This is a genomic window from Ruegeria sp. CDSB136 (assembly GCF_059610965.1).
The window spans coordinates 1-55,847 of sequence record NZ_JBXWOP010000004.1; the positions used below are offsets into that span (position 1 = coordinate 1).

Genomic DNA, 55,847 nt, shown 5'->3' on the forward strand with positions numbered 1-55,847 from the left:
CGGTTGTAGCTCAGTTGGTTAGAGTACCGGCCTGTCACGCCGGGGGTCGCGGGTTCGAGCCCCGTCAACCGCGCCATCGCTGCCAGCCTGTGATCCGGGTCAATGGATCAGACATAGACCCTAAATGCGCGGTTGTAGCTCAGTTGGTTAGAGTACCGGCCTGTCACGCCGGGGGTCGCGGGTTCGAGCCCCGTCAACCGCGCCATTTCCCTGATTTCCTAGATTGACCGAAAACAGTTGCCCATTGAGGCGATCGACATGGGGCCAATGTCAGGAGTTGTCGGCAATAATCCGACTGTTCACATTTTGTTCTAACTTTTGTGTTGGAGACTCAGCTTGGCTCGCCTATTTCTAGGACACTTGTCTGTTGGGGGCCGAAATGGCTGAGCTGAAGAATATCGAGGTGCGCGGAGCGCGCGAGCATAACCTCAAAAGTATTGATGTTGACATTCCACGCGATCAGCTTGTGGTGATTACAGGTCTGTCTGGTTCGGGCAAGTCGTCGCTGGCCTTTGATACCATCTATGCCGAAGGTCAAAGACGCTATGTCGAAAGCCTGTCCGCTTATGCGCGCCAGTTTCTGGACATGATGGAAAAGCCAGACGTTGACCATATCAGCGGCCTGTCCCCGGCGATTTCCATCGAGCAGAAAACGACGTCGAAGAACCCACGCTCCACCGTTGGTACGGTCACCGAGATCTATGACTATTTGCGCCTGCTGTTCGCGCGTGCAGGGACGCCCTACAGCCCTGCCACGGGTCTCCCCATTGAGGCGCAACAGGTGCAGGACATGGTCGACCGCATCATGGCGATGGAGGAAGGGATGCGCGGATACCTTCTGGCACCCATCGTGCGGGACCGAAAAGGGGAGTACAAAAAGGAGTTTCTGGAACTTCGCAAACAAGGCTTCCAGCGCGTCAAGGTGGACGGGGAGTTCTATGAACTTGATGAGCCGCCCACTCTGGACAAGAAGTTTCGCCATGACATCGACGTCGTAGTCGACCGTCTGGTTGTACGCGAAGGGATGGAAACACGTCTGGCCGACAGCCTGCGGACTGCGCTGGATCTGGCCGACGGAATCGCGTTTCTGGAAACCGCGCCGCGCGAAGGAGACCCCGAACGTATCACTTTCAGCGAGAATTTTGCCTGTCCGGTCAGCGGCTTCACGATCCCCGAGATCGAGCCGCGCCTGTTCTCGTTCAACGCACCTTTTGGGGCATGCCCGGATTGCGACGGTCTGGGAGTGGAACTGTTCTTCGATGAGCGTCTCGTGGTGCCGGACCAGACACTGAAACTGTATGACGGGGCACTGGCGCCGTGGCGAAAGGGTAAATCGCCGTACTTCCTGCAAACCATCGAAGCCATCGCCCGCCACTTTGAGTTTGACAAGAACACCCCATGGAAAGACCTGCCGGAGAAGGTGCAGCAGGTGTTCCTTCGGGGGTCTGGTGATGAAGAAATACAGTTCCGTTACGACGAAGGTGGACGGGTTTATCAAGTGACTCGCAGTTTCGAGGGTGTAATTCCCAATATGGAACGCCGTTACCGCGAGACCGACAGCGCCTGGATCCGTGAAGAATTCGAGCGCTATCAGAATAACCGCCCATGCGGCACATGTGATGGTTACCGTCTGCGTCCCGAAGCCCTGGCCGTCAAAATCGCGGGCCTGCATGTTGGGCAGGTGGTTCAGATGTCCATCAAGGAGGCTCTGGCCTGGATCGAGGATGCTCCGAACCATATGAGTACGCAGAAAAACGAGATTGCTCGCGCAATTCTCAAGGAAATCCGCGAACGACTTGGATTCCTGAATAATGTTGGTTTGGAATACCTTACGCTGTCACGTTCAAGTGGAACCCTGTCTGGTGGCGAAAGCCAGCGGATCCGGTTGGCCAGCCAGATCGGTTCGGGTCTGACAGGGGTTCTGTATGTGCTGGACGAGCCGTCAATCGGGTTGCACCAGCGCGACAATGACCGTCTGCTTGGAACGCTCAAGAACCTGCGCGACCAAGGGAATACCGTGATCGTTGTTGAGCATGACGAAGAAGCCATCCGTGAGGCTGATTACGTTTTTGATATTGGTCCCGGCGCCGGTGTGCATGGCGGGCAGGTCGTAAGCCAGGGAACACCTGCGGAAATAACGGCGGATGCGGCCTCGATCACGGGGCAATACTTGGCCGGAACGCGCGAGATCGCGGTGCCCGCTGAACGGCGCAAGGGCAACAAGAAGAAGGTGTCGGTGGTCAATGCGACCGGGAACAACCTGAAGAATGTGACGGCTGGGTTTCCTTTGGCCAAGTTTGTCTGTGTGACCGGGGTTTCCGGCGGCGGGAAATCCACTTTGACCATTGAGACGCTGTTCAAAACGGCGTCGATGCGCCTGAATGGCGCGCGCCAGACACCTGCGCCGTGCGAGACGATCAAGGGACTGGAGCATCTGGATAAGGTCATCGACATCGACCAGCGGCCGATCGGGCGGACTCCGCGTTCAAATCCAGCAACTTACACGGGGGCGTTCACCCCGATCCGCGACTGGTTTGCCGGTCTGCCCGAGGCCAAGGCACGAGGGTACAAACCGGGACGGTTCAGCTTCAACGTCAAGGGAGGTCGGTGCGAGGCCTGTCAGGGGGACGGGGTCATCAAGATCGAGATGCACTTCCTTCCGGATGTCTACGTGACCTGTGAAACCTGCAAGGGTGCGCGGTACAACCGCGAGACACTGGAGATCAAATTCAAGGGCAAGTCCATCGCGGATGTTCTTGATATGACGGTGGAAGACGCGCAGGACTTCTTCAAAGCTGTGCCTTCCATTCGCGACAAGATGGACGCACTGGCGCGGGTTGGTCTGGGTTATATCAAGGTCGGACAGCAGGCCACCACGCTTTCGGGTGGTGAGGCGCAGCGGGTCAAGCTTTCAAAGGAACTGTCCAAACGTTCGACCGGGCGGACGCTGTATATTCTGGATGAACCGACCACCGGCCTGCACTTTGAAGATGTCCGTAAGCTTCTGGAAGTACTGCACGAACTGGTAGATCAGGGAAATACGGTCATTGTGATCGAACACAACCTGGATGTGATCAAAACCGCCGATTGGATCATCGATATTGGCCCGGAAGGTGGCGATGGCGGCGGACAGATTGTTGCCGAGGGCACACCCGAGCAAGTTGCGGAGTGTGAGGGCAGCCATACCGGGCACTACCTCAGGCCGATGTTGAATTTGGACCGGGTCGCTGCAGAATAGCGGCCCGTCAGTTTCCTAGTACAGGATATCCGCCACGGCGCCGATCAGGTTGAGAACTTTCCGCGTTTCAGGATCGATTCTGTAGACATAGTCGCCGGCGCGAACGTAATTGCCGCCTCGTTTCAGGCCGTATCGATAGGGATCGTCGATCCAGACATAGTCCCGTTCGATACGGTCGCCCGTCCGATATAGGTTTTTGACCTGTCCTGGTGGCACGCAGGGGACTGCCTTTTTGGCCAGACCGGGCGGGCAGTGCCCGGCCTTTCCCTTTCCGTTGCCAGCTTCGACCGCAGCCGTACTGATCACCAGCAAAGCGATGGATCCAAAAATTCTCAGAGTCTTCATCGGCGGCCCCTGCAATTATTCTGCACTGGTTTTAGCACGTACAGACCGGGACAAAGAAGTGACGACAAACAACTATTTTCGGGTCAGCAAAAAACTGCTTTACGCGCCTCAGCTCCGGCCTCTCTTTTCAAACCGGGGCAGCATGGCGGAAAAGTCTTTCCCCAACCCATCTTCAGCTTCGACAAATTGTTCATACAAGGCCGTTGCAGCCTGGCCCATGGGTGTGTCCGCATCCGACCCTTCCGCGGCCTGCTGGCTAAGGCGTAAATCCTTCAGCATCAGCTCTGCAGCAAAACCTGGTTTGTAGCCGTTGTCGGCGGGACTGGTGGGACCAACGCCGGGGGCAGGGCAATAGGCGTTCATTGTCCAGCTATATCCGGACGATGTACTGACGACATCAAACATCTTTTGGCGATCCAACCCCAACTTGTCGGCCAGTGCAAAAGCCTCACAGGTCGCGATCATGGTGACGCCGAGGATCATGTTGTTGCAGATCTTTGCCGCCTGACCTGCGCCGGAGTCGCCGCAATGAACGGCCTTCTGGCCCATGACGTCGAACAGCGGTTCGGCCGTTGAAAACGCTTCTTTCAAACCACCTGCCATGAAAGTCAGCGTACCAGCTGCGGCGCCCCCAATACCGCCTGAAACCGGAGCGTCAACGGCTCTTAGCCCGGCTGCCAGGGCCTGATCCGCCACAGCGCGCGCGCTGTCGACGTCGACGGTTGAGCAATCAATCCAGGTGGCGCCTTTCTGCATGGCCGGAACAATCTCGTCCGCGACAGATCGCAAGATCTGACCGTTTGGAAGCATCGTAATTGCCACGTCTGCTCCGGCGACGGCCTCGGCCCCGGAAGATGCCATGGTGACCCCTTCGACTGTGACGTCTGCCATGTCAAAGCCAACCACAACATGCCCGGCCTTCGCCAGATTGGCGGCCATCGGTGCGCCCATGTTGCCAAGGCCGATAAACCCGATTTTCATCCTTATTCCTCCTCGAATGTCAGTGCGTCCGCGCCCAGTGGTTGCAGCATTTTCGAAACAACGACTGCGGGTACGGATTGATCCGCAAAGCTCCACCTAGGATTGCGGTCCTTGTCTATGATCTGCGCGCGAATGCCTTCCAGAAAATCCCCGTGTTCCATGGCGCGGAACGTAAACCGGAATTCCAGTTCCAACGCTTTGCGTATTGTCAGCGATGGCCCACGCAATCGATGCAGCATTTCTACGTAACAGGCCATAGACAAAGGTGAATGCCGTCCGAGTGTGGCCAGAGTTTTGGTGGAGAAATCCGGATCAGCGTTACGCAGATTGGTCAGGATGTCGCCCAGCGCCTCGCCCGAGAATATGTCATCGATCACAGGTTGGTCCTGCTCCAATGTACTCTCCGGCGGAGTCTGCGCGTGTTTGGCCAGTATCTCGGCATCACCAGAGGCTTCGAGCAGTTCCATGAGATCGGACCATTGGGACTGCGGGATATAGTGATCGGCAAATCCGGCATAAATCGCATCACCTGGCCCCATGCGTCGTCCGGTTGTTCCCAGATATTCACCTAACCGGCCGGGTGCCAGGGCCAGCATCAGCGTGCTGCCGACGTCCGGAACCAGTCCGATGGAGCATTCAGGCAATGCGATCTGCGCGGTCTCGCCCACGATCCGGTGACTTCCGTGGCACCCGATGCCAACACCGCCGCCCATTGTGAAACCCTGCAGAAAGCTGACCACCGGTTTGGGGTATTCGAAGATCAGGGCATTCAAGCGGTATTCATCGCGCCAAAAGGTTTGACCATAGGCGAAATCGCCTTTCATACCCGTTTCATAAAGCTCGGCAATGTCACCTCCGGCGCAAAAGGCCTTGTCGCCTTCGGCATCGGTAATGATCAGGTCAACCGAGTCATCTTCGCGCCAGTTCCGCAGGGCACTGTCTATGGCCATGCACATGTCATAACTAAGCGCGTTGAGCGCCTTGGGCCGTGTCAAAGTGATGCGCCCGGCGCGGCCTGTCACACGGATGTCGATATCTGGCATTTGATCCTCAGCGTTGGGCAAGCATCTGGCGGGCGACGATCACGCGCATGATCTCGTTGGTGCCTTCCAATATCTGATGCACGCGCAGATCACGCACAAGCTTTTCGATCCCGTAATCGGCCAGATAGCCGTACCCGCCATGCAACTGCAGACATTGATCGACGACTTTTGATCCCGTTTCGGTAACGAACTTTTTGGCCATCGCGCAGAATTTGCTGGCATCGGGTGTGCCCTGATCCAGCTTCCACGCGGCCTGCCGCAAGAAGACGCGTGCGGCCTGCAGTTCGATCTCTATATCAGCCAGTCGGAACTGCAGGGCCTGAAACTGGTCGATGGATTGACCGAATGCTTTACGCTCGGACATGTATTGCAAGGTCATGTCCAAGCCGGTCTGCGCCGCACCCAGAGAGCAGGAGGCGATATTCAAGCGCCCGCCGTCCAGTCCCATCATGGCGTACTTGAATCCATCCCCTTCGGTGCCGACCAGGTTCCCTGATGGTATCTTGCAGTCATCGAACTGCACCTGCGCCGTCGGCTGGCTTTTCCAACCCATTTTCTGCTCCAGCGCCCCGAAGCTGAGACCGGGCGTTCCGTCTTCGACATAAACGGTCGAAATCCCCTTGGGACCATCCTGACCCGTGCGCACCATGCAGACATAAGCATCAGAGTAGCCACCGCCCGAGATAAACGCCTTGGTGCCGTTCAGCGTGTAACCTTCGTTTGTACGTTCGGCGCGGGTTTTGAGCGCTGCAGCGTCCGAGCCCGAGCCGGGTTCGGTCAGGCAGTAGCTGAGGACCGTATCAAGACTGAGAACCTGTGGCATGATACGTGATTTCAGCTCGTCACTGGCGAAGCTGTCCAGCATCTTTGCGCACATGTTGTGGATCGACAGAAAGGCTGCAACCGACGGGCAGGCCATGGACAAAGCTTCAAAAACCAGCGTTGCATCCAGCCTGCTCAGACCCGATCCTCCTGCGTCCTCAGAGACATACAAGCCACCGAAGCCCAGTTCGCCGATCCGGGGCCAAAGGTCTTTGGGAATGGTTCCATCCGCCTCCCATTGCCGCGCAAACGGAGCGATGTTTTCCTGCCCAAATGCATAGGCCATGTCGAAGATAGCTGTCTGTTCCTCGGTCAGCGCGAAATCCATGCCAATCCTTCCCGTCGATGCTGAATTGAACGATTGTTTATTTCCCAATCGTTACAGAAATTTTGCACGATCAGCAATCATGGGAAGTAAGGTTATGGTATTGATCGGCCCCGGGTGCGCGATATCAGAGATCTTCGTGGAATTCCTCGATCAGGTGCTTCACGACCGCCTGACCGGGATCGTCCCCTTTTGCCACGGCCTCGGCGTGTACACGGCGCTGGCGTGTGGCGGACGTTCCGTTTTCCGCAATTTGCCGCAGGCGGGCCAATTCGGTCATCGTGCCCAACGCCTCGGTATCTTCCGCCAGCATTCCCATCAGTTCACCAATCAGTTCAGGCATTGGCTTGATTGAACGGTCGCCAAAATCGATCAGCCCCTCGCCAACGCCGTACCGTTGCGCGCGCCAGCGGTTTTCGCCGATGAGGAACCGGTCATAGTGACGCCAGCGCAGGTTACGGTCTTTCAAACGACACAGCATCCGGGTCAGCGCCTGGATCATCGCAGCCAGCGAAAGGGCGTGTTCCAGCCGGGGCTGCACATCCATGATACGGGTTTCCAACGTCGGAAACCGATGCGAGGGGCGCAGGTCCCACCAGATCTTTGAGGTGTCTTCGATGACGCCGAGTTCCACAAGGATTCCTGTCGTACGCTCGTATTCAGCCCAACTGGCCGGTACCGGAGGCAATCCGGTTCGGGGCAGGTTGTCGAACACGGTCAGCCGATAGGAGGACAACCCGGTGTCTTCACCGCTCCAGAACGGAGAGGATGTGGAAAGAGCCAGCAGGTGCGGCAAAAAGTAGGACAGTTGTGGCATCAGATCGGCACGCAGCGCCTTGTCTTCGACGCCGACGTGAACATGCATGCCGCAGATCAGCATGCGTCGTGCAACACCGCCAAGGGCATGTTGCAAGGCGTCATAGCGATCCTTGCGTGTATGATGCTGGTCTTTCCACTTTGCAAAGGGGTGGCAGGATGCGGCAATCGGAGCCAGATTGTATTCAGCGGCGCGCGTGGCAACGCAAGACCGCAACCGCTTGAGGTCCTCACGGGCCGCGCCAATCGTGGCATGAGGGCGGGTTCCCACCTCGATCTGGCATTGCAGGAATTCAGGGCTGACCTGACCTTCAAAATCGGCCTGGCAGGCATCCATCAAAGCGGCAGGTGCTTCGGACAATTGCAGGCTGTCGCGGTCCACAAGCAGGTATTCCTCTTCAATACCCAGCGTGAATTCCTGCTGCATGGCGGCCCTCCGGTCTTAATGTTCACGCCAGTGAATACGGAATTTGCCCTTTTGCCAAGTGTTTGCCGCGCAGGTGCTTGCGAAGCCTTGGTCGGCAAAGGTAAGGAGCGGGGAGTGTTCAACCACGGATCGGAGACGGCGGCGTGAAACCCAGGAAATTCCCGCGGACCAATGCAATTCTGGATCGCTTCGGCGTCAAGCTGATCGACAAAGTCACTGAACGGGATGAGCGCGCCCGACTGGAAAGCTTTGAACGGGCAGGCGGATTGGAACGCCCTGCATATGCCCTTTCTCCGGGAATGGATGGGTTCGATGTCGGCCCGCTGGTCGACGAATATCACGAACATGCCGATGCGCTTGCGGCATTGAAGGACCCGTCGCGCAACAAGACCGGCTATCGCATCGGGAACGGATACTATGACAGCCCGGATGCGGACGCGCTTTATCTGATGATCCGCAGATTCAAGCCGAAACATGTGATCGAGGTCGGGTGTGGCAATTCAACCCGCGTCACGCGACAAGCGATCATTGATGGCGGGCTGAACACCCGCATTACGGCAATCGATCCGTATCCGAGGGCGGATATTGCGCATGTCGTGGATGATTTTGAACAAAAACGACTGGAAGCTGTCGATCCGGCGCTGTTTGAAAACCTGCAAGAAGGCGACGTTCTTTTCATCGATTCCAGCCACGTGGTCCGCATGAGCAACGACGTCGCGCATCTGTTCTGTCGCATCATTCCGGCCCTGAAACCGGGTGTCGTCATCCACGTGCACGATGTTTTTTTGCCCTACGAATACCCCAATCGTTTCTTCTATGATTGCCCCGGATGGGGCGAACAGTACATGCTGCACGCATTGCTGCAATCTGATTTGTATTCAATGCTTTGGCCGGGATATTACCTTCAGCGGGAACGCCCGGACGCGGTCGAGGCCTTGCCATTCCTGAAGGATGGTCGGGCACAGAGTATTTGGGTTCAGCTCAGAAAATCTTGACCTCAAAGTGATCCGGCACGCCGGGGCTGCCGTAACCCTTTCCATAACAAGCTGGAGAGGAGATGACAGCCATGTTTCGCCGCACATTCCTGGGCGCCGCCGCCGCGATTGCACTGACTTTGCCAATGCAGGCTCGTGCCGGGTCCGATATTGTTGATACCGCCGTCTCGGCCGGATCATTCACCACTCTTGTCGCCGCAGTTCAGGCTGCAGGGCTGGTTGACACTTTGAAAGGCGACGGTCCTTTCACTGTTTTTGCCCCGACCGACGAGGCGTTTGCGGCTTTGCCCGAGGGTACCGTTGAATCGCTTCTGCTGCCTGAAAACAAAGATCAGTTGGTTTCCATCCTGACCTATCACGTGGTTCCGGCCAAAGTTATGTCAGGGGACATCGCAGGTAAGCGCGCGAAGGTGCTTACCGTTCAGGGCGACCGCCTTAGCGTGAACGCCAAGAACGGCGTCAAGGTTAACGGTGCCAAGGTGGTTCAGGCTGATATCGAAGCCAGCAACGGCGTGATCCACGTTGTCGACGCGGTAATCCTGCCTGAATAAGTTTCCCAACAAAAAATGAAAAACCCCGGCTTTGAGTCCGGGGTTTTTTTGTCAGATCAGTCTGACTTGTGTGCCGATCTGCACCAGCGGGTACAATTGTTCGACATGCTGATTGTACAAACCAATGCAGCCGGATGAGCTTTGACGACCGATCTTGCGCGTATCATGCGTTCCATGCACCAGATAGGCAGGCCAGCCCAGATACATTGCGCGGGTTCCCAGCGGATTGCCCGGGTCGCCACCTTCCATTCGCACAGGCAGGTTCGGATCACGCTCGCGCATAGATGCAGTCGGGGTCCAGCTGGGGTTTTCCCGCTTGCGCACAACTTCGGTATACCCGCGTTTGGTCAATTCCTCGCTCATCGGAACCGAGCTGGGATAGAGTTTATAGGTCCCATCCGGGGCCCAGTAGTGAACGGCGCGGCTGGTAATATCGGCCAGCAGGCATCCGACGCCCAATTCATTGAAGTGATCCTGCCAGTTCTGCTGCGAAAACGAGGACACATTGCGGCGCACCGGCAACTGCGTGCTGATGGCTTCTTCTTCCTGCGGAAACGCATCGGAGCTTTGCGCGCGTACCAGGGCAGGCGTCGCCAGAAAGGTCGCTGCGCCCAGCAATGCAGAGCGGCGGGTCATGCGGGGATTTGACAAGTTGGCCTCCGGTTCAGGAACTGCTCGGGTATTTATTTGGCGCTAAAATATTGTCAGCCGGTTCGGTTTTCCAGAGCTTTGCGTCTGAATTTTTCGTGAAATGGTCCCCGTTGGCTATGCTTTGCCGAAAAAAAGCCCGGCCTGCGGCAGGCCGGGCATATTGATTTTTAGATCCGATGTGCGGATCAGTCCATCGCTTTGAAGTTGAACTCGCCACCTTCCTTGATGCCAGATGGCCAGCGCGACGTTACGGTTTTGGTCCGGGTGTAGAACTTGAAGCTGTCCGGACCGTGCTGGTTCAGGTCGCCGAACATGGATTTCTTCCAGCCGCCAAAGGTGTGGTAGGCCAGCGGAACCGGGATCGGAACGTTGATGCCCACCATGCCGATGTTCACGCGGCTGGCAAAGTCACGCGCGGTGTCACCGTCGCGGGTGAAAATAGCGGTGCCGTTGCCGTACTCGTGGTCCATCGCCAGCTTCAGCGCTTCTTCATAGGAGCCGGCACGGACAGTCGAAAGAACCGGGCCAAAGATTTCCTGCTTGTAGATGTCCATGTCCGGGGTCACGTGATCAAACAGGTGCGGACCGACAAAGAAGCCGTCCTCATAGCCCTGCAGGCTGAAGTCGCGGTTGTCGACAACCAGTTTCGCGCCTTGTTCCACGCCCGAGTTGATCAGACCCAGAATGCGCTCTTTCGCGGCACCGGTGACAACCGGGCCCATGTCGACATCGTCGCCCGCGGTGTAGGGGCCGACCTTCAGCTTTTCGACACGGGGGATCAGTTTCTCGATCAGCGCGTCGGCTGTTTCCTCACCTACCGGAACGGCGACGGAAATGGCCATGCAGCGTTCGCCCGCCGCGCCAAAGCCTGCGCCAACCAGCGCATCGGCCGCCTGATCCAGATCCGCGTCAGGCATGACGATCATGTGGTTCTTTGCGCCGCCAAAGCACTGCGCGCGCTTGCCGTTCGCGGTGGCACGCGAATAGATGTATTGCGCGATCGGGGTCGATCCAACAAAGGACACGCCCTGAATGACTTCGCTGTCCAGCAGCGTATCCACAGCTTCTTTGTCGCCATTGACGACCTGGAACACGCCTTTCGGCAGACCGGCCTCGACGAACAGTTCGGCCAGCATCAGCGGCACGGACGGGTCACGCTCGGACGGCTTCAGCACCACGGCGTTGCCGCAGGCCAGGGCAGGGCCGACATGCCACAGGGGCATCATTGCCGGGAAGTTGAACGGCATGATCGAGGCGACAACGCCCAGCGGCTGGCGCATGGAGTACATGTCGATGCCGGGACCGGCGCTGTCGGTGAATTCACCCTTCAGCATCTGAGGCGCACCGATGCAGTATTCGATGACTTCCAGACCACGCTGCAGGTCACCCTTGGCGTCGGGAATGGTTTTGCCATGCTCGCGGCTCAGCGCCTCGGCCAGTTTATCCATATCGCGGTTCATCAGGCCGACCATGGCCATCATCACCCGCGCACGCTTCTGCGGGTTGGTCGCGCCCCAGGCCGGTTGTGCGGCGGCGGCGCTGGCAATTGCAGCAGTGGTTTCAGCGGCACTTGCCATCGGGCATTTGTACTGCACTTCGCCCGTTGCAGGGTTGAAGACGTCGTCAAAGCGGCCGGACGATCCCGCCACGTTTTCGCCGTTAATGAAATGGGTCAGTTCAGTCATAGCGAATTCCTCCGAAGTAAGTTGCGCGCACAATAGGCTTGCATAAATCACTTGAACAGAGGCAATGTCTCAAAGAAGTTTTGCAAAAATGCAAAGGTTTTGGATGAACCGGAACTGGGATGATATGCGGGTGTTTCTGGCGGTGGCCCGTGAACAAAGCCTGTCTGCCGCCGGCCGCCTGTTGAAGATCGACGCTGCAACCGTTGGGCGTAGAATCGCCCGGCTGGAAACCGCGCTGGAAACACCGCTATTCTCAAAATCTCAGCAGGGATACATTCTGACCACTGCCGGCGAACGGTTGGTCGAGCATGGATTACAAGCCGAAGAGGCAATGCGGGCCGCAGCCGGAACAGTTACGGGATCCTCCAAAACGCTGAGCGGTCAGATACGGATCGGTGCACCGGATGGCAGCGCCAATTACCTGCTGCCCCAGGTCTGCGCAAAGATCTGTGATGCAAACCCGGATCTGGACATACAGATTCTGGCCCTGCCGCGGGTCATCAATCTGTCCCGGCGCGAGGCTGACATGGCAGTTACCGTCAGCGCCCCGACGGCAGGGAAATTGCTTGTCCAGAAGATCAGTGATTACCGGCTGCATCTGGTTGCCACGCAGGAATACCTGGCACAGCATGACGCCATTCATTCTGTGGACGACCTGCGAAGGCACCGGATGATTGGTTACATTCCTGATATGATCTTTGATCGTGAACTGGATTATCTCGTTGATCTTGGCGTTGACCGTGTCGCGCTTGCATCGAATTCCGTCTCAGTTCAGCTGCGCCAGGTCACGCTTGGCAGCGGCATCTGTGTTGCGCATGACTTCACGCTTCCGTTCCATCCGAACCTGCGGAAAATATTGACGGATCAGGTCAGTCTGACGCGCAGTTTCCATCTTGTCCGGCACCTCGGAGATCAGCGCAATGAGCGACTGAATCGCTTTGCCGACGCGTTGACGCAGGGCATCCGCGAAGAGGTCGCGCGGCTTGAGGCTCAAGCTGCACCTTGACAGGTGCAAACATTCGGGCAAGGCTTTGAAAAAACAGTACGTTAGTCCGGAGGTTTTTTGCAAATGCTTGTACAGGCCATTCTCAAATCCAAGGCGACCAGCGGGGTAGTGACCGTTCAACCTTCGGCTACCGTGTCCGAGGCGGCCCAGATTCTGGCGGATAAACGGATTGGTACGGTGGTTGTGTCCGATGATGGCGGAGAAACAGCGGCCGGTATCTTGTCGGAACGCGACATTGTGCGCGAACTTGCCGCAAGCGGCAGCGGATGCCTGACCCAGCCGGTCAGCACGTACATGACCCGCGAGCTTGTGACCGCATCGCGGCAGGATTCCGTGCAGGACATCATGTCGCGCATGACCGAAGGGCGCTTTCGACACATGCCGGTGATAGAAGATGGCAAGCTGGTCGGCATCGTCACTTTGGGCGACGTTGTCAAAGCGCAGCTGTCCGAACTGGCGATGGAGAAAGATGCGCTGGAAGGCATGATCATGGGGCATTGATGCCCTTTGCATGTAACGGGGCCTCTTGCACCTGCGGCAGAGTTGTGTTTGCTTGCGCAGAAATTTTATTGCGCAGGAGGTCTCGATGAGGGTTGGATTATATCCGGGAACCTTTGACCCAATCACCCTGGGACATATCGACATTATCCGCCGCGCCTCGGCCCTGGTGGATAAACTGGTCATCGGCGTTGCAATCAACCGCGACAAGGGGCCGTTGTTCTCGCTGGAAGAACGCGTGGCCATGATCGAGGCCGAATGTGCCCATCTGAGCGATCAGACCGGGACCGAGATCGTCGCCCATCCATTCGAAAATCTGCTGATCGTCTGCGCGCGCGATGTTGGCGCCCAGATCATTGTGCGCGGATTGCGCGCTGTGGCGGATTTTGAATATGAATTCCAGATGGTCGGAATGAACCGGGCGCTGGATGATACGGTTGAGACCGTTTTCCTGATGGCCGAGGCTCGACACCAGGCCATTGCCTCGAAACTTGTGAAAGAGATTGCCCGGCTGGACGGGGACGTATCGAAATTCGTTACGCCCCTCGTCAATGACGCCTTGCGCAAGAGGTTAGGCTAGGGCACCCATCGCGGCGGCAGTATCCAGCATCCGGTTCGAAAAGCCCCATTCATTGTCATACCACGCCAGAACCCTGACCAGTGTTCCGTCAGTGACTTTTGTTTCCGGCAGGGACACGGTCGAGCTGTGGGCATCGTGGTTGAAATCCACTGAAATCAGCGGACGGGTCTCGGCAGCCAGAACACCCGGGATCCTGGAAGCAGCACCCGTAAACAGCGCATTTACTTCGGCCTCCGTGGTTGGTCGCGACACCTCGGCGACCAGGTCAACGACCGACACATTCGGTGTGGGAACGCGAATGGCCTGGCCCGTCAGTTTGCCGGCCAGTTGGGGCAGCACGAGGCCGACAGCAGATGCTGCGCCCGTCGTAGTGGGAATCATCGACAACGCGGCGGCCCGTGACAGGTAAGGGTCCTTGCCTGCGGTATCGTGGACCGGCTGACTGGCCGTATAGGCATGCACCGTCGTCATGTTGCCATGCACAATGCCCAGCCCGGCATCCAGTGCCGCGGCAACAGGGGCCAGGCAGTTCGTTGTGCACGACGCGTTTGATACAACAGTGTCAGCGGCCGTCAGGTCTTTGTCGTTCACCCCAAATACGATTGTCTTGACCGCGCCATCACCGCGCGCAGGGGCCGAAATCAGGACCTTCTTTGAACCGTTTTCGAAGTGACGCGATGCAGCTTCGCGCGTGCGAAATACTCCAGTGCATTCAAGAACCACGTCCACATCGGACCAGTTCAGGTTTTCGGGGTCGCGTTCACTGGAAAGTCTGATCGGTCCGGATCCGACATCCAATCCGGCATCTGTCAACCGAACAGGCCTTGTGTAACGCCCATGGACGCTGTCGAATTCGAAAAGATGGGCGTTTATTTCCGGTTTTGCCAGATCGTTGATTGCCACGATCTCGACGTCTGTACGGCCTGTTTCCATGACCGCGCGCAACACACCACGTCCGATCCGCCCAAATCCGTTGATTGCCAGCTTTAGTGTCATTTTCTGCTCCGTCGATTGTGGGCCTGAATAAGGTTAGCGCTAACAAAGCCAGATAACAGGAAATGTCAAGTAAAACCTCTGTCAGCGCCAGAAAGCGAGCCAGTCGAGAAAGCTGTAGAGTTTTTTGGCAAGGAACAACAAATGTTCGGTTCCGAACAATGCAAAGTCGAGGAAGAAACCGCCGAGGATGAACAGGCCGAGCCAGATGGCGATTTGATTGGTCATTTGCGCACCGCAGGAAAAAGCCCGCCCAGATAACCTGAGCGGGCCAAAATGTTCAATAACAGTCGGCTGGTTTAGTTAAGACGACCCATTGCAACAGCGACATCCGCCATGCGGACAGAGAAGCCCCATTCATTGTCGTACCATGCCAGAACGCGGACCATACGTCCGTCGACCACGCGGGTTTGGTCCGGCGCGAAGATCGAGCTTTCCTCGGTGTGGTTGAAGTCGGTCGAGACCAGCGGCGCGGGTTCGTAGCCCAGAACGCGCTGCATCGGGCCTTGCGCCGCTTCCTGCACGATCGCGTTAACCTCTTCGACCGTGACATCGCGCGACGCACGGAAGCTGAGGTCCACGGCGGAAACGTTCGGTGTTGGAACGCGGATGGCTGACCCATCCAGACGCCCTTTCAGGTTGGGCAGAACCTCACCCAGCGCCTTGGCGGCACCGGTGCTGGTCGGGATCATCGACATGGCGGCTGCGCGGGCGCGGTACAGATCGCTGTGGCGGCGGTCCAGGGTCGGCTGGTCACCGGTATAGGCGTGGATCGTGGTCATGATGCCGTGTTCGATGCCGATGCCTTCGTCCAGTACCTTGGCAAGCGGAGCAAGGCAGTTGGTGGTGCAGGAGCCGTTGGAAACCATTTTGTCCGCAGCAGTCAGACCGTTGTGGTTCACGCCAAACACGATTGTCTTGTCGACGTTTTTGCCCGGCGCCGACAACAGAACTTTCTGCGCGCCACGGTCCAGGTGGGTCTTTGCTTTAAGACCGTCATTGAACTTGCCAGTGCATTCCAGAACGACGTCACAGCCTTCCCAGTCCAGTTCGCTCATATCGTAGGTCGAGAACATCTGCATCGGGCCGCGGCCCAAATCCATGGTGTTGCCGTTGATGGAAACGTCACGCGGGAAACGTCCGTGAATGCTGTCATATTTCAGCAGGTGTGCCGAGGTTTCCAGCGGTCCGGTGGCGTTGACCTTGATCACCTCGATGTCGTTACGGCCGGATGCCGCGATATGTGACAGGGTACAGCGGCCAATGCGGCCAAAACCATTGATACCGACCTTGATGGTCATATGACGTCTCCAAATGCGCTTGCTTTGGGGGCCATATAACGGTGAAAGCGAATTCTCAAAAGGGCAAAAATGGCATATTTTTAAGGTGTTAGCGCAAACCTCACGCGATTGCGCTAACGCTTGCGCTAGCCGTGAGATCGGGTAGGGTCTCGATTGCGGCAGGTGACAGGAAAGGAAACGCGATGAGTGGTCTGTTGGCCCTGTTGGACGATGTGGCAGGGATTGCCAAGGTAGCAGCAGCTTCGGTGGACGATGTGGTGGCTGCCGCCGGCAAGGCCGGGGCAAAGACCGCAGGGGTCATCATTGATGACGCGGCTGTTACTCCGAAATACGTGCAGGGCTTTGCGCCAGCACGGGAGTTGCCGATCATCTGGCGTATCGCGCGCGGCTCGATTTTCAACAAGATCATTCTGTTGCTGCCGGTGGCTTTGCTGCTGGCCAATTTCGCACCCTGGCTGATCACACCACTTTTGATGCTTGGCGGGTCATACTTGTGTTTCGAAGGGGCCGAAAAGATCTTTCATGTTCTGTTCCCGCACGGAAGCCACGCGATTGAACAGGATATGAGCGTGCGCGATCCGGGCCATCTTGAGGAACAGAAGGTCAGGGGTGCCATCAAAACCGATTTTATCCTGTCTGCTGAAATCATGACCATCGCGCTGGCGGCGATCGAGGCCCCGAACTTATGGATGCAGGCCGCAACACTGGCCGTTGTCGGGATCGGGGTGACGGTAGCGGTCTACGGCTCGGTCGCGTTGATTGTGAAAATGGACGACGTGGGACTTTATCTGGCGAAAAACGCCCCGACACCTATTGGCCGGGGGCTGGGCAGGGGACTTGTGCGGGCCATGCCTGCTGTGATGAAAACCTTGTCGATTGTGGGAACTGCCGCGATGCTGTGGGTCGGAGGTTCAATTGTAATCCACGGGATGGAAGTTCTTGGGTTTGGCTGGCTGGGCCACCACATCCATGATTGGGCCTATGCCATCGGTCATTCCGTGTCCGATCAGTGGGTTGGAGCGGTGGAGTGGATATCCAAGGCCACTATGGACGGCGTGTTCGGTTTGGTCTGGGGTCTGATCCTTATCCCGCTTGCAACCAAAGTGATAATGCCGATCTTTGGAAAGTCCGGATCTCACTGAAACCAAATGGAAAAGGGCGGCCAGAGCCGCCCTTCGCTTGTTTGTTCTGGTTGCGCTTAAAGGCCCAGAAGTTCCTTGACCTTGGCAACAGTAGCCTCGGCAGTAATACCGAAATGCTTGTAAAGCTCACCAGCCGGGGCCGAAGCGCCGAAGCTCGACATGCCGATGAAACCGACCTTGGCCTCGCGACCACGCTCGCCCAGCAGCCAGCGATCCCAGCCACCGGCGCGGACGGCGGCCTCTATGCCAACACGAACGGCACCTGCGGGCAGAACGCGTTTGCGATAGGCTTCGTCCTGTTCGGCGAACAGTTCCATGCAGGGCATTGACACGACACGGGTGCCGATGCCTTCGGCCTCGAGCATCGCCTTGGCTTCCATCGCCAGCGAGACTTCCGAACCGGTGGCGATCAGGATGGCCTGACGCTTGGCTTCCGCGTCGGCCAGAACATATGCGCCTTGTGCGGTCAGGTTTCTGGCCTTGTGGTCCTTGCGTACGGTGGGCACGCCCTGACGGGTCAGGGACAGGACCGAGGGGCTTTCTTTGAATGTCAGTGCCAGTTCCCAGGCTTCGGCTGTCTCAACCGTATCCGCGGGGCGGAACACGTAGGTGTTCGGTGTCGCGCGTGAGATCGCCAGATGCTCGACCGGCTGGTGGGTCGGGCCGTCTTCACCCAGACCGATCGAGTCGTGGGTCATGACGAAGACCGAAGGCACCTTCATCAGCGCAGCCAGGCGCATGGACGGGCGGGCATAGTCGGTGAAGGCCATGAATGTGCCGCCATAAGGGCGGATGCCGCCGTGCAGCGCCATGCCGTTCATCGCAGCGGCCATACCATGCTCGCGAATGCCGTAGTGAATGTAACGGCCCTTGCGGTTTTCCGGCAGGAACACGCCCATATCGGCGGATTTGGTGTTGTTCGAACCGGTCAGGTCCGCCGAGCCGCCCACGGTCTCGGTCATGATCGGGTTCACGACATTCAAAACCTTCTCGGACGAGGCCCGAGTTGCCAGTTTCGGCTGGTCTTCCGACATCTGTTTCTTGAACGAGCGGATAGCACCGGCCAGTTTTTTGGGTGCTTCAAACGCGTAGGCGCGGTTGAACTCGGCCTGCTTGCGTTCGGACAGTTGTGCAAAGCGCTCTTGCCACGCGGCGCGCTCGGTCGCGCCACGGGCGCCGATAACTTCCCAGGCAGACTTTACGTTGGCAGGGATTTCGAATGCGTCATGAGGCCAGCCGTAGCCGTCTTTTGCCGCCTTCAACTGATCCTGATCGGTCAGTGCGCCGTGCCCTTTGGATGTATCCTGCGCCGCATGACCCAGTGCGATATGGCTTTCACAGGCGATCATGGTCGGTTTGTTGGATTTCTTTGCCTGTACGATGGCGGCGTCGATAGCTTTGGGATCATGGCCATCGATTTCGATCACCTGCCAGCCCGAAGCCGTGAAACGGCGCACCTGGTCGGTGCGGTCGGCCATATCGACGGTGCCGTCGATGGTGATGTTGTTGTTGTCCCAGAACACGATCAGCTTGCTCAGCTCATGACGGCCGGCCAGAGTGATGGCTTCCTGGCTGACGCCTTCCATCAGGCAGCCATCGCCCGCTATCACGTAGGTGTAGTGGTCGACGACCTTCTTGCCGTAATGCGCGCGCTGAATTTCCTCGGCCATGGCAAAGCCGACGGCGTTCGAGATGCCCTGACCCAGCGGGCCGGTGGTTGTCTCAACGCCTTCGATCAGGAAATTTTCCGGGTGGCCCGCCGTTTTTGCGCCCAACTGGCGGAAGTTCTTGATTTCATCCAGCGTCACATCCGCATGGCCGGTGAGATACAGCAGTGAATAAACCAGCATCGAGCCGTGACCCGCCGACAGAATGAACCGGTCGCGGTCGGGCCAGTTCGGGGCTGACGCATCAAACTTCAGGTGCTTTTCGAACAGTACGGTCGCAACATCGGCCATGCCCATCGGCATGCCGGAATGGCCGGAATTGGCGGCGGCGACGGCGTCGAGGGTCAAGGTGCGGATGGCCGCAGCTTTGTCCCAGTGTTCGGGGTTGGCATTGCGCAGCGCAGTCAGGTCCACGGGCGTTGTTCCTTTGGGTTACAGGCAGGTTGCGCGCTCAATAACACTCAGCCCCCAAAGTTCAAGTGGAACCGGGCATTCCATGAGGTGGCCGCCTCAAGAAGACGATCCAAGTCGTTGAAAGCAAACAGTGGGTATTTTCCGGAACAATCCGTTAGACTAGGCACAGAAGTGGTTTGCATTGATTCGGACAAACCCGAGAGATAACAAACCTTGAAAATGAGGTGACAGGGGCATGAGCCAGATCGAAGAACTACAGCGTCGCCTGACCGCCGCGATGGAGCGGATTGGCGCGGGTGTAGCGGCCATTCAGGACACAGCACCAGCCAAAGAAGGCGCAGATGACGAACTGCGCGTCGCGCTTGAGGACGAGCGTGTGGCGAATGCGCAGTTGGAAGAGCGGCTGAAATCTCTGAAAGAACGTCACGAACATGAAGTCGACGCGATGCGCGCCGATATGGAGGCTTTGCGCAACGTTCCTGTTGATGACGCCGAGAAAACGGCACTGCGCCAACAACTTGCCGATGCCAATGACAGGCTGGCCTCGGTTGAAGCTGCGCGGGCAGAGCTTGCCGACGCCAAGGCTGCGCTGGACAACCGTGAGGAACTGGAGGCGCTGAAGGCCGAAAACACTCGGTTAAGCGCATTGAGTGGAAAGCTGCAGGAGCTTGAGGCCGAAAATGCCCGGCTGCTGTCAGAGATCGCCGACACCGAGCGTCTGGAAGAACTTAACGCCGAACTGGAAATGCTGAGGGCGGAACGGTCAAGCCATGGGGCCGCGATGTCGCGGTTGGATGACGACCTGCAGCGCATGCGCAAAGCCAACGAACAGTTGCGGCGTTCGGTTGATGAGTTGCGCGCCGCCGTGCAGGACGGTCTGCCGGATGCGGAGATGCTGAACCGCGCCACAGTTGCCGAGTTGGAAGCAACGCGTGCCGCTCAGGCGACGGATGCAGCTGAGGCGCATGCGGTTCTGGCACGGCTGGAACCTTTGTTGTCACAGGCAAAGCTGGCAGAAGGTGAGGTGGAGTGATGCCCGAAGTAACCATTCATATCGGTGGTCGTGGTTTTGACGTCTCGTGCCAGGAGGGTGAAGAGCAATTTCTGCAGGCAGCGGCCCAAATGCTGGACGACGAGGCTCAGGTTCTGTCGGACCAGATCGGGCGCATGCCGGAATCACGAATGCTGCTGATGGCTGGCCTGATGCTGGCGGACAAAACCGCCGGAACCGAAGAAAAGGTCAAATCCCTTGAGGCAAAGCTCGCCGAGTTCCAAGCGGAGCTAGAGACGCTGCGAAATGCACCACCGCCGGAACCCGAGCGTGTTGAAGTGGCAGTCGTGCCGCCATCGGTGACCGACACCTTGGGAGAACTGGCTGCGCGGGCCGAAGCGCTGGCGTCAATGCTGGAAGAGAAGTCCGCGGGATGAGAATGCTGCGCAATCTGGCATGCTTTGGACTGCTGATATCAGGATCGGCCGCTATGGCCGGGATCGACATATTATCAGTGACTTTCACCTGCGAAAACGAAGTGCCGCTGCATGTGAGCTACTTTAATTCGACCGATGGATCAGGTGCTGCGGCGGTCATGGTCGACAACACTCTGGTCGCCATGCGCCAAGTCGAAAGCGGATCTGGGATTCGCTACGAGTCTCTGGGGACAGAGGGAACGTATATTCTGCGTTCCAAGGGCTGGAACGCTTCGATCAGCTATCTGGCGGCAGGAAGCGCCGCCAGTGAGCAGGTCATTTATAAGGAATGCAGCAGCCGGTAAGCGCCGATCAGGCGTTTGCTTCGCGGATTTTGTCGGCTGCTTCCTTGTTGTAGCCGACGCCGTTTTCGTCAAACAGCGTGTCCAGTTCACCCGACAGGGTCATTTCTGTAACGATGTCACAGCCGCCCACGAACTCGCCTTTGACGAAAAGCTGCGGCACGGTCGGCCAGTCGGAATAGTCCTTGATGCCCTGACGCACTTCTTCGTCGGCCAGAACGTTCACGTCAGTATATTCCACACCCATGTAGTTCAGGACACCGGCCACGCGGGACGAAAATCCGCACTGCGGCATTTCCCTGGTGCCTTTCATGTACAGCACCACGTCGTTGGCTTTGACGGTTTCGTCGATCTGGGTCTTAACGTCGCTCATCTTGCTTGTCCTCTTCACCCGCATCCGGGGCGGTTGTTTCGTTTTGTGGGGCCTCTGGACCCCATCCTTCCGCTTCGAGCCGCCGATGCTCGGCCTGCGCCAAAGACAACGGATCCAGCCCGTATCTCTCTATTCCGCCCACCTGGCTGATTTCGCCCGGATCAGGACGCATATCGGCCAGCGAGCGTTTCTTGTTGCGCTTCAAATAGGCTTCAATCAGCGCTGCGGCAACAATCAATCCAACTACAATGCAAACGCCAAGCATCAGATCACTCATTTTCAGGCCTCCGCTGGGGTTTGCGAGTGATGACGCCGGGTCTGATCATTCCGGAATTTTTGTAGTCAAAGCCAGCGCGTGTAGCTCGCCATCCGGGCCGTCCATTTTGCCTTTCAACGCGGCGTAGACTGCGCGCTGTTGCTGCACTCTGTTCTTTCCGCGAAAGCTTTCGTCAACGACCATGGCAGACATATGAACACCATCATGCCCGCCAACCTGAATCTTCGCATCCGGAAAGGCTTCGCGCAGCAGGTGTTCGATTTCGTGGGCGCTCATCGGCATAAAGGTTACTCCTGAAGGTCTTTCCCAAGATGTAGAGCGATGCGCAGGGGCGTGCAAGGTGCCTCGGGGCGACCACGTTTACAAATCCCGCGCCCGGTCGCGCGCGCAGGATTTCTGAGTTTGGGATGTATGCAGGGTGGGCGTCAGGCCACCGCAGCGGCAAAGCTGCCACGGAAGATTTCCGCCAGTTCCGACAGCGGCGCTTCCGAACTTCCGATCCTGACAGCATCGCCCGTGAACCTGCCAACCGAGACCAGAGGGACACCGGCCTGACCGGCGGCGATCATCAGCGCCTCGGCCTGATCGAAGTTGCAGGCGACCAGATAACGGGCCTGATCTTCACCGAACAGGAACGCGGTCGATGCCTCGTCCAACTGAACGCCGACACCAGACGCTTCGGCCAGCTCGAAAGCGGCCAGAGAAAGGCCGCCGTCGGCCAGATCGGTACACGCCTTGATCATGTTGCGGTTGGTGCGGATGAAATCTCCGTTGCGGGCCTCGGCCGCCAGATCGACATGGGGCGCATCACCGTCCTCGCGGTTGAACACCTCGGCCAGCAGGGCGGACTGACCCAGATGACCTTTGGTTTCGCCGATGACCAGCGCTACATGCCCCTCGCGGACTTCGTTGCCGATGATCTCGTCAGAATGCAGCAGCAGACCCACCGCGCCTATGGTCGGGGTCGGCAGGATCGCCTGACCATCTGTTTCGTTGTAAAGCGACACGTTGCCGGACACGATCGGCATATCCAGCGCGCCAACGGCTTCGCCGATGCCCTGAATGGCGCCGACAAACTGGCCCATGATCTCGGGCTTTTCCGGGTTGCCGAAATTCAGGTTGTCGGTCGTGGCCAGCGGCTTGGCCCCGACGGCTGTCAGGTTGCGATAGGCTTCGGCCACGGCCTGCTTGCCGCCTTCAACCGGGTTGGCGCGCACATAGCGCGGGGTAACGTCCGAGGTGAAGGCCAATACCTTGTCAGTGCCATGAACGCGAACCATGCCAGCGCCCAATCCCGGTGTGCGGGTGGAATCCGCCATCACCATGGTGTCGTACTGTTCATAAACCCATTGCTTGCCCGCGTAGTTGGGAGAGGACAGCAGGGCCTTCAATCCGTCGATCGGATCGATCTGTGGCACGTCGGCCAGTTCCTCGGCCTCGGGCGTCGGCTCCCACGGGCGGTCATATTCCGGTGCGGTCGAGGACAGTTTCGACAGGACAAGGTCAGCTTTGACTTCGCCATTGTGCATAATCAGGAAGCGGTCTTCGGCAATCGTTTCACCAACGATTGCGAAATCCAGATCCCATTTTTCGAATACTGCACGAGCTTCGGCCTCAAGTTCCGGCTTGAGGACCATCAGCATCCGTTCCTGGGATTCCGACAGCATCATTTCATATGCGGTCATGTCTTCTTCGCGCTGAGGCACGTTTTCCAGATCCAGACGCACACCAAGGCCGCCCTTGTCGCCCATTTCAACAGCCGAACAGGTCAGACCGGCCGCGCCCATGTCCTGGATCGAAATCACCGCGCCGGTCTGCATCAATTCCAGCGTTGCTTCCATCAGACGCTTTTCGGTGAAGGGGTCACCAACCTGCACGGTGGGGCGTTTTTCTTCGATGGTGTCATCGAATTCAGCCGAAGCCATTGTCGCACCGCCAACGCCATCGCGGCCGGTTTTGGCTCCCAGATAAACGACAGGCATACCGACGCCCGATGCGGCAGAATAGAAGATCTTGTCGCTGTCAGCGAGGCCGGCGGCGAACGCGTTCACAAGGCAGTTGCCGTTATAGGCAGGGTGAAAACGGACTTCGCCGCCCACACAGGGCACACCGAAACAGTTGCCGTAGCCGCCAATCCCTTCAACCACGCCGTTGACCAGTTGGCGTGTCTTGTGGTGGCCCGGCTCTCCAAAGGACAGTGCGTTCATCGACGCAATGGGACGCGCACCCATGGTGAATACATCGCGCAGAATGCCACCCACGCCGGTCGCCGCCCCTTGGTAGGGCTCGATATACGAGGGGTGGTTGTGGCTTTCCATTTTGAAGACGACGGCCTGACCGTCGCCGATATCCACCACGCCCGCATTCTCACCAGGGCCGCAAATGACCTGAGGCCCCGAGGTGGGCAGCGTGCGCAGCCATTTCTTCGAGGACTTGTAGGAACAGTGTTCGTTCCACATGGCCGAAAAGATGCCAAGCTCGGTAAATGTCGGCTCGCGCCCGATGATCTCCAGGATCATGTCGTATTCTTCGGGTTTCAACCCGTGTGCTGCAATCAGATCCGGGGTGATGGCGGGCTCTTGCATGGTTTGTCCTGTGTCCGAGATGGCCGAGATTGCGCGCCTTTTAGGCCATGGGCGCGCCCGTGGGAAGGGTCAAGACCGCGCAGGGCGCAAGAACCGGGCCGAAAGCTAGGAGGAGAGCAATTACCCGGGCAAAAAAGAACCGGCGCGGTGCGCCGGTTCTTCAAGAATTTGGTCCAAAACCCGACAGCTAGGGCAGCTACCGCGCGCAGAGCTTATCAAGCACCACCTTGCTGCTTGTTCAACGAGTCAGCAGCGGCGGCGCCAACTGCGGCCTTTTGCTCTTCGGTCAGGGTTTCCGCCTCTTCCAGGCCGGGGATCGCAACACGGACTTCGCGGCGGGCAAAGTCGATTCCGTTTTCGTTGAAGGCAGCCTTGACCCGGTTGAAGATTTCCTTGCGCAGCGTGAACTGCTTGCCCGGTTTGGCCATGAACTTGCCTCGGATGATCATCCCGACATCGTCAAAGTCGAACACACCCTGAGATTTGAAGGGCTGCAAGAAACCTTCCTTGTGAGTTTCGTCCGCCATCATATCGGCCCCGATCTTCTTGAAGATCTTCTTGACCTTGTTGGGGTCAGTGTCGAATGGCACCGTGAACTTCAGTTTCATGATGACCCAGTCACGGCTGAAATTCGTCAGCTTCTGAATTTCACCATAAGGGATCGTGTGAACCGGCCCGCGGTGGTGGCGCAATTGCATCGAACGGATCGAGATCTTTTCGACGGTTCCCATAGTGCCGCCCACATCCACGTATTCACCAACGCGGAAGGCGTCATCGATCAGGAAGAAGATGCCGCCGACAATGTCGGCAACCAGCTTCTGCGCACCAAAGCCGATGGCCAGGCCGAGAACACCGGCACCGGCGAGGAGCGGCGTGATGTTGACGCCCAGTGCCCCGAGCGCCAGCAGGCCGAAGATGACGGCAATCGTCACCTGCGCGGTGATGCGCAGCAATGGCAGAACGGTCGCCAGACGCGAGCCGCCCGCACCGCCGCCTTCGCCACCGGCTTCTTCGTCCAAAGCTTCGGCGGCTGTCTGTTCTTTGGCCAGACGACGGTTGATCCAAAGCGAGACGACCTCGTTCATGATATAACCGACGGCAATAATCAGCAGAAACTCGATCACGGCCCCACCAACTTCGGCGCCGATGCCAGCGGAAGCGACATGCCGCAAATCCAACTGCCATGCCTGCGCAATCATCATCACGACAAACAGGCCTGCCAGAACACGGCCGATGCGGATATAGCTGCGCTTGGTCGACCGATAAGCGCGTTCGGCAAGCGGGCCTTCGCCGGACATCGGCGGTTGCAGATGGCGCACCAATCCACGGATCAGAGTGTCGAGGGCGGGTGCAATCAGCAACCAGAACATAGTCGTGAAATGCGGGCCTTTGACCAACAGCGCCAGGATTGCCGGGTCGCGCTGTGCGGCAAGGTACTCGACCAGCAGCCAGGTCACCGCCGAAACGCCGATTGCGAAGTACGGATAATATTGCGCGACTTCTTCATCGAATTTTGTGTGATCCGGATCGGTGCCCAGCATCATCTGCGACAGGCCCTCGCGCGCGGTCCAGGCGATCACGCCAATGTAGATATGAATAGCGCTATTTAGCCAGAAACCGATGCGGGTATCGCCGGGAGTGATACCGTTCAAACCATTAAAGCGGACAACGAACAGCGTAACCCCAATCAGGATCAGCAAACCAATCAGATTCCGATGCAGGTATTTTGCCCAGTGATCGTCAATGTTGACCAGTCTGAATTTTGGGTTGTTTGGTGCCATAATGAACCGCGACGCCGCCGCGCCCAATCGCGGGATCCAGATAAGATAGAATACGAAAGGGCCCGCAAATTTGAGCTGCTCGGGTGTCAAAAGGATCCGGCCCAGAGTCCGGATGACGATATAAAAAACAATCAACCCGGCGATCTCGCGGCAAAACCGGCGGAACAAAAAGCTCACGGCACCCCAAAGGTCGGCCTCATCCCCGACTTCGGTGTGTTTGTGCCATCTTCTGGTTAAAATATCGAACAACTTTTCAGCTATGAATCCCACAACCAGAACGCTTGCGACCAGCCCGATCAAAGTAAGCACACCGGTCGATCCGAGAGTTTCGGAAAAGTTGCTAAATGCTTTAACCTGCGCGCTGAAAATGTTTGGAAGTGTCGTCAGAACATTAGTCCATGAGGCAACCATCGCCGCCCATATTTCGTTGATTTCGGTCAGCGGGTCTTCCTGTCCTTCTGCCTCCTTGGCCCTCTTCTCGGCTACGGCATCCAACCGCTCTAACAAAAGGGCGCGCACCTGATCGTCAGACATGCGCGCAACCAAATCGTCCACCTGCTCGGGGCTCAGGTCATCAGGAACGACCGGGGCCGCCACCGTAGAGGATGAGCCTGTGTCAGACTCCTGAGCCAGCGCCGTACCCACAATAAACACGGATACGATCATCGCCAGCATTAGGCGAAGCAGATTGAACATGAGATTTCCCTCGAAAGTAGAAAATTTTTGTTTTCCGGCAGCATAGAGGGAGTGTGGAACGATTCCCAGAAAAATTGGCTTGTTTTCAGAGGGCTTGGCTTTCGGGCCAAAAAAAAAGGCCGAGCAATAAGCTCGGCCGTAGTCCAACAGGGAGGTATGAAGATGATGAGCGTTTCAGCATCACCGCCTTCGAGTGCTCATTTAGTGTGCGGTTTTCTTTCGTTCAAGATTTATTAGGCTGTTTGCTGCTCATGCCCGCTATGCCAAATGTGCATAGCTACAGTTTTCCCAGCCTCTTCAACTGTTTCCGCTGTTCGATGATCTCATCCTGAACGAAATCCCGGAAGGCAGCGACACGTTTCGAGTGACGCAATTCCTCGGGGTATGCGAGATAGACCGGAACTTCGGCGCTTTCGATATCTGCCAGGATAGAAATCAGATGCGGAAAGTTCTGCGTGACATAGTCGGGCAAAACACCGATGCCAAGGTTATGCAGTACACCTTGTAAAACCCCGAAGTAGTTGTTGACCGTCAGCAGGGAGCTGGGGTTGTGCGTCATTAAATGCCTGACCATTGCTGCGCTGGCGCCGACCTGCGGCGCGGCGGGGGTCTGGCAAATTAGCCGGTGATTGGAGATTTCCTCAATCGTTGCAGGTGAGGGATGTGTGTCCAGGTATTCCTTGGTTGCATAAAGCTGCATTTGGACGGTCATAAGGCGTTTTCGTACAAGATCCGCCTGGCTGGGTTCTTTCATACGGATGGCAACATCGGCCTCGCGCATGGGAAGGTCCAGAACCCGTTCTTCCAACATCAGGTCGATGTTCAGGTCGGGATATTGTTCATATAATTTCGGCAGCCTAGGGGCCAGCCAAAGGGTTCCGAAACCGAAAGTGGTTGTTACTCGAAGAACCCCAAACACTTCTTCTTCACTATCGCGGATGCGCGCGGCGGCAGCGTCCAGCCGTTTGGACATGGCCGAGGTCGCATCGAACAGCAATTCGCCCTGTTCGGTCAGAATCAGACCCCGGGCATGGCGATGAAACAAGGTGGCATCGAGTGATTCTTCCAGCGCGCGGATTTGGCGGCTGACGGCCGATTGTGACAGGTTAAGCTTGTCTCCGGCGTGCGTCAGGCTGCCCGCGTCTGCAACAGCGTGAAATATCCTAAGCTTGTCCCAGTCCATCGCCGCAACTTTCGTTATCCTAAGGAAGCCCTATATGAAATAGGTAACAAGTTCTACATTCAAACTGTGAAATCGTTACAATTCAGAGGATAGCGTCTATACAGGTCAGAAATTATGACCTAAAATATGTGTTATGTTAGCAACCTGATCTGACGAGGGGAGGCGTCCGATGAGCGAGCCTAAGATTACGCTGAATGACCGCTTTGATCTGACCAGAAATCCCGTTCTTCTGAACGGAACGCAGGCGCTTGTTCGGCTGATGCTGATGCAAAAAGCGCGCGACCAGAAGGCGGGTTTGAACACCGCCGGACTGGTGACGGGCTATCGCGGTTCGCCGCTTGGCGCGGTCGATCAGCAGATGATGCGAGCGCAAAAAGAGCTTTCGGAAAGCGATGTCACCTTTCAGTTCGGTCTGAACGAGGATCTGGCGGCAACAGCCCTGTGGGGCAGCCAGCAGGCCGGGTTGCGTGGAGATGGCAGGTACGACGGCGTGTTCGGGTTGTGGTACGGCAAGGGTCCGGGCGTGGACCGGTCTGGTGACGTGATGCGGCATGCGAATATGGCCGGAACCGCGCGCCATGGCGGTGTGCTGATGGCAATGGGCGACGATCACACCGGTGAGAGCTCGACCGTGTTGCACCAGTCGGAATGGTCTCTGGTCGACATGTACATGCCTGTGGTCAGCCCAGCAGGTGTTCAGGAGATCCTGGATTACGGTATCTACGGCTTTGCGCTCAGCCGTTTTGCCGGCGTTTGGGTTGGCTTGAAGACGATGAAAGATACGATCGAGGTGACTTCCGTCGTGGACGGCAGCCCGGATCGCATGGGGCTGGTGATGCCCGAGTTCGACATGCCCGAGGGCGGGTTGAACATCCGTTTGGGCGACACGCCTCACCTGCAGGAAGGGCGCATTATCGACTTCAAGCGTTTTGCGGCGGAAACCTTCTCTCATGCCAACAAACTGGACAAGCGTATCTGGGGTAAGCCGGGCGCGAAAATCGGGTTTGTTGCGGCGGGCAAAAACTGGCTCGACCTGACCCATGCCATGTCTCTGCTGAACATCGACGCAAACGAGGCCGAGCGGCTGGGCATTACCACCTACAAGGTGGGGCAGACCTTCCCGCTGGACATGGTTGGGTTCCATGACTGGGCTGAAGGCCTGGATCTGATCGTGATTGTCGAGGAAAAGCGCAAGCTGATCGAGGTTCAAGTCAAAGAGGCCATTTTCGACGATCGCCGCGGCCGCCGTGTCTATGGCTGGTACAAGGGCGGTGCCGGCACCTTGCACCGTGAAGAACTGTTCCCGACACGCGGCGCGCTGGATCCGATCATGATCGCCGAGAAAATCGGTGAGATCCTGATCGAAGAGGGGCACGATACAGACGGCGTTCGCGCCGGGCTGGCAAAACTGTCCGAAGCCCGCAGGGCCGACAACGCCCAGGAAATCGCGACGCGCCTGCCATATTTCTGTTCGGGTTGCCCGCACAACAGTTCGACCCGCGTGCCGACGGGAAGCCGCGCTTATGCCGGTATCGGCTGTCACTACATGGTTCAGTGGATGGATCGTGAGACGACAGGGTTCACTCAGATGGGTGGTGAAGGCGCAAACTGGATTGGGGAAGCGCCGTTTTCGACCACCAAGCATGTGTTCCAGAACCTTGGGGACGGAACTTACAACCACTCGGGCGTTCAGGCGATCCGGGCGGCATTGTCGGCGGGGACGAACATTACCTTCAAGATCCTGTTCAACGATGCAGTTGCCATGACTGGTGGTCAGGACAATGAGGGCGGCCTGACGGCCGAACGTATTGTCGCCGAGGTCAAGGCAATGGGCGTTCAGACCGTGGCTGTTGTCTATGACGAAAAGGAAGACGTGAACTTCAAGGCGCTGCCTGCGAATGTCGAAACCTTCGAGCGCGCCGAACTTATGCAGGTGCAGGAGCGTTTCCGCGAGATCGAGGGTGTGTCGGTCATTGTCTACGTGCAGACGTGCGCCGCCGAAAAACGCCGCCGCCGCAAGCGCGGAACATTTCCTGACCCGGACAAGCGGGTGTTCATCAACACTGACATTTGCGAAGGCTGCGGGGATTGCGGTGTTCAGTCGAACTGTGTCTCGATCGTTCCGAAGAACACGGAACTTGGTCGCAAGCGCGCCATTGATCAGTCCAGCTGCAACAAGGATTTTTCCTGCCTCAACGGGTTTTGCCCTTCATTCGTGACGTTGGAAGGCGCTCAGATCCGAAAGGAAGCCACGACCGAGATCGACTTGCCCGATCTGCCTATGCCTGAACTTCCGCGTATTGATGGAACTCATAACGTTGTCATCACTGGCGTTGGCGGCACCGGGGTTGTGACGCTGGGTGCCATTCTGGCTCAGGCTGCCCAGATCGACGGCAAGGGTGCTGGCATGATGGAAATGGCGGGTTTGGCACAAAAAGGCGGTGCGGTGCACATCCATTGCCGGTTGGCCAACCGTCCCGAAGACATCAGCGCCATCCGTGTCGCGACCGGCGAAGCACATGCGCTGATTGGCGGCGATCTGGTCGTGTCTGCCGGGGCCAAAACACTGGGTCTGACCAGAACCGGCCAAACCGGCGCGGTGGTCAATAGCCATGAAACGATCACCGGCGACTTCACCCGGGACACCGATTTCCAGATCCCCAGCGACCGGCTGGAACTGGCGCTGCAGGCGCGATTGAAGGACGGCGTTTCGATGTTCGATGCAACCGAGCTGGCGCGCGCTGTCATGGGAGATTCGATCTATTCAAACATGATGGTCCTTGGTGCTGCCTGGCAAAAGGGTCTGCTGCCGGTTTCACATCAGGCCGTACTGCAAGCCATCGAACTGAACGGCACTGCGGTCGAACGCAACAAACGCGCCTTTGATATTGGCCGGTGGGCAGTTCTGCATTCCCAGGAAGTCGAAGCGATACTGTCGCCGTCCGTTGCAGAGTTGCCCAAATCGCTGGAGCAGATGATCGACTTCAGGACCGATCATCTGAAGAAATATCAGGGCAATCGTCTGGCAAAACGCTACCGCAAGGTGGTTGACGCTTTCGAGGACGCCTCGGTTCGCGAGGCTGTGGCTAAGGGCTATCACAAACTGCTGTCCTACAAGGACGAATATGAGGTTGCTCGCCTTCTCCTGGATAGCCGGGAGCAGGCAAAGTCCGAGTTCGACGGCGACTTCAAGATGACCTTTCATCTGGCGCCACCGATAATGGGAGGGACCGGACCGAACGGGCGACCGCGCAAGCGTGCTTTTGGGGAATGGTTGCTTGCACCGATGAAGCTTCTGTCCAAACTGAAATTCCTGCGCGGTACACCCTTCGACATTTTTGGTTACAGTGCCGAACGCAAGATGGAACGTGCATTGATCCGTCAGTACGAATCCGACCTGCGTGAGATCACGCCATTGATCACGGCTGAAACACGTGACGCATTTGCGGCCCTTGCGCGGCTTCCGCTGGAGATTCGCGGATTTGGACCTGTTCTGAGGGAGAACGAAGCCAAAGCAGCCAAAAAGCGCGAGGAATTGCTGGCGATCATCCGCGACGGCGGTCCCGAGATGCGTGCCGCGGCCGAATGACATGTCATAATCCTGTAACGGCATCTGTGCAAAAGGCTCACCTGCACCTAGATTGCGTGAAACAGACCGGAGTGTCGCATGCCTTCGCGCCGTCATGTCGCCCGTGACATTTCCTATGCCTATTCCGCCGAGACCAGAGGCGGGAAGATGGTCATCAAGCTTATGGAGAATACGACCGGGCGTTTGCGTCTGATCAAACGGGCGGATGGGTACGAGCGCGAAGTCGCCAACGGCCGGGATTTCTGGGCGGTTATGGTCGAGCGGTACGGATTGTCACTGGATATCGTCGCCGGATCTTTGTCGAACATACCCGCTGACGGGCCCCTGATCCTGATTGCAAATCATCCGTACGGAATTCTGGATGGTCTGATGATGGGCCACATCCTGTCTCAGACGCGCGGAGATTTTCGGATATTGGCCAATCATGTATTCACAAAGGCCGAGGATCTGAATCGTATCATCCTGCCAATTTCGTTCGATAATACGAAGGAGGCGATGAGGCTAAACCTCGAAACGCGGAAGACGACCTTGGATTATTTGGGTAGTGACGGTGCCATCGGAATCTTCCCGGGCGGAACGGTCAGCACCGGAGCCAAACCGTTCTCGCACCCGATGGATCCGGGCTGGCGCGGTTTTACGGCCCGAATGGTTGCGAAATCGAATGCAACGGTTGTACCGGTTTTTTTTGACGGGCACACCTCACGCCTGTTTCAGATTGCCAGTCATTTCCACAATACGCTGCGCATGGGGTTACTGATCAAAGAGTTCAAGAAGCGGGTCGACACGCCGGTTAAGGTGGTCATCGGTGAGCCCATTGGCCGGGATGTTCTGGACCCTTTGGGCAAGGACACGCGCAAGATGATGGATTTCTTGCGCAAAGCGACGTATGAGCTGTCTCCGAAACCGTTAAAGTCCTATGACTACGGATATGAATTCGAGGAACGGCATCGCGCCTGAAGGGGCAAATGGCAGTAGGTATATTTGATTCTGGTCTGGGCGGGTTGACTGTGCTGGACGCCGCGCGGAAACGTCTGCCGGACGTGGATTTCCTGTATTTCGCAGACAGTTCGCACGCACCGTACGGTGTGCGCGATGCCGAGGATATCTATCAGCTGACCCGCAAGGCAGTACATGACCTGTGGGCAAAGGGCTGTGATCTGGTGATTCTCGCCTGCAACACCGCCAGCGCGGCTGCGTTGCGGCGGATGCAGGAAGAGGGCGTGCCCGATGGCAAGCGGGTTCTCGGCGTCTTTGTGCCGCTGATCGAGGCCTTAACGGAACGCCAATGGGGCGACAACTCGCCCCCGCGAGAGGTCGCCGTGAAGCACGTCGCGCTGTTTGCGACCCCGGCCACCGTTTCAAGTCGCGCGTTTCAGCGGGAACTGGCCTTTCGGGCCATCGGTGTAGATGTCGAGGCGCAGGCATGTGGCGGTGTTGTTGACGCGATCGAAGATGGCGACATGATTCTGGCCGAAGCGCTGGTGCGCAGCCACGTGGATGCCCTGAAGCGGAAGATGCCCGAACCACAGGCCGCCATTCTGGGGTGCACACATTACCCTTTGATAGCCGAAACGTTTCAGCAGGCGCTTGGTCCGGATGTTCAAGTGTTCAGTCAGGGAGATCTGGTGGCGGAAAGCCTTGCGGATTACCTGCAACGCCATCCGAAAATGCTTGGCTCGGGCGGGGGCGGGTTTCTGACGACCGGCAAACCGGGCATTGTCAGCGATCGGGCCACTCAGTTTCTCCGACGACAAATCACATTTGAGGCGGCCTGACTTAGGTCAAGGACGCCCGGACCCCCATTCCTTAATCCGATGACCGTCACATCGGCGGTCGTGATATGTGACACACTCATGCAAGAGGTCTGACATGACCCACAAAATCGCAATTCTTGGCGCTTCCGGCTATACCGGTGCGGAACTGGTGCGGCTGATCGCCGAGCACCCGAATATGGAAATCACCGCTCTGGCCGCTGAACGGAAGGCTGGGCAGCCCATGGCGCAGGTTTTCCCACATCTGCGGCATATGAACCTGCCGGATCTGTGCAAGATTTCGGAAATTGATTTCTCGCAGATTGACCTGTGTTTCTGCGCATTGCCGCACAAAACCAGCCAGGAAATAATCCGTGATCTGCCGAAAAACCTGAAGATTATCGACCTGTCCGCCGATTTCCGCCTGCGCGACCCGGCGGAGTACGAGAAGTGGTACGGCAACCCGCACGCTGCATTGGAACAGCAGGAAGAGGCTGTTTATGGCTTGACCGAATTCTACCGCGATGAAATCCGGGCTGCGCGACTGGTTGCTGGCACAGGTTGCAACGCGGCGACCGGACAATACGCATTGCGGCCGCTGATAACAGCGGGTGTGGTTGATCTCGATGACATCATTCTCGACCTGAAATGCGCCGTTTCAGGGGCGGGTCGGTCGTTGAAAGAAAACCTTTTGCACGCAGAGCTCAGTGAAGGGTACAACGCCTATGCCGTAGGCGGGACGCACCGTCACCTGGGGGAGTTCGATCAGGAGTTCTCGAAACTGGCGGGGCGGACCGTGCATGTGCAGTTCACACCGCATCTGATCCCCGCCAATCGGGGGATTTTGGCAACGACCTATGTGAAGGGCGATCCGCACAGCATTTATGAAACACTGAGCAAGGCCTATGAAGCAGAGCCGTTTCTGCAGGTGCTTCCCTTTGGTGAAACGCCTTCGACCCACCATGTTAGGGGGTCAAACTTCTGCCATATCGGCGTGGTTGCAGATCGGATTGAACGTCGCGCGATTGTGGTCGCGGCACTTGATAACCTGACAAAAGGTAGCAGTGGCCAAGCCTTGCAGAACGCCAACCTGATGTTAGGTGAAAATGAAACCGCCGGGCTGATGATGGCCCCGTTGTTCCCGTGAGGAAAAGATGAAAACGCTCAAGAAACGCCGTCGTGTACAGATCATTTTGCTGGCAGCTGTTGCCCTGGCATTGTCGACGGCGTTGATTGGGTACGCCATGCGGGACGGCATCAACTTTTTCCGCTCGCCAAGTCAGGTCATCGCGGAACCTCCCAAACCGACCGAAGTATTCCGGATTGGCGGGCTGGTCGAAGAAGGGTCAATCATTCGCGGACAGGGCGAGACGGTCTATTTCAGCGTCACAGACGGCGGCGAAACCGTCAAAGTTGCATTCACGGGTGTACTGCCGGACCTGTTTTCGGAAAATCAGGGTATGGTGGGAACCGGAAGTTACGTGAACGGTGTCTTTGAAGCCACTGAAATACTGGCAAAACACGATGAGACCTATATGCCGAAAGAGGTCGTGGATGCCCTGAAAGAACAAGGGGTCTACAAAGAGGCCGATGAGAGCTGACCTCAGCTGATCCGCATGCCTCCGGCGGCAGCGTAACCTTGAACAAAATGAAGTAGGGTGTTGCATGTGACGGACATGCAGCGCCCTTTCTTTTTGCGCGTTGTTAATGCCTTTGACTGACCGTCTGACCTGATAGTTGAAATGAGGTCGGCATGCAGACGGTTCGGCAAATCGCCAGGGGCATAGTGGCACGGGAAGGCGGGTATGTGGATGATCCGGATGACCCCGGCGGACCCACGAAGTTCGGTGTTACAATCAGCACGCTGCGGCGGTTGGGATTGGACCTGACCGGAGACGGAGAGATTTCGCACGCTGACGTGCGTGCATTGTCGCGAAATCAGGCAGTTGAGATCTTTCTGCAATACTATTTCGAGGAACCCCGCCTTGGGTTGTTGCCAGAAATGCTGCACGCGACTGTTTTTGACATGTACGTAAATGCCGGTGCGCATGCCGTCCGAATCCTGCAACGGTTGTTGGTGCAAATGGGTTTCGCGGTCACGGTGGATGGCGTGGTTGGTCCGCAGACGGCAGAAGCTTGCCGGGAAGCGGCGATGCCTGATGCGGCGGCGCTGTGTGACGCGTACGGTGTCGCCCGACGAAACTACTACTTTCAACTGGCAGATCGGCGTCCTGAGTCCCGCAAATATGCGCGCACCCGGTCTGGGGGAAAAGGGGGCTGGATTCGACGGGCGGAAGAATTCCTTTCAACCGACTACCACCTAAGCGACGCGGAATTTCAAAGGAGAGTTGCACGATGGGACTGATTTCGGGCGTATTGGCATTTCTGTTCGGGGGCGGGCGAAATCTTGTGCGGGAAACAGTCGAAGTTTTCCACGAGAACGCCGATGCGGCAGCTGAGCGCTCCATAACAGTCCAGGGGCAGGCGATGTCTCAGTTCGGCGCTGAGTTTCACAAAGTGCAAAAAGGTGCATTCGATCGGTTTATGGATGGGTTGAACCGAGTTCCGCGACCGGCGCTGGCCTTGGGGACGTTGGGATTGTTTGTGGCGGCCATGGTCGACCCGATCTGGTTTGCGGCCCGCATGCAGGGGATTGCGCTTGTACCTGAACCTTTGTGGTGGCTGTTGGGGGTAATCGTTTCCTTTTATTTTGGCGCGCGTCACCACAGCAAAGTGCAGGATCTGCAACGGGAAATTGCCGCCGGTATGACACGGGTTCCTGTCGTCGTCGAGAATCTCAGAACCCTGCAAACGTTGGACAAGGATATGCCGACGCATGTAGACGCCGGAGCGGACCAACCCGAGGTCGAGGCGGCCGTCGACCTTGACGAAAACCGCGCGTTGGAGGACTGGAAGCGCCTGCGCGGTGACTGACCCGCGACACTATGTGCGCCAAATCCTGGCGATTGTTGTTGGTGCTTGCCCCGCGACAGGTTTATATCGTTGGCCATGATTACAGAACTTGGCCACTTTGCCCTGATCCTCGCCTTTTTTGTCGCCATCGTTCAAAGCGTGGTGCCCTTGATCGGTGCTGCAAAACGATGGACCGGCTGGATGGCGTTTGCGGAACCGGCTGCGATCTCTCAGTTCTTGCTAACCGCGTTTTCATTTGGTGCGTTGACGTGGGCCTTCATCACGTCGGACTTTTCGCTGCGTATCGTGGTAGAGAACAGTCATTCCGCCAAGCCGATGCTGTACAAGATCAGCGGCACCTGGGGGAACCACGAAGGTTCGATGCTGTTGTGGGTGCTGATTGTTACCATTTTCGGTGCCATGGCCGCGTTCTTCGGGGGTGGTCTGCCACCAACGCTCAAGGCGCGCGTGCTGGCGGTTCAATCGGCCATTGCTGTCGCGTTTTTCGCCTTTATTCTGTTCACTTCGAACCCGTTTGACAGGTTGGTCATCGCGCCGTTTGACGGCCGCGACCTGAACCCGCTGCTGCAGGATCCCGGCCTCGCGTTCCACCCGCCGTTCCTGTATCTGGGGTATGTCGGGCTGAGCATGGCCTTCAGCTTTGCCGTTGCAGCCCTCATCGAGGGCAGAATCGATGCGGCATGGGGGCGTTGGGTCCGGCCATGGACATTGGCGGCCTGGGTGTTTCTGACGATCGGCATCGCGCTGGGGTCATGGTGGGCCTACTATGAACTGGGCTGGGGTGGTTTCTGGTTTTGGGATCCGGTAGAAAATGCCTCGTTCATGCCGTGGCTGCTGGCTGCCGCATTGCTGCACTCGGCGATTGTTGTGGAAAAGCGCGAATCCCTCAAAAGCTGGACGATCCTGTTGGCCATTATAGCCTTCGGATTTTCGCTGATCGGAACCTTCATCGTACGGTCCGGCCTGCTGACCTCGGTTCACGCTTTTGCGAACGACCCGGAGCGGGGCGTGTTCATCCTGCTTATTCTGATTTTCTTCATCGGCGGTTCGCTGACCCTGTTTGCCACCCGCGCACAGGCCATGGAGGCGAAGGGTGTGTTTGGTATGGTCAGCCGCGAAAGCGCGTTGATACTGAACAACATCCTTCTGGCTGTTAGCTGTTTTGTCGTGTTTGTGGGAACCATGTGGCCGATGGTGGCGGAAATGGCCTTTGATCGGAAGCTTTCTGTTGGGGCGCCTTTCTTCAATGCGGCCTTTACGCCCTTCATGGTCGCGTTGGGCATTGCGTTGCCCGTTGGTGCCATGCTGCCCTGGAAACGGGGCAAGCTTGGCAAAACGGCCTGGTCGCTGCGCTACGCGTTTCTGCTGGCGCTTGCGCTGGCGTTGCTGGTCTGGGCGATGCAGACAGGACGCAGCGCTTTGGGGCCGGTTGGTCTGTTCCTTGGCGCATGGATCACATTCGGTGCAACCGTGGATTTGTGGAGCCGCACGGGCCGCAAAAACAACTTGAACCGCCTGGTGCGTCTTCCCGGTGCGGATTGGGGCAAGGCGGTCGCTCATACAGGGTTGGGGGTAACGATATTTGCCATTGCAGGCCTGACCGCGTGGGAGGTCGAAGACATACGTGTTGCGCAACCGGGCCAGCCATTTGAAGTCGGGCAATTCACCCTGATCCTGAATGATGTGCGCCGGGTACAGGGGCCGAACTACTTCTCGACCATGGCGGATGTAATTGTTGAAAAGAGCGGGCGACCCATCGCCACGCTGCATCCGGAAAAACGCGATTATCCCGTGGCGCGGATGCCCACGACCGAAGCGGCGATCGACTATCGTTTCCTGCGGGATGTGTATGTCGTGATCGGCGACCAACAGGCCGATGGCGGTTGGGTCATGCGGACCTATATCAAACCACTGGCGAACTGGATCTGGGGCGGGTGTATTCTGATGTCGCTTGGCGGAGTTCTCAGCCTGTCTGATCGTCGTTTTCGTGTGGCTGCCGGTGCCCGCAAGTCCCCGGCTGGCGGAGTACCTGCGGAATGAGACGTCTGGCTCTGATCCTGATGCTGATTGCCTCCCCGTTGATGGCTGTTCAACCGGATGAAGTGTTGGATGACCCGGCACTCGAAGCGCGGGCACGCGACATCAGCACCGGTTTGCGCTGCCTTGTCTGCCGAAATGAAAGCATTGATGAAAGCAATGCCGAACTGGCGCGCGATTTGCGCCTGTTGTTGCGTGAGCGGCTGGTGGCCGGGGACAGCGACGAAGAGGCTGTGGCCTATATCGTTGACCGTTACGGCGAATATGTTCTTTTGAAGCCGAAAGTGACCGGGTCAAACCTGATGCTTTGGCTGGCCGGTCCCATAATGCTGCTGATTGCCGCCGGAATGGGCTGGAACTTTTTGCGTAAGCGGTCACAAGGGCAGGGCGCGTCCGAAGCAGACGCCCTGAGCGAGAACGAGAAAGAGCGTCTGCGCCAAATTCTCGAAGACTGACGTTCGGTTTAGCTTTTCCTTCCCGCATTTATCCATCAGGTTCACCCAGGGTTCTGAGTTTGGGAGGAAACCATGGAATATGAAACGGTCCTTCTGGACATTGCGGACGATCTGGCGGTTCTTACGCTGAACCGGCCGGAAAAGATGAACGCACTGACCACGCAAATGCGGGCCGAGATCATGCATGCGATGAAACATGCGGCCCGTCGCGCCAGGGCGATCGTGATAACCGGAGCTGGCAACGCGTTTTGCTCGGGGCAGGATCTTGGGGATGCTTCGAGCACTGGCAAGATCGACCTGGAAAGATCTTTGCGCGACGAATACGAACCGATGCTGGAAACGATCCACGATTGCCCGGTTCCGACAATCGCCGCGGTAAACGGGGCAGCCGCCGGTGCGGGGGCCAATCTGGCTTTGTGCGCGGATGTCGTGATTGCGGCTGAAAGCGCTTATTTTTTACAGGCATTCGCGCGGATCGGGTTGTTGCCGGATGCCGGCGGTACATGGTTCATGCCGCGTCAGATGGGGATGGCCAAAGCGATGGGCGCGGCGCTGTTCGCGGACAAGATCACCGCGCGTCAAGCCGATGATTGGGGGCTGATCTGGGAATCCGTCAGTGATGCAGAGTTTGACGCGCACTGGCGCAAGCGGGCGTCTTATCTGGCCAGTGGGCCAACCGCTGCGTTTGCTGCGATGAAGAAGGCAATTCGCGGAACTTACGGCAAATCCCTGACGCAGCAATTGACGACCGAGGCTCATTTGCAGGGAGATTGCAGCCGCACCCGCGATTTTGCCGAAGGCGTCGTTGCATTCATTGAAAAACGCCCCCCGAAATTCGAGGGGCGCTGAAGCTCAAGCCCGGCGTCGACGGCGCGCGCGGCGGTCCGGGACTGCCGCATCCTCGTCAGTGCCGTCAGAGGCTGATGAGAATGGACCCAGTGCGCCCGTTATCTGATCCAGTGTCGGTCGATCACCCGGTGCGGTTGTGTCCAGCGCCTCGCGCATCTTACGAAGATGCTCAGGCATCGTGCCGCAACAACCGCCAATAATAGTCGCCCCCGCGTCACGTGCCATGGCCGCGTACTGGCCCATCAACTCGGGCGTTCCGTCATAGTGGATGTGACCATTGACATATTTCGGTATGCCCGCATTCCCTTTCGAGATCACAGGCCGTTCTGTTCCCTGTGCCGCAAAACCCAGCACCGTGCGAAGGATATCCGACGCCCCGGTCCCGCAATTGGCGCCGAAAGCCACAGGCGGATTGGGCAACGTTTCAACCAGCGAGGCAAAATCGGCGGATGTAACGCCCATCATGGTGCGGCCCGCGGTGTCAAAGCTCATGGTCCCGCACCAGGGCATGTCAGCCAGCGCGAATGCTTCTGCTGCGGCCCGGAATTCCTCGGGCGCGCTGATGGTTTCCAGCCAGAGAACGTCGACGCCGCCTGCTTTTAGCGCTTCGGCCTGTTCATGAAACATTTCGACGGCATCTGCGTGTGACAGGCTGCCGACCGGCTCCATGATTTCGCCGGTAGGACCGACCGACCCGGCCACGATCACCGTGCGACCTGCCTTGTCGGCGACTTCGCGACCCAGTTCGGCGCCGATTCGGTTCAGTTCTGCAACGCGATCCTGTGCATCGTGCAGTTTCAGACGCGAGGCCGTTCCGCCAAAAGTGTTGGTCAGAAACAGATCGCTGCCGGCATCAACGGATCCCTGGTACAGCGCCCTGATCTTGTCCGGTGCGTCCACATTCCACAATTCCGGCGCGTCGCCCGATTGCAGTCCCATATTGAACAGATTGGTGCCGGTTGCCCCGTCCGCCAGAATGGCATCCTTGGTTTCCAAAAGTGTGCTAAGCGCGTTTGTCATGCGAGTCGTCCGAATAAAGGTGCATTCGACCGTTAAAAATTGAGACACCCCGTGTCTCACGACCGGGGCGTCAAATCAAATTCATAAAACTCATGAAGATCATGAGCTTTGTATTTTGGAGGTCAGATGTTTACTTCCGCCATGACCTGCTCTTTGGCTTCCACCAACAACTCAGCCATCTTTACGCGGATGGTCTTTTCGTCGGCAAGGTCGCCCAGATATCCTTTGACGGCGTCGACAACGTCGTCTTCGCTTACGTTTTGAAGATCTGTGTGCACCAGTTCCTGACCGTATTTGCGGGCTTGTTCTACCGTCTCACCCTTAAGCGTGGATGCCCAAACGGCCATAAAGCGGTTCCGGCGCATTCTGGCGATGAACTGCATTTTTTCATCATGCGCGAATTTGTTTTCAAACGCGGCTTCACGTTCGTCAAATGTGGTCATTTGTCGGGGACCCCTTGAGTTTCGAATTCTGTCTTCATGATATGACTATTGCACGTTGCGGACGCAAGGGATTTGCGCTGCGTCAAAGCCTCTCGGGTTGACGAACTTGCGAGAAAGGGGGGCTTGGACTATGAGAACGCCAACGTGAGGGGACTCATTCCCGCTCAGCAGACTGGAAAGGTCGCACATGGCGCGTCGCAAGAAAATCTATGAAGGCAAGGCCAAGATCCTGTATGAAGGCCCGGAACCGGGCACAATCGTTCAGTATTTCAAGGATGACGCCACGGCTTTCAACGCCGAAAAGAAAGACGTCATTGACGGAAAAGGCGTGTTGAACAACCGTCTGAGCGAGTTTTTCATGACCGGCCTGACCCAGATTGGCGTGCCGAACCATTTCATTCGCCGTCTGAACATGCGCGAGCAGCTTGTGCGCAGCTGCGAGATTGTGCCGTTGGAAGTGATCGTTCGCAACTATGCCGCAGGCTCGCTGTCCAAGCGTTTGGGCATCGCCGAAGGGACACAGTTGCCGCGTCCGATCATCGAGTACTGCTACAAGGATGACTCGCTCGGCGATCCGCTGGTTTCGGAAGAACACATTGCGGCCTTTGGCTGGGCTAGCCAGCAGGATATGGAAGATATCCTTAGCCTGGCGCTGCGCGTGAACGATTTCATGAGCGGTGTGATGCTGGCTGTGGGTATCCGCCTGATCGACTTCAAGATCGAGATAGGCCGCGTCTTCGAAGGTGATTTTCAGCGTTTGCTCGTGGCGGATGAAATCAGCCCGGATAGCTGCCGACTGTGGGACATCGAAACCGGACAAAAGCTCGACAAAGACGTGTTCCGGCGCGATCTGGGCAATTTGACCGACGCCTACTCCGAGGTCGCCCGGCGCTTGGGCGTTCTGCCCAAAAGTAACGTGACCAAGCCGACATTGATCAACTGACCTAACAGGTCTGTTCGATTTGGAACAAAGCGCTGCCTCGGTTGAGGGGGCGCTTTTTCTTTGTTCAGTTCGGCATTTGCCAATCCGGCGTGTTGGAGCATGTCTGGGGTTGTTTTGAAAGGTGACAGATGCCTCTGCGTCAAACTGCATACCCCGTAGCCGCCAAGAAGGGTTGTCCAGCGCCCACAACCGCGCTATCCCCCGCGCAACGAAATGGGGCCTGGACCTTCGCCCCACAGGTGGAGTTTCGAAAATGAAAGCACGGGTGCATGTCATGCTCAAGAACGGGGTTCTGGACCCTCAGGGCGAAGCGGTGCGTCATGCATTGGGTGCCATGGGCTTTGATCAGGTCCAGGGCGTGCGTCAGGGCAAGGTGATCGATCTGGAACTTGCAGACGGCGCGACCGAGGCGGACATCACCGAGATGTGCGAAAAGCTGTTGGCTAACACGGTCATCGAACGCTACGAAATCGAACTGGTCTGAGCTTTCTCGGATCTAATCAAGGAGGGTCGGCCATGCGCGCAGCCGTAATCGTATTCCCCGGATCCAATTGCGATCGGGACCTTGCAGTTGCTTTTGAACAGGCGGGTTTCCAGGTCCACATGGTCTGGCACAAGGATGCCACATTGCCCGAGGGTGTCGACATTGTCGGTGTGCCCGGCGGATTTTCTTACGGCGACTACCTGCGTTGCGGTGCAATTGCTGCCCAGTCGCCGATCTGCAAGGCCGTTGTTGACCACACCAAGCGTGGTGGTTACGCCATTGGCGTTTGCAATGGATTCCAGATTCTGACCGAAACCGGCATTCTGCCCGGGGCGCTTCTGCGCAATGCCGGGTTGAAATACATCTGCCGCACAGTCGGCTTGAAGGTCGAAACCAGCGACAGCGCGTTTACGCAAGGCTACAATTCGGGGGATGTGATCGGAATTCCGATTGCTCATCACGATGGAAATTACTTCGCTGATGACGCAACATTATCGACCCTGCGAGAGCATGACCGCATTGCGTTCACCTATGCCGAGAACCCGAACGGGTCGGTCGGCGATATTGCGGGCATTCTTTCGGAAAACCGTCGCGTTCTCGGAATGATGCCCCATCCCGAGCGGGCAGCGGACGAAGGGCACGGCGGCACCGACGGAACGGCGTTGTTCCGCGCATTGTCCGGGGTTTTGGCACCAGCGTGACTTGAGGTCGCAACGCCGGACGCGTAAATTTCACGTATGAGCTCCGACGCGCCCACGAACATGCCCAAAATCGCAAAACCGCTTCGCGGCGCGCCGCTTGGATGGCGGTTGCGGGTTGCGGTTATCGTTTTGCTGGTGGCCGCCGCAGCCACCGTGTGGGTCACGAACCGTTTACTGACAGACAGGTTTACCGAATCCACCCGCAACCGGGCTGAGTTGCGGTTGACCCTGTATTCCGGAAACCTGCTGAGCGAGCTGCGCAGAAATTCGATCGTTCCGCAGTTGCTGGCGCGCGACCCGACATTGATCGCTGCATTGCAGTCGGGCGATTTTTCCCTTTCGACCCAACGCCTGATTTCCTTCGTTGAAGAGATCGGCGCGGCCTCGCTGATGCTGCTGGACCGTGATGGTCGCTCGGTCGCCGCCACGGACCGCAACCGTCTGGGTGAGTTGCATCGAAACTCGCCGTATTTTGTCGATGCGGCGCGATCGAACTCGACGATCTTTACCGTGATCGAACGGGAATCGGGCGGCTACAGCTTTGTCTACTCCCGTCGCATGGAAGCCGGAACCGAGACCCTGGGCGTGATCGTTGTCGAGGTCGACCTGCAAAAATTTGAACGCGCCTGGGCCGGGATCTCCGATGCTGTCATGGTCGTGGACAGCACCGGCACCATCATTCTTTCAACCGAACCGCAATGGCGGGGACTGGACGAAAAGGCCGCAATGCTGCGCCAGCCTCCGCAGGGCGCGATTCAGCTTGCTATACGCGCGACCACTGACTGGACGGTCCTTCCGCCCGATGCCTATCTGCAAGGTGAGGCTGTGATGCGGATAGAGACCCGAATTCCGTTCCGTGGCTGGCAGATGACGTCCTTCACGACTTATTCCTCGATCCGGGAGAAGGTGAACAGCGTTTTGGCGCTGGAGATCATGGGCTTTGCGATTCTTCTGGCGCTGGCCTTCTATGCGCTCAGCCGACGCGCGGCCGTTCGGATGGTATCGATTCAGCGCGAGTCGGCAGAGCTTCGCGCATTGAACGCAAGGTTGCAGCGGGAAATCGCTGAGCGGGAACGGGTTGAAAAGTCACTGGAAGTGGCCGAACAAACGCTGGCCCAAAGCTCGAAACTTGCCGCTTTGGGTGAGATGTCGGCCGCCGTCAGTCACGAGTTGAACCAGCCGCTGGCCGCCATGAAAACCTATCTGGCCGGCGCGCGTCTTTTGTTGCGCCGCAACCGCCCGGAAGAAGCGCTTGCAAGCTTTGGCCGCATTGACGGATTGATCGAACGGATGGGTGCGATCACGCGGCAGCTCAAGTCATATGCACGCAAGGGAGCGGACGCGTTTTCCCCTGTAAATCTTGGAGAAGCGCTGGCCTCGTCCCTGTCGATGATGGAGCCGCAACTGCGCCAGCGGCAGGTGAAGATCACACAAATTCTTCCCGAGGAGCCAGTGGTCGTGATGGGTGACCGGATGCGAATTGAACAGGTGATGGTCAACCTCTTGCGGAACGCGCTGGACGCCACCAAATCGGTGGCAGACCCGGATGTGGAAATTATCCTTGCGGCGGGCGATACTGCGGTACTGACGGTGCGCGACAACGGGTATGGTATAGAAGATATCGAGAACCTGTTTGAACCGTTCTACACCACCAAGCAGCCGGGTGACGGTGTTGGACTGGGGCTTGCCATCTCGTCGGGGATCGTGAACGACCATGGCGGACGGCTGACCGCACGCAACGGACAGCACGGTGGTGCAGTTTTCGAGATGCAGCTGCCGATACTTGGAAGCGACGGCCTTGAGGCCGCTGAATAACGAGGAATGACTATGGCACAGGCCATGAAAATCGCCATTGTGGACGACGAACAGGACATGCGCCAGTCGATCAGCCAATGGCTGGCGTTGTCAGGATATGACACCGAGACCTTTTCCAGCGCCGAAGACGCGCTCAAGGTTCTTGGTCCGGATTACCCCGGTATCGTCATTTCGGATATCAAGATGCCGGGAATGGACGGCATTCAGTTGCTGAAAAAGCTGATGGGGGCCGACAGCACGTTGCCCGTCATCATGATCACGGGCCACGGCGATGTGCCGATGGCGGTCGAGGCTATGCGGGTCGGGGCGTTCGACTTCCTTGAAAAGCCGTTCAATCCGGATCGTATGTCCGAACTGGCAAAACGCGCCAGCAATGCGCGTCGTTTGACCTTGGATAACCGCGCACTGCGGCGCGAGTTGTCAGGTGGTACGCAGATCATGAATAAGCTGATCGGTGCCAGCCCGGTCATGGAGCGCCTGCGCGAGGATATTCTCGATCTGGGTCAGGCTGATGGTCACGTTCTGATCGATGGTGAGACCGGCACGGGCAAAACGCTGGTGGCGCATGCACTGCACGCAGTGGGCAGCCGCGCAGGCAAGAAATTCGTTTTAGTGTCCTGTGCCGCGCTTGAGGAAGAGGCGCTGTCCAAGCGTTTGTTTGGCCCGATGATGCCGGAAGACGCTCAATTGCCAGCCATCGAAGAAGCGCGCGGCGGCACGCTTGTTCTGGAGGATGTCGAAGCGTTGAGCGATACGCTGCAGGCACGTCTGCTGAGTGTCATGAACGATCAGGGTACTCCGGCCGAAACGCGGATTGTCGCGATCTCGAACCTGCAGGAAGCCGGCAAGACAAGCGAGGATGTGCTGCGTCCCGACCTGTTCTATCGTCTTGCGGCTTTGCGGATCACCATGCCGCCTTTGCGCCAGCGGGGTGAGGACATTCTGACTTTGTTCACACGTCTCAGCGAGCAATTCGCCGAAGAATATGGATGTGATGCGCCGCAGGTCAGCGCGCAAGAGGCGGCGCAACTATTGCAAGCCCCATGGCCCGGAAATGTGCGTCAACTGATAAACATTGCCGAACGCGCGGTTTTGCAATCTCGGCGTGGGTCTGGCACCATTGCGTCTTTGCTGATGTCTGATCATGAAGAGATGCAACCGGTGATGACGACCGAGGGCAAGCCGCTGAAAGAGTATGTCGAGGCGTTTGAACGGATGCTGATCGACAACACGATGCGCCGCCACAAAGGTTCGATTGCGTCTGTTATGGACGAATTGTGCCTGCCGCGTCGGACACTGAACGAAAAGATGGCCAAATACGGCCTGCAACGTTCTGATTACCTGTGACGTATTTCAGAGGGGGCCAGCCCCCTCTTGAGGCATTTTTGAACAGAATAAGCCGGGCGTCGGATGTGTCCGTGCGGTCAGATGCAGTTTGCCCATTGTCTTTTCCACAGGACTGCTTTTATTGTGTCCGGACGGGCAGGGCAGTTTTTGCGCTCTAAAGTCCCGAATCTTTGAGTTTCGCTGCGACGCCGCAAAAGGTGGTGCACCTTCCCGCCAGGCGACGCAGACCGATTGTGCCCCAATAGGGGCATCTGAACGCCTTAACCCGTTAAATGGCGGGTGAAAGGAATAAATGGGCAGGTAGCGGACGACCGCGCCTGTCGGAGAAGAACCGCGATGACGCGCGCGCAACGATTGAGTGACCGGGCAGGGGGCCAAAGCGCCAGACCCTGCCGCGCGCCGTCCGATATCGCCCTGACAAGACACCACCCCAAAAGCGCCTGTCCCCCCGGACGGGTAAGGACAACGCGTTTGGCGCGGTGCACCAAGGACAAATGGCTAAGAAAATGCTTATCGATGCCACCCACGCGGAGGAAACCCGCGTCGTGGTGGTCGACGGAAACAAGGTCGAGGAATTCGATTTTGAATCCGAAAACAAACGTCAGCTTGCCGGCAACATCTATCTTGCAAAAGTAACACGGGTTGAACCGTCGCTTCAGGCGGCGTTTGTGGACTACGGCGGAAACCGACACGGTTTTCTGGCGTTTTCCGAGATCCACCCGGATTACTATCAGATCCCTGTCGCCGACCGCGAAGCGCTGATGGAAGAGGAACGCGCCTACGCCGAAGCGATGAAGGCGCGGGACGAAGCCGAAGAACCAAAGCCCAAAAAGCGCCGGTCCCGTTCGCGAACCAAGGCGGCGGATGTGAAATCCGACGATGCCGTCGAGAGCATCGAGGTTTCGTCCGAACCCACGGGCATGGAAACGATCGATCTTGATGAAGGTGAAGAGGCGGCTGATCTGGCCGTTCCCGAAGGAACCTCTCCGGTTGAGCTAGTTGGCGAAACCCCGGTTGAAGAACCCGTTGACGATGCTGACGCGCCCGAGGAGGCGGAAGGCGCGGCTGAGGATGCCGGGCAAGAACCTGAGGCTGAACCCGTCGACACAGCAGACCAGGAAGAATCAATTGAGGCCAAGCCGGAAGATGGATCGGAAGCCGTTGCATCTGAAGAAGTGGCCAGCGAGGCAGACGCCGTAGCTTCCGAGCTTGAAGAAGCGGTCGAGGACGACGCCGAGGACGACAGGGCAGGCGCCGAGGACGCGGATGATTCCGAAGCTTTGCTGGATGCCTCCACCAAAGATGAAACGATCGAGTCCGTGGCGGATGAAGATGACAGCGAGGATATCCGCCCGCCGCGCAAACCGCGCCCGCGTCGGTATAAGATTCAGGAAGTCATCAAGGTTCGCCAGGTTCTGCTGGTTCAGGTCGTCAAGGAAGAACGGGGCAACAAGGGTGCCGCTCTGACCACGTATCTGTCTCTGGCTGGGCGCTACTGTGTACTGATGCCAAACACCGCCCGTGGCGGCGGGATCAGCCGCAAGATCACCAATGCGCCAGACCGGAAGAAGCTAAAGGAAATCGCGGCAGAAATCGACGTGCCGACGGGTGCGGGGCTGATCATCCGTACCGCAGGCGCCAAGCGAACCAAATCCGAAATCAAACGGGACTATGAATACCTTCAGCGCCTGTGGGAACAGATCCGGGAACTGACACTTCAGTCCATCGCGCCAGCGAAGATTTACGAAGAAGGCGACCTAATCAAACGCTCGATCCGTGACCTCTATAATCGCGATATCGATGAGGTTCTGGTCGAGGGCGAGGGCGGGTATCGCATCGCCAAGGACTTCATGAAGATGATCATGCCGTCACACGCCAAAAACGTGAGAAGGTATGAAGACGCGCTGCCGTTATTCGCGCGCTACCAAGTTGAAAGCTACCTGGCGGGGATGTTCAACCCGACCGTGCAGCTAAAATCGGGTGGCTACATCGTCATTGGCGTCACCGAGGCACTGGTTGCGATTGACGTGAACTCGGGTCGCGCCACCAAGGAAGGCTCGATCGAGGAAACCGCTCTCAAGACGAACCTTGAAGCTGCCGAAGAGGTGGCGCGCCAGTTGCGTCTGCGCGATTTGGCTGGTTTGATCGTGATCGACTTCATCGACATGGACGAGCGGAAGAACAACGCCTCTGTCGAAAAGCGTCTGAAAGAGAAGCTGAAGACAGATCGGGCCCGCATTCAGGTTGGCCGGATCTCGGGCTTTGGTCTGTTGGAGATGAGCCGTCAGCGGCTGCGGCCGGGTATGCTGGAGGCGACAACGCAACCTTGCCCGGCCTGCCATGGTACGGGACTGATCCGCTCGGACGACAACATGGCGCTGACCATTCTGCGCCAGATTGAAGAAGAAGGCACTCGCCGCCGCTCGCGCGAGGTGCTGGTTCGGTGCCCGGTCAGCATCGCTAACTTCCTGATGAACCAGAAACGCGAAAATATCGCCCAGATTGAATCGCGTTATGGGCTGTCGGTTCGCATCGAAGGCGATGTGCATCTGGTTAGCCCGGATTTCTCGTTGGAGAAGTTCAAGACCGCCAGCCGGATCGTTCCCGAGGCAACGGCACCTGTCGTTTCCGTTGATGCGTCACTGATGGATCTGGTCGATGCAACAGATGAGGATCAGCCGGAAGAAGAAACGGTGCAGGCCGAAGACGAAAGCAAGCCAAAACGCAAGCGTCGCCGCCGTCGCCGGAAAAAGAACAACGGAGTATCGGACACCCAAGAGGCGGCGTCTGATGACAACGATGCACCAACGGAAACAACTGAGGTTGCGGCTGCTGATGTCGAAACCCAGGATGCAAGTGTGTCCGAGGGTGAGGATGAAAGCGAAAAGCCGGAACCCAAGCCCAAGAAACGTCGCGCACCTCGTCGCCGCAAAAAAGACGCCGAGGCCGAGGTTGCTGCAGAAGCACCAGTAGAGGCACCCGAGGCTCTGGCTGATCAACCGGTTTCGGAAGATACTGCGGATGAGCCGCAGGAAGCTGAGGGAAAAGTGGAGACTGCTGCGGCTGAACCTGAGGCGGGCGCGGAAGAAGAAACCTCAGAGCCGCAGGTGGACGAAACAGCGCAAGAGGAACCTGTCGTTCCGGAGGAGCCGAAGGCCGAACCGGTAGCAGCGCAAGACGTTTCTGAACCCGTTGTTGAGGAGCCCGTGCAAGCTGCCGAGGAAACTCCGGAACCTGTTCTGGAAACTGTGGTCGAAGAACGTGAACCCGCCCAGCCACCAAAGCCCAAGCGGCGCGGATGGTGGTCGTTGGGCCAATAATACGGAAGGCGGGCACAATGCCCGCCTTTTTAATTTACGGCATGATCTCAAATTCAGGCCGATTTCCGGATCAGATAAACCTGGTGTCCGTCGATTTCCTGCTGCGACAGCAGGCTGTGTCCGCTTTCCGCACAGAAATGGGGGACATCGATGATTGCAGCGGGATCGTCGGCCAACATGCGCAACACAGCACCCGCCGGCATGGATTTCAGACGTTTGCGCGCTTTGAGCACGGGCAACGGGCACAACAGCCCCAAGGCATCAAGGGTTTCGGTCGGTTCAGACATATCGTTCAGATATTTCCACTTTGTCACGGTGTCCAGCACGCAAGCACGAGGATGTGACCGAATGGCCTCGTGACGCCGCCGGTTTCATACCCTATGTGCTGTTTCATGTTTGGAATTGAAATCATCGACGCGGGGCTTTTGCCTGCCATGTTCATCGCCATGATCGGCGGGTTGATCAGTTTTCTGTCACCCTGCGTTTTGCCGATCGTTCCGCCGTATCTGGCGTATATGAGTGGTGTGACCATCAACGAGATGCAGGATGAAACCAAAGCCCGCCGCAAGGCAACGCTGGCGGCCCTGTTTTTTGTCATGGGCCTGTCGACGGTGTTTTTGCTGTTGGGCTTCACAGCATCCGCATTTGGCGCCTTTGTTCTGACCAATCAGGTACTGTTCGCAAAGTTGTCGGGCGCGGTTGTCATCGTTTTCGGGCTTCACTTTCTGAACGTGTTCCGCATTCCGATCCTCGACCGCGAAGCACGCATGGAAACCGGCGATTCCAGCGGTTCCGTGTTCGGAGCCTACATTCTGGGCCTCGCATTTGCATTCGGCTGGACACCCTGTATCGGACCGCAATTGGGGGCCATTCTGTCGCTGGCCGCGTCCGAGGCTTCGGTGGCCCGGGGAACATTCCTGCTGGGTATATACGCCGCAGGGCTTGGTATTCCGTTCCTGGTGGCCGCTATGTTCCTGAACCGGTCGATGTCGGTCATGAACCGCATCAAGCCCTATATGGGTACGATAGAAAAGGCGATGGGCGGGCTTCTTCTGTTTGTCGGTATCATGCTGATAACCGGACTTTTCACCGAGTTCAGCTGGTGGCTGCTGGAAACCTTTCCTGCGCTGGCGACGCTGGGCTGATTTTCCGATCCATCTTACCTTGGCCGTAATGCTGCGCTAACCTGCGTCGCAGAAGGTACGAGCATGAGCAGTCAGAAAAACCAGTCGCAGGTGCGCAAGCGCCGGGTGTTTTACATTCCGGGATACGATCCCATTCACCCGCGCCGATACCGCGAGCTTTATCGGAAGGAAGGACGCGCACAGGGTGAAATTTCCGGCTATGACATTTCGTTGTCGGCCCGGACGAATGATGGTCCATATGGCTGGCATGTTTCCTCATGTCAGGATGGGGTCGCGGTCGACACCGATTTTGAAGTTCTGGTTTGGTCAGACATTGTCCGCGACAGCATGGAACCCTCGATAGCCGCGACTTACCTTCAATTGGCGCGGACTGTCTGGATCTACCTGTCCACGGGGGCAATTTTGCGTCTGATGCGCTTGCGCAAGGGCCCGGTGATTGCAGCGCTTTACCCGGTGGGCATGTTACTGGCGCAACTGATGGCGGCTTTCGGCGTGGTCTGGGCCGGTTTTACCTTGCTGGGTTGGCCGGGTCTGGCAGCAGGGCTTGTAGTAGCGCTTGTTTTGCTGCGCTGGTTTCGAAAGATCGATAACCGGCTGTTTGCCTATTACCTGATGCATGACTACGCCTATTCCTCGCGCAAATGGGGCGGTGCGTCGCCGGAAATGCAATCTCGAATGCGCGAGTTTGTTGAACTGATCGGGCAAGCTATGGAAACAGAAGTGGACGAGGTTCTGGTGGTCGGGCACAGCTCGGGCGCGCATCTGGGCGTATCGGTTCTTGCTGACGTTCTGCGGGCAAGGCGCGTTGCCGAAGACGGACCCGCGCTGTCCTTTCTGACATTGGGGCAGGTGGTCCCTATGGTGTCCTTTCTGCCCGACGCCCATCAGTTGCGCAGTGATCTACAATTCTTGTCGTCCAGGACAGACCTGAGTTGGATCGATGTCTCGGCCCCGGGCGACGGCTGCGCATTTGCCTTGTGCGATCCTGTGTGCGTTAGCGGAGTTGCCGGATCTGATAAGCGCTGGCCTCTGGTTCTGTCTGCTGCGTTCACGCAAACCCTTTCAGCAGACCGTTGGAAGGCATTACGCTGGCGGTTTTTTCGACTGCATTTTCAATATCTCTGCGCCTTCGACCAGCCCGGCGATTATGACTATTTCCGCATCACTGCCGGGCCACTGACATTGGGGGAACGGTTTCGCAACCGGGCACCATCGCGTTCGCGGATCGAAGAGGCGGTGTCAGGTTTCACGTCGGTGCACTCGTGACCCCGCCAAAACCCGTCTCTCGTCCCGACAAGGTGTCTTTGTGGCGCTATCTGAAGCTCTTTCGTCAGGATATCCTCTCGGCACAACCGCAACGCTTGTATCGAGCCTGGATGGCCGAGTTCAGGACGCCGTTCTTTCGGTCTTACATGATCAATCAGCCTGAACTCATTGATTTGGTGCTGAAACAACGCCCCGACGATTTTCCGAAATCCGGCCGGATCAGCGAGGGATTGCGCCCGCTGCTGGGCGACTCCGTCTTTTTGACCAATGGCGAAACCTGGAAACGCCAACGCCGCATCATTGATCCGGCGTTTGAGGGGGGGCGGCTGAAGGACACGTTTCCGGCCATGTATGCAGCGGCGCAGGCCAGTGTTGACCGACTGCGAACACGCGGCGGCCGCGACGTCGAATGCGAAGAAATCACCAGCCACGCGGCCGCAGATGTTATCTTTCGTACTTTGTTCTCGGTTCCGATCGAACATACCGTGGCGACACAGGTGTTTGACAAGTTTCGCACCTATCAGCGGGAACAACCGCTGCTGAACCTTGCGGCCTTTGTACCTGTCCCTAGCTGGGTGCCCCGGTTTCATTCCCGCAAGACCCGAAGGACAGCGCGGGAAATCAGGGACCTGATTGCGCGCCTCACGGACGAGCGGGCGGAGGCAATAGCCCTGGGGAAAGCACCCGATGACCTTGCAACCAAGATCATGACCAGGCCGGACCCGGAAACAGGGTGTTGTTTCGGGACGCAGGAGATGATCGACCAGGTGGCCATCTTCTTTCTGGCCGGGCACGAAACCAGCGCGTCGGCACTGGCCTGGGCACTTTACCTGATGGCGCTGTATCCGGAATGGCAGGATAAGGTCGCGGCAGAGGCGACGGCATTGGACGATCCTTCATTTGCCGCCGTTTCAGGCTTGAAGCTCAGTCGCAGTGTGTTTCGCGAGACCCTGCGCCTTTATCCACCCGTGCCCATGATGGTGCGAGAAGCCACCTGTCCCGAGCGTTTCAGAGATCGGGATGTCCCGCAGGGGTCGCAAATTGTTATCAGCCCGTGGCATTTGCACCGTCATGAGCGCCTGTGGGAAAACCCGGATGCCTTTGATCCAGCGCGGTGGGATACGGAAAGCGGCAAGACCTGCCAGCGGCACGCCTTCATTCCCTTCTCCGCCGGATCGCGGGTTTGTACCGGGGCAGGGTTTGCGATGATTGAAGGGCCGCTGATCCTGTCGATGCTGTTAAAGCACTATCGGTTTGAGCCAGTGACCGGACGCGATCCTGTTCCGGTCGCGCATCTGACGGTACGCTCGAAAGACGGGATATGGCTGCGGCTGGTTGAGCGCTAACAAACTACCATCGGTCAACGCCTTGTTGTATGCGATGGAAAACACGGAATCATTATTGAACGGGAAACAGATATGTCCAAAGCAGAACAGCGCGCGCAAATGTCCAACGGTGCAGGTTTCATCGCGGCACTGGATCAAAGCGGCGGTTCTACACCCAAGGCGCTGGCGCTTTATGGTGTTGAAGCCTCGGACTACACCTCGGAAGAAGAGATGTTCGGAGAAATCCAGAAGATGCGCGCACGCATCATTCTGGCAGACGACTTCACCAAAGCTAAGGTGATTGGCGCTATCCTGTTCGAACGCACCCTGAACGAGGAAATCGAAGGCCGCAAAGTCGCCGATTTTCTGTGGTCGGCCAAGGGCATCGTTCCATTTCTGAAAATCGACAAGGGACTGGAGGATCAGGCCAACGGCGTTCAGATGATGAAACCGATCCCCGGTCTGGCAGAAACGCTGGCCAAGGCCGATGGTGTCTTTGGAACAAAAGAACGCTCGGTCATTCACGAGGCCAACGCAGAAGGTATTGCCGCTGTTGTGGCTCAACAGTTTGACGTCGCACGCGAGGTGATCAGCGCGGGCATGGTCCCGATTGTCGAACCCGAGGTGAACATCCATTCGGAAACCAAGGCCGAGGCTGAGAGCATCCTGAAAGCCGAGATCCTCAAGAACCTGGACCAGTTGGCCGAGGGCCAGGACGTCATGCTGAAGCTGACGATCCCAAGCGAGGCCAATCTGTATGACGAAGTGGCAGATCACCCGCGCGTTCTGCGGGTTGTGGCCCTGTCAGGCGGCTATTCCACAAAACAGGCCTGCGACCTGTTGAACCAGAATGGAAAGATGATCGCTTCCTTCTCGCGCGCGCTGACCGAAGGTCTCTCAAAACAGCAGTCCGATGCCGAGTTCAACGCGGCCCTGGGCGGCAATATCGACAAGATCTATCTGGCTTCGGTCTGACTCGTATCTAATTCGGCTTCTTAAAATCGCGGCGCATTTGCGCCGCTTTTTCACGCATGATGCAGCCTTCGGCGTGATCGTTGACCAATCCCATAGCCTGCATGAACGCGAAAACGGTGGTGGGCCCCACGAACTTCCATCCGCGCTTCTTCAGGTCTTTCGACATTGCGACCGATTCCGGTGATGTAGAGACGGTTTGTGGCGGTATGGGAGTTTCAGCCTCATACCGCCAGACATATGCGGCCAGAGAACCCTCAACCTTGATCAGTTCCTGTGCGCGGCCGGCGTTGTTGATGACAGCCTCGATTTTGCCGCGGTGCCGGATGATGCCCGCATTCTGCAAAAGGCGTTCAACATCTGCTTCAGTAAACTCTGCCATCCTGTTGAAATCAAAGCCGCAAAACGCTTCCCGAAAATTTTCGCGCTTTGACAGGATGGTTCGCCAACTCAGTCCCGACTGAAAGCTCTCAAGGCACAATTTTTCGAATAAACGCTGGTCGTCTGAAACCGGATAGCCCCATTCCTGATCATGATAGTCAAAGAACTCCGGCGCTGCCTGACACCAGGCGCAGCGCGGTTGACCGTCAGGCCCGGTGGTCGTTTTGCTCATGTCTGTACCTATTTTGTTCCAAATCAAGGTACACTTGGCTGCCAGACCTTTACAAGCCTCAATCCCGGTTGCGATACCAGTTCAGAACAAAGACTCGAATGGCGGAAGCCAAACCTGTTTCAGGATTGCGGGCCGCATCAATTTCCGCCGCCAAGGAATTGATCGGCTTATCTTTTTCCCGTGCGATGTCACGGAACGCGCGCCAGAATTCGTCTTCCAAAGAAACCGAAGTGCGGTGCCCCTGAAGGGTCAGCGAGCGTTTGACCGGGCGGCCACTCATTCCTTCAGCTCGTGATTGTCGAGGTCACGCTTCTGTTTGTCTTTTCGAAGCCTGACAACCTCTTTTTCGGCCTTGGTCTGTCCAAAAGCCACGGCGTTTTGATCTGCGCGGGCCTTCTTTTCAGCCCGCGCTTTCTGTTTTCGGTACCGGTTCAAATTTACCGGCTTGCCCATCAGTCTTTCGGGCCAATCATCTGTTCAGGGCGTACCACTGCGTCGAAAGTGGCCTCATCCACAAAGCCAAGTGCGATGGCTTCTTCCTTGAGGGTGGTACCGTTCTTGTGGGCTGTCTTGGCAACGGTTGTGGCGTTGTCATAACCGATAGTCGGCGCAAGCGCAGTGACCAGCATCAGCGATTCCGTCATCAGCTTTTCGATGCGCGACTCGTTGGCCTTGATGCCCAGCAGCATCCGTT

Annotated in this window: 54 protein-coding genes and 1 tRNA gene (1 of these 55 running past the window's edge); 31 read left to right on the forward strand and 24 right to left on the reverse strand. The window is 57.5% G+C overall.

Translation table 11 applies throughout. The features are described from left to right. Nucleotides 1-128 precede the first annotated feature (128 nt). A tRNA-Asp gene (locus AC2FIR_RS05495) sits at nt 129-205 on the forward strand. Nucleotides 206-379: 174 nt separating this feature from the next. Beyond that, nucleotides 380-3,238, forward strand: coding sequence for an excinuclease ABC subunit UvrA (gene uvrA, locus AC2FIR_RS05500; protein ID WP_496762009.1), 2,859 nt, complete (start codon nt 380-382; stop codon nt 3,236-3,238). A 15-nt stretch (nt 3,239-3,253) separates the two neighbouring features. Here uvrA and AC2FIR_RS05505 read toward each other — a convergent pair whose 3' ends face one another. From AC2FIR_RS05505 to AC2FIR_RS05525, 5 genes are all read right to left on the reverse strand, one after another. Further along, nucleotides 3,254-3,583, reverse strand: a complete 330-nt coding sequence (locus AC2FIR_RS05505; protein ID WP_480489779.1) for a hypothetical protein — start codon at nt 3,581-3,583, stop codon at nt 3,254-3,256. A gap of 108 nt (nt 3,584-3,691) precedes the next feature. After that, the gene (gene mmsB, locus AC2FIR_RS05510) at nt 3,692-4,564 is read right to left on the reverse strand and encodes a 3-hydroxyisobutyrate dehydrogenase (protein WP_480489781.1); all 873 of its coding nucleotides are present in this window, start codon (nt 4,562-4,564) and stop codon (nt 3,692-3,694) included. Nucleotides 4,565-4,566: 2 nt separating this feature from the next. Next, nucleotides 4,567-5,607, reverse strand: a complete 1,041-nt coding sequence (locus AC2FIR_RS05515) for an enoyl-CoA hydratase/isomerase family protein (RefSeq protein WP_480910376.1) — start codon at nt 5,605-5,607, stop codon at nt 4,567-4,569. Nucleotides 5,608-5,614: 7 nt separating this feature from the next. Beyond that, nucleotides 5,615-6,757 (reverse strand): acyl-CoA dehydrogenase family protein, encoded by a 1,143-nt coding sequence (locus AC2FIR_RS05520; protein ID WP_496744191.1) that lies wholly within the window; start codon nt 6,755-6,757, stop codon nt 5,615-5,617. Nucleotides 6,758-6,881: 124 nt separating this feature from the next. Next, complete coding sequence (locus tag AC2FIR_RS05525; protein WP_170616837.1) at nt 6,882-7,997, reverse strand: carboxylate-amine ligase; 1,116 nt, start codon at nt 7,995-7,997, stop codon at nt 6,882-6,884. Nucleotides 7,998-8,140: 143 nt separating this feature from the next. Between AC2FIR_RS05525 and AC2FIR_RS05530 the strand changes: the two genes are divergently transcribed. Both AC2FIR_RS05530 and AC2FIR_RS05535 read left to right on the forward strand, forming a co-directional pair. After that, the gene (locus tag AC2FIR_RS05530) at nt 8,141-8,992 is read left to right on the forward strand and encodes a class I SAM-dependent methyltransferase (protein WP_496744189.1); all 852 of its coding nucleotides are present in this window, start codon (nt 8,141-8,143) and stop codon (nt 8,990-8,992) included. A gap of 71 nt (nt 8,993-9,063) precedes the next feature. Further along, nucleotides 9,064-9,543, forward strand: coding sequence for a fasciclin domain-containing protein (locus tag AC2FIR_RS05535; RefSeq protein WP_170616841.1), 480 nt, complete (start codon nt 9,064-9,066; stop codon nt 9,541-9,543). Between the two features lie 51 nt (nt 9,544-9,594). On the opposite strand, the gene AC2FIR_RS05540 is transcribed toward AC2FIR_RS05535, so the two are convergent. Next, nucleotides 9,595-10,179 (reverse strand): L,D-transpeptidase, encoded by a 585-nt coding sequence (locus AC2FIR_RS05540; protein WP_170616925.1) that lies wholly within the window; start codon nt 10,177-10,179, stop codon nt 9,595-9,597. 200 nt (nt 10,180-10,379) lie between these two features. Continuing rightward, complete coding sequence (locus tag AC2FIR_RS05545; RefSeq protein WP_170806277.1) at nt 10,380-11,879, reverse strand: CoA-acylating methylmalonate-semialdehyde dehydrogenase; 1,500 nt, start codon at nt 11,877-11,879, stop codon at nt 10,380-10,382. Between the two features lie 103 nt (nt 11,880-11,982). Between AC2FIR_RS05545 and AC2FIR_RS05550 the strand changes: the two genes are divergently transcribed. The 3 genes from AC2FIR_RS05550 to coaD all read left to right on the forward strand — a co-directional run bounded on the left by AC2FIR_RS05550 (nt 11,983) and on the right by coaD (nt 13,963). Beyond that, nucleotides 11,983-12,885 carry a LysR family transcriptional regulator gene (locus AC2FIR_RS05550; protein ID WP_496762075.1) on the forward strand — a complete coding sequence of 301 codons (903 nt, stop codon included), beginning with the start codon at nt 11,983-11,985 and terminating at the stop codon, nt 12,883-12,885. Between the two features lie 63 nt (nt 12,886-12,948). Then, nucleotides 12,949-13,386 (forward strand): CBS domain-containing protein, encoded by a 438-nt coding sequence (locus AC2FIR_RS05555; RefSeq protein ID WP_170619007.1) that lies wholly within the window; start codon nt 12,949-12,951, stop codon nt 13,384-13,386. Nucleotides 13,387-13,471: 85 nt separating this feature from the next. Continuing rightward, nucleotides 13,472-13,963, forward strand: a complete 492-nt coding sequence (gene coaD / locus AC2FIR_RS05560) for a pantetheine-phosphate adenylyltransferase (protein ID WP_496762012.1) — start codon at nt 13,472-13,474, stop codon at nt 13,961-13,963. Here the strand turns inward: coaD and gap (AC2FIR_RS05565) are convergent. From gap (AC2FIR_RS05565) to gap (AC2FIR_RS05575), 3 genes are all read right to left on the reverse strand, one after another. Next, nucleotides 13,955-14,959 (reverse strand): type I glyceraldehyde-3-phosphate dehydrogenase, encoded by a 1,005-nt coding sequence (gap, locus tag AC2FIR_RS05565; protein ID WP_480910388.1) that lies wholly within the window; start codon nt 14,957-14,959, stop codon nt 13,955-13,957. The genes coaD and gap (AC2FIR_RS05565) overlap by 9 nt on opposite strands. An 81-nt stretch (nt 14,960-15,040) precedes the next feature. Next, a complete protein-coding gene (locus AC2FIR_RS05570; RefSeq protein ID WP_170616853.1) occupies nt 15,041-15,184 on the reverse strand; it encodes a hypothetical protein in 144 nt (47 codons plus the stop codon). A gap of 71 nt (nt 15,185-15,255) precedes the next feature. Further along, nucleotides 15,256-16,257, reverse strand: coding sequence for a type I glyceraldehyde-3-phosphate dehydrogenase (gap, locus tag AC2FIR_RS05575; RefSeq protein ID WP_170816535.1), 1,002 nt, complete (start codon nt 16,255-16,257; stop codon nt 15,256-15,258). A 182-nt stretch (nt 16,258-16,439) separates the two neighbouring features. On the opposite strand from gap (AC2FIR_RS05575), the gene AC2FIR_RS05580 reads away from it, so the two are divergent. Further along, nucleotides 16,440-17,399, forward strand: a complete 960-nt coding sequence (locus AC2FIR_RS05580; protein ID WP_170616857.1) for a DUF808 domain-containing protein — start codon at nt 16,440-16,442, stop codon at nt 17,397-17,399. A gap of 56 nt (nt 17,400-17,455) precedes the next feature. Here AC2FIR_RS05580 and tkt read toward each other — a convergent pair whose 3' ends face one another. After that, a complete protein-coding gene (tkt, locus tag AC2FIR_RS05585) occupies nt 17,456-19,480 on the reverse strand; it encodes a transketolase (protein WP_170616859.1) in 2,025 nt (674 codons plus the stop codon). A gap of 235 nt (nt 19,481-19,715) precedes the next feature. Here tkt and AC2FIR_RS05590 point away from each other — a divergent pair, with 235 nt between their 5' ends. The 3 genes from AC2FIR_RS05590 to AC2FIR_RS05600 are packed head-to-tail and all read left to right on the forward strand — an operon-like array spanning nt 19,716 to nt 21,252. Next, nucleotides 19,716-20,513: a coiled-coil domain-containing protein gene (locus AC2FIR_RS05590; protein WP_480910395.1), complete on the forward strand. Its 798-nt coding sequence runs from the start codon at nt 19,716-19,718 to the stop codon at nt 20,511-20,513. Next, nucleotides 20,513-20,908, forward strand: a complete 396-nt coding sequence (locus AC2FIR_RS05595; RefSeq protein ID WP_170616863.1) for a cell division protein ZapA — start codon at nt 20,513-20,515, stop codon at nt 20,906-20,908. The genes AC2FIR_RS05590 and AC2FIR_RS05595 overlap by 1 nt, the downstream gene beginning before the upstream one ends. A 2-nt stretch (nt 20,909-20,910) precedes the next feature. Beyond that, nucleotides 20,911-21,252 carry an MliC family protein gene (locus AC2FIR_RS05600; RefSeq protein WP_496762015.1) on the forward strand — a complete coding sequence of 114 codons (342 nt, stop codon included), beginning with the start codon at nt 20,911-20,913 and terminating at the stop codon, nt 21,250-21,252. A gap of 7 nt (nt 21,253-21,259) precedes the next feature. Here the strand turns inward: AC2FIR_RS05600 and grxD are convergent, their stop codons facing one another. The 6 genes from grxD to AC2FIR_RS05630 all read right to left on the reverse strand — a co-directional run bounded on the left by grxD (nt 21,260) and on the right by AC2FIR_RS05630 (nt 28,144). Continuing rightward, nucleotides 21,260-21,622, reverse strand: a complete 363-nt coding sequence (grxD, locus tag AC2FIR_RS05605; protein ID WP_496744183.1) for a Grx4 family monothiol glutaredoxin — start codon at nt 21,620-21,622, stop codon at nt 21,260-21,262. After that, entirely contained in the window at nt 21,609-21,899 is a 291-nt protein-coding gene (locus AC2FIR_RS05610; protein WP_480523940.1) for a hypothetical protein, read from the reverse strand. Before AC2FIR_RS05610 ends, grxD begins: the two co-directional genes overlap by 14 nt. A gap of 45 nt (nt 21,900-21,944) precedes the next feature. After that, the gene (locus AC2FIR_RS05615) at nt 21,945-22,181 is read right to left on the reverse strand and encodes a BolA/IbaG family iron-sulfur metabolism protein (RefSeq protein ID WP_170676953.1); all 237 of its coding nucleotides are present in this window, start codon (nt 22,179-22,181) and stop codon (nt 21,945-21,947) included. 143 nt (nt 22,182-22,324) lie between these two features. Beyond that, nucleotides 22,325-24,484, reverse strand: coding sequence for a phosphoribosylformylglycinamidine synthase subunit PurL (gene purL / locus AC2FIR_RS05620; RefSeq protein WP_496744181.1), 2,160 nt, complete (start codon nt 24,482-24,484; stop codon nt 22,325-22,327). Between the two features lie 215 nt (nt 24,485-24,699). Next, nucleotides 24,700-26,961, reverse strand: a complete 2,262-nt coding sequence (locus tag AC2FIR_RS05625; protein WP_496744179.1) for a mechanosensitive ion channel family protein — start codon at nt 26,959-26,961, stop codon at nt 24,700-24,702. Nucleotides 26,962-27,238: 277 nt separating this feature from the next. Beyond that, a complete protein-coding gene (locus AC2FIR_RS05630) occupies nt 27,239-28,144 on the reverse strand; it encodes a LysR family transcriptional regulator (RefSeq protein ID WP_170616877.1) in 906 nt (301 codons plus the stop codon). A gap of 169 nt (nt 28,145-28,313) precedes the next feature. Between AC2FIR_RS05630 and AC2FIR_RS05635 the strand changes: the two genes are divergently transcribed. The 10 genes from AC2FIR_RS05635 (at nt 28,314) to AC2FIR_RS05680 (ending at nt 39,759) form a co-directional block, all read left to right on the forward strand. Beyond that, a complete protein-coding gene (locus tag AC2FIR_RS05635) occupies nt 28,314-31,733 on the forward strand; it encodes an indolepyruvate ferredoxin oxidoreductase family protein (RefSeq protein WP_496744177.1) in 3,420 nt (1,139 codons plus the stop codon). A gap of 78 nt (nt 31,734-31,811) precedes the next feature. After that, the gene (locus AC2FIR_RS05640; protein ID WP_496744175.1) at nt 31,812-32,690 is read left to right on the forward strand and encodes a lysophospholipid acyltransferase family protein; all 879 of its coding nucleotides are present in this window, start codon (nt 31,812-31,814) and stop codon (nt 32,688-32,690) included. 8 nt (nt 32,691-32,698) lie between these two features. Then, complete coding sequence (locus AC2FIR_RS05645) at nt 32,699-33,508, forward strand: glutamate racemase (RefSeq protein ID WP_496744173.1); 810 nt, start codon at nt 32,699-32,701, stop codon at nt 33,506-33,508. A 94-nt stretch (nt 33,509-33,602) separates the two neighbouring features. Beyond that, nucleotides 33,603-34,631, forward strand: a complete 1,029-nt coding sequence (gene argC, locus AC2FIR_RS05650; RefSeq protein WP_170616885.1) for an N-acetyl-gamma-glutamyl-phosphate reductase — start codon at nt 33,603-33,605, stop codon at nt 34,629-34,631. Between the two features lie 7 nt (nt 34,632-34,638). After that, entirely contained in the window at nt 34,639-35,085 is a 447-nt protein-coding gene (ccmE, locus tag AC2FIR_RS05655) for a cytochrome c maturation protein CcmE (RefSeq protein ID WP_170619004.1), read from the forward strand. Nucleotides 35,086-35,237: 152 nt separating this feature from the next. After that, the gene (locus AC2FIR_RS05660) at nt 35,238-35,849 is read left to right on the forward strand and encodes a holin-associated N-acetylmuramidase (RefSeq protein ID WP_170676969.1); all 612 of its coding nucleotides are present in this window, start codon (nt 35,238-35,240) and stop codon (nt 35,847-35,849) included. After that, entirely contained in the window at nt 35,840-36,418 is a 579-nt protein-coding gene (locus tag AC2FIR_RS05665) for a holin family protein (protein ID WP_170619003.1), read from the forward strand. The genes AC2FIR_RS05660 and AC2FIR_RS05665 overlap by 10 nt, the downstream gene beginning before the upstream one ends. Before the next feature lie 75 nt (nt 36,419-36,493). Then, a complete protein-coding gene (locus AC2FIR_RS05670) occupies nt 36,494-38,458 on the forward strand; it encodes a heme lyase CcmF/NrfE family subunit (protein WP_496744218.1) in 1,965 nt (654 codons plus the stop codon). Beyond that, on the forward strand, nt 38,455-38,910 hold the full coding sequence (locus tag AC2FIR_RS05675) for a cytochrome c-type biogenesis protein (RefSeq protein WP_480910420.1): 456 nt from the start codon (nt 38,455-38,457) through the stop codon (nt 38,908-38,910). Before AC2FIR_RS05670 ends, AC2FIR_RS05675 begins: the two co-directional genes overlap by 4 nt. A 72-nt stretch (nt 38,911-38,982) precedes the next feature. Then, nucleotides 38,983-39,759: an enoyl-CoA hydratase-related protein gene (locus AC2FIR_RS05680; protein ID WP_496744170.1), complete on the forward strand. Its 777-nt coding sequence runs from the start codon at nt 38,983-38,985 to the stop codon at nt 39,757-39,759. Nucleotides 39,760-39,762: 3 nt separating this feature from the next. Here AC2FIR_RS05680 and bmt read toward each other — a convergent pair whose 3' ends face one another. Together bmt and AC2FIR_RS05690 are read right to left on the reverse strand one after the other, a co-directional pair. Then, nucleotides 39,763-40,779 carry a betaine--homocysteine S-methyltransferase gene (bmt, locus tag AC2FIR_RS05685; protein ID WP_480811518.1) on the reverse strand — a complete coding sequence of 339 codons (1,017 nt, stop codon included), beginning with the start codon at nt 40,777-40,779 and terminating at the stop codon, nt 39,763-39,765. 122 nt (nt 40,780-40,901) lie between these two features. Then, nucleotides 40,902-41,222, reverse strand: a complete 321-nt coding sequence (locus tag AC2FIR_RS05690) for a DUF1476 domain-containing protein (RefSeq protein WP_170616899.1) — start codon at nt 41,220-41,222, stop codon at nt 40,902-40,904. Nucleotides 41,223-41,409: 187 nt separating this feature from the next. Here AC2FIR_RS05690 and purC point away from each other — a divergent pair, with 187 nt between their 5' ends. The 6 genes from purC to AC2FIR_RS05720 all read left to right on the forward strand — a co-directional run bounded on the left by purC (nt 41,410) and on the right by AC2FIR_RS05720 (nt 49,832). Further along, the gene (purC, locus tag AC2FIR_RS05695) at nt 41,410-42,165 is read left to right on the forward strand and encodes a phosphoribosylaminoimidazolesuccinocarboxamide synthase (protein ID WP_170616901.1); all 756 of its coding nucleotides are present in this window, start codon (nt 41,410-41,412) and stop codon (nt 42,163-42,165) included. Nucleotides 42,166-42,418: 253 nt separating this feature from the next. Next, nucleotides 42,419-42,649, forward strand: a complete 231-nt coding sequence (gene purS / locus AC2FIR_RS05700) for a phosphoribosylformylglycinamidine synthase subunit PurS (RefSeq protein WP_170616903.1) — start codon at nt 42,419-42,421, stop codon at nt 42,647-42,649. A gap of 32 nt (nt 42,650-42,681) precedes the next feature. Then, nucleotides 42,682-43,350, forward strand: coding sequence for a phosphoribosylformylglycinamidine synthase subunit PurQ (gene purQ, locus AC2FIR_RS05705; protein ID WP_496744168.1), 669 nt, complete (start codon nt 42,682-42,684; stop codon nt 43,348-43,350). 60 nt (nt 43,351-43,410) lie between these two features. After that, nucleotides 43,411-45,165, forward strand: coding sequence for a sensor histidine kinase (locus tag AC2FIR_RS05710; protein ID WP_496762018.1), 1,755 nt, complete (start codon nt 43,411-43,413; stop codon nt 45,163-45,165). Between the two features lie 12 nt (nt 45,166-45,177). Beyond that, nucleotides 45,178-46,512, forward strand: coding sequence for a sigma-54-dependent transcriptional regulator (locus AC2FIR_RS05715; protein WP_170616909.1), 1,335 nt, complete (start codon nt 45,178-45,180; stop codon nt 46,510-46,512). Between the two features lie 494 nt (nt 46,513-47,006). Further along, nucleotides 47,007-49,832, forward strand: a complete 2,826-nt coding sequence (locus tag AC2FIR_RS05720) for an Rne/Rng family ribonuclease (protein WP_496744164.1) — start codon at nt 47,007-47,009, stop codon at nt 49,830-49,832. 53 nt (nt 49,833-49,885) lie between these two features. On the opposite strand, the gene AC2FIR_RS05725 is transcribed toward AC2FIR_RS05720, so the two are convergent. Continuing rightward, on the reverse strand, nt 49,886-50,119 hold the full coding sequence (locus tag AC2FIR_RS05725) for a sulfurtransferase TusA family protein (protein ID WP_170615108.1): 234 nt from the start codon (nt 50,117-50,119) through the stop codon (nt 49,886-49,888). Between the two features lie 105 nt (nt 50,120-50,224). Here AC2FIR_RS05725 and AC2FIR_RS05730 point away from each other — a divergent pair, with 105 nt between their 5' ends. From AC2FIR_RS05730 to AC2FIR_RS05745, 4 genes are all read left to right on the forward strand, one after another. Next, nucleotides 50,225-50,977 (forward strand): cytochrome c biogenesis CcdA family protein, encoded by a 753-nt coding sequence (locus tag AC2FIR_RS05730; RefSeq protein WP_496744162.1) that lies wholly within the window; start codon nt 50,225-50,227, stop codon nt 50,975-50,977. A 63-nt stretch (nt 50,978-51,040) separates the two neighbouring features. Next, on the forward strand, nt 51,041-52,243 hold the full coding sequence (locus AC2FIR_RS05735; protein ID WP_496744160.1) for a hypothetical protein: 1,203 nt from the start codon (nt 51,041-51,043) through the stop codon (nt 52,241-52,243). Beyond that, a complete protein-coding gene (locus AC2FIR_RS05740) occupies nt 52,240-53,589 on the forward strand; it encodes a cytochrome P450 (RefSeq protein ID WP_496762020.1) in 1,350 nt (449 codons plus the stop codon). The genes AC2FIR_RS05735 and AC2FIR_RS05740 overlap by 4 nt, the downstream gene beginning before the upstream one ends. A gap of 72 nt (nt 53,590-53,661) precedes the next feature. Then, nucleotides 53,662-54,543 carry a fructose bisphosphate aldolase gene (locus tag AC2FIR_RS05745; protein ID WP_496744156.1) on the forward strand — a complete coding sequence of 294 codons (882 nt, stop codon included), beginning with the start codon at nt 53,662-53,664 and terminating at the stop codon, nt 54,541-54,543. A 7-nt stretch (nt 54,544-54,550) separates the two neighbouring features. Here AC2FIR_RS05745 and AC2FIR_RS05750 read toward each other — a convergent pair whose 3' ends face one another. The 4 genes in view from AC2FIR_RS05750 to fumC are tightly spaced (at most 58 nt apart) and all read right to left on the reverse strand, a layout consistent with a single transcriptional unit that may run on beyond the window. After that, nucleotides 54,551-55,153, reverse strand: coding sequence for a DNA-3-methyladenine glycosylase I (locus tag AC2FIR_RS05750; protein ID WP_496744154.1), 603 nt, complete (start codon nt 55,151-55,153; stop codon nt 54,551-54,553). A 58-nt stretch (nt 55,154-55,211) separates the two neighbouring features. Next, on the reverse strand, nt 55,212-55,433 hold the full coding sequence (locus tag AC2FIR_RS05755) for a ribbon-helix-helix domain-containing protein (protein ID WP_170806300.1): 222 nt from the start codon (nt 55,431-55,433) through the stop codon (nt 55,212-55,214). Continuing rightward, a complete protein-coding gene (locus AC2FIR_RS05760; RefSeq protein WP_496744152.1) occupies nt 55,430-55,606 on the reverse strand; it encodes a DUF4169 family protein in 177 nt (58 codons plus the stop codon). The genes AC2FIR_RS05755 and AC2FIR_RS05760 overlap by 4 nt, the downstream gene beginning before the upstream one ends. Continuing rightward, a protein-coding gene (gene fumC / locus AC2FIR_RS05765) for a class II fumarate hydratase (protein ID WP_170615100.1) crosses the window boundary here: on the reverse strand, nt 55,606-55,847 show its end. It continues 1,153 nt past the right edge of the window; only the last 242 of its 1,395 coding nucleotides appear in the window; its start codon lies beyond the right edge, outside the window; it ends in the stop codon at nt 55,606-55,608. The genes AC2FIR_RS05760 and fumC overlap by 1 nt, the downstream gene beginning before the upstream one ends.

What these genes read in the sequence shown, in the direction of transcription:
- AC2FIR_RS05750 (WP_496744154.1), bottom strand. Translation starts at nt 55,153, where the DNA reads ATGAGCAAAACGACCACCGGGCCTGACGGTCAACCGCGCTGCGCCTGG.
- AC2FIR_RS05720 (WP_496744164.1), top strand. Translation starts at nt 47,007, where the DNA reads ATGGCTAAGAAAATGCTTATCGATGCCACCCACGCGGAGGAAACCCGC.
- AC2FIR_RS05590 (WP_480910395.1), top strand. Translation starts at nt 19,716, where the DNA reads ATGAGCCAGATCGAAGAACTACAGCGTCGCCTGACCGCCGCGATGGAG.
- AC2FIR_RS05540 (WP_170616925.1), bottom strand. Translation starts at nt 10,179, where the DNA reads ATGACCCGCCGCTCTGCATTGCTGGGCGCAGCGACCTTTCTGGCGACG.
- AC2FIR_RS05725 (WP_170615108.1), bottom strand. Translation starts at nt 50,119, where the DNA reads ATGTCTGAACCGACCGAAACCCTTGATGCCTTGGGGCTGTTGTGCCCG.
- AC2FIR_RS05760 (WP_496744152.1), bottom strand. Translation starts at nt 55,606, where the DNA reads ATGGGCAAGCCGGTAAATTTGAACCGGTACCGAAAACAGAAAGCGCGG.
- AC2FIR_RS05555 (WP_170619007.1), top strand. Translation starts at nt 12,949, where the DNA reads ATGCTTGTACAGGCCATTCTCAAATCCAAGGCGACCAGCGGGGTAGTG.
- AC2FIR_RS05625 (WP_496744179.1), bottom strand. Translation starts at nt 26,961, where the DNA reads ATGTTCAATCTGCTTCGCCTAATGCTGGCGATGATCGTATCCGTGTTT.
- AC2FIR_RS05525 (WP_170616837.1), bottom strand. Translation starts at nt 7,997, where the DNA reads ATGCAGCAGGAATTCACGCTGGGTATTGAAGAGGAATACCTGCTTGTG.
- AC2FIR_RS05535 (WP_170616841.1), top strand. Translation starts at nt 9,064, where the DNA reads ATGTTTCGCCGCACATTCCTGGGCGCCGCCGCCGCGATTGCACTGACT.
- purQ (WP_496744168.1), top strand. Translation starts at nt 42,682, where the DNA reads ATGCGCGCAGCCGTAATCGTATTCCCCGGATCCAATTGCGATCGGGAC.
- AC2FIR_RS05675 (WP_480910420.1), top strand. Translation starts at nt 38,455, where the DNA reads ATGAGACGTCTGGCTCTGATCCTGATGCTGATTGCCTCCCCGTTGATG.
- AC2FIR_RS05570 (WP_170616853.1), bottom strand. Translation starts at nt 15,184, where the DNA reads ATGACCAATCAAATCGCCATCTGGCTCGGCCTGTTCATCCTCGGCGGT.
- AC2FIR_RS05505 (WP_480489779.1), bottom strand. Translation starts at nt 3,583, where the DNA reads ATGAAGACTCTGAGAATTTTTGGATCCATCGCTTTGCTGGTGATCAGT.
- AC2FIR_RS05710 (WP_496762018.1), top strand. Translation starts at nt 43,411, where the DNA reads ATGCCCAAAATCGCAAAACCGCTTCGCGGCGCGCCGCTTGGATGGCGG.
- AC2FIR_RS05515 (WP_480910376.1), bottom strand. Translation starts at nt 5,607, where the DNA reads ATGCCAGATATCGACATCCGTGTGACAGGCCGCGCCGGGCGCATCACT.
- purS (WP_170616903.1), top strand. Translation starts at nt 42,419, where the DNA reads ATGAAAGCACGGGTGCATGTCATGCTCAAGAACGGGGTTCTGGACCCT.
- AC2FIR_RS05730 (WP_496744162.1), top strand. Translation starts at nt 50,225, where the DNA reads ATGTTTGGAATTGAAATCATCGACGCGGGGCTTTTGCCTGCCATGTTC.
- uvrA (WP_496762009.1), top strand. Translation starts at nt 380, where the DNA reads ATGGCTGAGCTGAAGAATATCGAGGTGCGCGGAGCGCGCGAGCATAAC.
- AC2FIR_RS05715 (WP_170616909.1), top strand. Translation starts at nt 45,178, where the DNA reads ATGGCACAGGCCATGAAAATCGCCATTGTGGACGACGAACAGGACATG.
- purL (WP_496744181.1), bottom strand. Translation starts at nt 24,484, where the DNA reads ATGCAAGAGCCCGCCATCACCCCGGATCTGATTGCAGCACACGGGTTG.
- gap (WP_480910388.1), bottom strand. Translation starts at nt 14,959, where the DNA reads ATGACACTAAAGCTGGCAATCAACGGATTTGGGCGGATCGGACGTGGT.
- AC2FIR_RS05745 (WP_496744156.1), top strand. Translation starts at nt 53,662, where the DNA reads ATGTCCAAAGCAGAACAGCGCGCGCAAATGTCCAACGGTGCAGGTTTC.
- ccmE (WP_170619004.1), top strand. Translation starts at nt 34,639, where the DNA reads ATGAAAACGCTCAAGAAACGCCGTCGTGTACAGATCATTTTGCTGGCA.
- AC2FIR_RS05600 (WP_496762015.1), top strand. Translation starts at nt 20,911, where the DNA reads ATGCTGCGCAATCTGGCATGCTTTGGACTGCTGATATCAGGATCGGCC.
- AC2FIR_RS05550 (WP_496762075.1), top strand. Translation starts at nt 11,983, where the DNA reads ATGAACCGGAACTGGGATGATATGCGGGTGTTTCTGGCGGTGGCCCGT.
- mmsB (WP_480489781.1), bottom strand. Translation starts at nt 4,564, where the DNA reads ATGAAAATCGGGTTTATCGGCCTTGGCAACATGGGCGCACCGATGGCC.
- AC2FIR_RS05665 (WP_170619003.1), top strand. Translation starts at nt 35,840, where the DNA reads ATGGGACTGATTTCGGGCGTATTGGCATTTCTGTTCGGGGGCGGGCGA.
- AC2FIR_RS05640 (WP_496744175.1), top strand. Translation starts at nt 31,812, where the DNA reads ATGCCTTCGCGCCGTCATGTCGCCCGTGACATTTCCTATGCCTATTCC.
- AC2FIR_RS05690 (WP_170616899.1), bottom strand. Translation starts at nt 41,222, where the DNA reads ATGACCACATTTGACGAACGTGAAGCCGCGTTTGAAAACAAATTCGCG.
- coaD (WP_496762012.1), top strand. Translation starts at nt 13,472, where the DNA reads ATGAGGGTTGGATTATATCCGGGAACCTTTGACCCAATCACCCTGGGA.
- AC2FIR_RS05630 (WP_170616877.1), bottom strand. Translation starts at nt 28,144, where the DNA reads ATGGACTGGGACAAGCTTAGGATATTTCACGCTGTTGCAGACGCGGGC.
- AC2FIR_RS05645 (WP_496744173.1), top strand. Translation starts at nt 32,699, where the DNA reads ATGGCAGTAGGTATATTTGATTCTGGTCTGGGCGGGTTGACTGTGCTG.
- argC (WP_170616885.1), top strand. Translation starts at nt 33,603, where the DNA reads ATGACCCACAAAATCGCAATTCTTGGCGCTTCCGGCTATACCGGTGCG.
- AC2FIR_RS05735 (WP_496744160.1), top strand. Translation starts at nt 51,041, where the DNA reads ATGAGCAGTCAGAAAAACCAGTCGCAGGTGCGCAAGCGCCGGGTGTTT.
- AC2FIR_RS05615 (WP_170676953.1), bottom strand. Translation starts at nt 22,181, where the DNA reads ATGCCGATGAGCGCCCACGAAATCGAACACCTGCTGCGCGAAGCCTTT.
- AC2FIR_RS05610 (WP_480523940.1), bottom strand. Translation starts at nt 21,899, where the DNA reads ATGAGTGATCTGATGCTTGGCGTTTGCATTGTAGTTGGATTGATTGTT.
- AC2FIR_RS05520 (WP_496744191.1), bottom strand. Translation starts at nt 6,757, where the DNA reads ATGGATTTCGCGCTGACCGAGGAACAGACAGCTATCTTCGACATGGCC.
- AC2FIR_RS05670 (WP_496744218.1), top strand. Translation starts at nt 36,494, where the DNA reads ATGATTACAGAACTTGGCCACTTTGCCCTGATCCTCGCCTTTTTTGTC.
- AC2FIR_RS05595 (WP_170616863.1), top strand. Translation starts at nt 20,513, where the DNA reads ATGCCCGAAGTAACCATTCATATCGGTGGTCGTGGTTTTGACGTCTCG.
- grxD (WP_496744183.1), bottom strand. Translation starts at nt 21,622, where the DNA reads ATGAGCGACGTTAAGACCCAGATCGACGAAACCGTCAAAGCCAACGAC.
- bmt (WP_480811518.1), bottom strand. Translation starts at nt 40,779, where the DNA reads ATGACAAACGCGCTTAGCACACTTTTGGAAACCAAGGATGCCATTCTG.
- AC2FIR_RS05545 (WP_170806277.1), bottom strand. Translation starts at nt 11,879, where the DNA reads ATGACTGAACTGACCCATTTCATTAACGGCGAAAACGTGGCGGGATCG.
- AC2FIR_RS05755 (WP_170806300.1), bottom strand. Translation starts at nt 55,433, where the DNA reads ATGAGTGGCCGCCCGGTCAAACGCTCGCTGACCCTTCAGGGGCACCGC.
- purC (WP_170616901.1), top strand. Translation starts at nt 41,410, where the DNA reads ATGGCGCGTCGCAAGAAAATCTATGAAGGCAAGGCCAAGATCCTGTAT.
- AC2FIR_RS05580 (WP_170616857.1), top strand. Translation starts at nt 16,440, where the DNA reads ATGAGTGGTCTGTTGGCCCTGTTGGACGATGTGGCAGGGATTGCCAAG.
- AC2FIR_RS05680 (WP_496744170.1), top strand. Translation starts at nt 38,983, where the DNA reads ATGGAATATGAAACGGTCCTTCTGGACATTGCGGACGATCTGGCGGTT.
- AC2FIR_RS05660 (WP_170676969.1), top strand. Translation starts at nt 35,238, where the DNA reads ATGCAGACGGTTCGGCAAATCGCCAGGGGCATAGTGGCACGGGAAGGC.
- AC2FIR_RS05635 (WP_496744177.1), top strand. Translation starts at nt 28,314, where the DNA reads ATGAGCGAGCCTAAGATTACGCTGAATGACCGCTTTGATCTGACCAGA.
- gap (WP_170816535.1), bottom strand. Translation starts at nt 16,257, where the DNA reads ATGACCATCAAGGTCGGTATCAATGGTTTTGGCCGCATTGGCCGCTGT.